We start from the raw sequence: 57,671 nt of genomic DNA, 5'->3' as shown, positions 1-57,671 counted from the left end.
CGGTCCAGACGATCTTCAAGCGCATGTACGACGACGGTCTCATCTACCGCGCCGAGCGTCTCGTCAACTGGTCTCCAGTGCTGCAGACGGCGATCTCCGATATCGAGGTCAAGTTCGAGGACGTCGAAGGCGAGCTGGTCTCGCTGCGGTACGGCTCGCTGAACGACGACGAGCCCCACGTGATCGTCGCGACCACCCGTGTCGAGACGATGCTGGGTGACACCGCCGTCGCCGTCCATCCGGACGACGAGCGCTACCAGCACCTCATCGGCACCACGCTCGAGCACCCGTTCACCGGTCGGCAGATCCCGATCATCGCCGACGACTACGTCGATCCCGAATTCGGTACCGGCGCAGTCAAGATCACGCCTGCGCACGACCCCAACGACTTCGAGATGGGTCTGCGACACGACCTGCCGATGCCGACCATCATGGACAAGGCGGGCCGAATCGCCGACACCGGAACGGAATTCGACGGTCTCGACCGCTTCGAGGCTCGTGTCAAGGTTCGCGAGGCGCTCGCCGCGCAGGGACGCGTCGTCGCGGAGAAGCGGCCGTATCTGCACAGCGTCGGTCACTCCGAACGCAGTGGCGAATCGATCGAACCGCGGCTGTCGCTGCAGTGGTGGGTCAAGGTCGACGGACTGGCCAAGGCTGCCGGTGACGCAGTGCGCAACGGGGACACCGTGATTCACCCGGCAAGCCAGGAGCCTCGCTGGTTCGCGTGGATCGACAACATGCACGACTGGTGCATCTCGCGCCAGCTGTGGTGGGGTCACCGCATCCCGATCTGGTACGGCCCGAACGGTGAGACCGTCTGCCTCGGCCCCGACGAGACGGCCCCCGAGGGGTGGGAGCAGGATCCCGACGTTCTCGACACCTGGTTCTCGTCCGGCCTGTGGCCGTTCTCGACGATGGGCTGGCCCGATGCGACCGACGACCTCGCGACGTTCTACCCGACGTCGGTGCTGGTCACCGGCTACGACATCCTGTTCTTCTGGGTCGCGCGCATGATGATGTTCGGCACCTACGTGTCGCAGGACGCGTCGGTGACCGCAGGTCCGAACGGCGGCACGGTGCCGTTCCAGGACATCTTCCTGCACGGCCTCGTGCGAGATCAGTTCGGCAAGAAGATGTCCAAGTCCCGTGGCAACGGTATCGATCCGCTCGACTGGGTCGATCGCTTCGGCGCAGACGCGCTGCGGTTCACCCTCGCTCGCGGCGCCAATCCCGGCGCGGACCTGTCGGTCGGCGAGGATCACGCGCAGTCCTCGCGCAACTTCGCGAACAAACTGTTCAACGCGACCAAGTTCGCATTGATGAACGGTGCTGCGCCCGCGGCACTTCCGGACCGCTCCGAGCTCACCGATGCCGACCGCTGGATCCTCGACCGGCTCGAACAGGTTCGTGCCGAGGTCGACGCAGCGTTCGAGCGCTACGAGTTCAGCAAGGCGTGCGAGGCGCTCTATCACTTCGCGTGGGACGAGGTCTGCGACTGGTACCTCGAGATCGCCAAGGTCCAGTTCGGCGACGACAGCCACGGCGAACACACCCGCGCAGTGCTCGGCAACGTCCTCGACGCGCTGCTGCGTCTGCTGCACCCGGTGATCCCGTTCGTCACGGAGACGCTGTGGAAGGTGCTGACCGGCGGCGAGTCCGTCGTCGTCGCGTCGTGGCCGGAGGCCACCGGCGTCGCCGTGGACGAGATTGCGGCACAGCGCATCTCGGACATGCAGAAGCTCATCACCGAAGTGCGACGGTTCCGCAGCGACCAGGGGTTGAAGCCGTCGCAGAAGGTTGCCGCGAAACTCGTCGGCATCGACGAGGCTGACCTGATCGATCAGGTGGCGGCCACCCGTGCACAAGCGAAACTCACCGAGCCGGACGCGGAGTTCACCGCCACGGCATCGGTCGAGGTGCGCCTGTCGAAGGCGACGGTCGTCGTCGAACTCGACACGTCGGGCACCGTCGACCTCGTCGCCGAGCGTGCTCGGTTGGTCAAGGATCTGGCGGCCGCGGAGAAGGAACTGGCCCAGACGACGGCCAAACTCGGAAACGAGGCCTTCCTGGCCAAGGCGCCCGACGCCGTCGTCGACAAGATTCGTACGCGTCAGCAGATCGCCACCGAGGAGATCGCACGAATCAACACCCGCCTCGAAGCGATGGGAAGCTAAGTGAGCGAATCCGGCTCGCCGCGAGACGATTCCAGGCGAGGGGAGCCCAGCCCGGTCGACATGGCCGAGCTGGCCCTCGTGGAGGCCGAGCTCGACAAGCGGTGGCCCGAGACGAAGATCGAGCCCAGCACCGCTCGCATCGCGGCGTTGATGGATCTTCTCGGCTCGCCGCAGAAGGCGTACCCGTCGATCCACGTCGCCGGAACCAACGGCAAGACGTCGGTGACTCGCATGATCGACGCGTTGCTGACGCACTTTCACCGTCGCACCGGCCGGACCACGAGCCCGCACCTGCAGCTCGCGACGGAGCGGATCAGCATCGACGGCAAGCCGATCTCGCCGCGGCTGTACGTCGACACGTACAACGAGATCGCGCCGTTCGTCGAGATGATCGACACCCAGTCCCAGGCTGCGGGCGGGCCACGGATGAGCAAGTTCGAGGTGACGACGGCCATGGCGTTCGCGGCGTTCGCCGAAGCCCCCGTCGAGGTCGGTGTGATCGAGGTCGGACTCGGAGGTCGGTGGGACGCGACCAACGTCGTCGACGGAGAGATCGCCGTCATCACGCCCATCGATATCGATCACGTCGAATTTTTGGGCAGCGATCTCGCCGGAATCGCGCGAGAGAAGGCCGGGATCATCAAGAAGGCTCCCGAGCGGCTGGTACCACGCGACACCGTCGCGGTCATCGCCGAGCAGAAGCCGGAGGTGGCCGACGTGCTGTTACGTGCTGCCGTCGAGGCCGACGCGGCTGTGGCGAGGGCAGGGAGCGAGTTCCGTGTGCTCGGCCGACGTATCGCGATCGGCGGTCAGCAGCTCGAACTGCAGGGGCTCGGCGGGGTCTACACCGACGTATTCCTCCCGCTGCACGGCGAGCATCAGGCGCACAACGCGTCGCAAGCGCTCGCCGCGGTCGAGGCGTTCTTCGGGGCCGGTGCGGATCGTCAACTCGACGAGGACATCGTCCGCGCTGCGTTCGCGTCGATCGTCAATCCCGGCCGGCTGGAACGAGTCAGGAACGCGCCGACGGTCTTTCTCGACGCCGCACACAACCCGCACGGGGCACGCGCCCTCGTGCAGGCGCTGTCCGCGGAATTCGACTTCCGGAAGTTGGTCGGCGTCGTCAGCGTGATGGGGGACAAGGACGTCGAGCAGATGCTGACGGTGCTCGAGCCCGTCTTCGACGAGATCGTCGTGACCCACAACGGATCCCCGCGGGCGATGGACGTCGACGACCTCGCGAACATCGCCGTCGCGAAATTCGGTGACGAGCGCGTCGTCGTCGCGCCCACGCTGCCCGACGCGTTGGAGACCGCGATCGGTCTCGCCGAGGAGGTGGCCGACCCGGGTGAATCCGTGTCCGGTGCCGGTGTGGTGGTGACCGGCTCGGTCGTGACCGCGGGGGCGGCCAGGACATTGTTCGGAAAGGAACCGATATGAGCGACGGCACGGAACCTGCACAGTTCAAGCCGCCGGCGAACGATCCGTGGAAGGGATTCCGCGGTGTGTGCTCGGGCACGCTGATCCTCGAAGCCATCGTCGTGCTGCTGGCGCTGCCCGTCGTCGCGACGGTCGGCGGCGGGCTGAGCTGGTTCTCGACGACGTACATAGTCGGGGTCGCGATTCTGTTGATGCTTGCGCCAGGAGTGCAGGGGCGTCCGCAGGCGATGCAGATCAACCTGATCCTTCAGGCGCTCGTCCTGGCCGGGGTGTTCATCCACGTGTCGATCGGCATCGTCGGTGTCGTCTTCGGTGCGGTCTGGGCTTATCTGATCTACCTCCGCCGCGACATCACCCGTCGGATCGAACGCGGCATGCTCTACGGACAGAGGGACTGACCGAATCGGCCAGGCTTTCGTCCACTACTGTCGTCAGTCGTGACCGAACGCACCCTTGTACTGATCAAGCCCGACGGAGTCGCCCGCCGCTACGTAGGGGAAATTCTCGGCCGCGTGGAGAAGAAGGGACTGAGCATCGCAGCACTCGAGCTCAAGCCTGTGACGCTCGAGCTGGCCAGTGCCCACTATGCCGAACACGAGGGCAAGCCGTTCTTCCCGGCGCTCCTCGACTTCATCACATCCGGACCGGTCGTCGCGGCTGTGCTCGAAGGTCCGCGGGCCATCGCTGCGTTCCGCCAGATCGCAGGCGGTACCGACCCGGTCGAGAAGGCCGTTCCCGGAACCATTCGTGGCGACCTCGCTCTCGACGGCCAGCGGAATCTCGTGCACGGATCCGACTCGGTGGAGTCGGCCGAACGCGAGATCGCGCTGTGGTTCCCCGAGCTTTCCTGACCGAGTCGCACCGACGATCGAGTCGTCGTCCCAGCGCGCCCGCCACGCCGCCGATCCAGTGATCGGAGCGGCGTGGCGGGTTCACTTCGTTCGGTATGGGATACTCGTGATGGTTGCTTTCACAACACAGGCTTCACGAAGACACATCTACACCGCACCAACACGCTTTACGCTCGACCCAGGGCGGCACCGCAGTGGACGACACCGCAGTGGCGCTCGCGTGGTAGCAACCGGATGACACCTGGGGTTCGATGCCCGTCATCGCTGCGCGACGCGTGAATTCTTCTCACGCCGACCGCATGCTTGATGATCCGGCGCTCGGGCTCGCAGGCGCCAGAGCCAACCAGCCAGGCCCCGCGCCCGGCGCACCGGTCACCGACGGTGACAGCGCACCAGACGCGGAGCGAGACCGAACAACCGACGCCACGCCCGGCGTCGGTACACATGGATTGCCCCCGCGTGGCCGCGTCACACCCACCAGTAACGCAGGTGGACGCGCCCGGGGGCCCGAGGAGATTACGTGGCCGATCAAGCCCCGCCCGAAGATGTACAGAACTCGAACTCGGGAAGTTCAGCAGGTGACGCGTCGTCGTCGGCCGGCGAAACCCCGACCTTCCCGGATCGGCTGCGCGTTCACGCTCTGGCCAAGATCATCGGCGTCACCAGCAAGCAGGTGCTCGCGAAGCTGGGCGAACTCGGTATCGAGGCCCGTAGCGCGCAGTCGAGTCTCGGCCGCGATGCAGCGACGACGGTGCACACCGCGTTCACGGCACCGGAAGCTGCACCTGTGGAGCAGGCTGCCGCAGAACCCATCGCAGCGGAACCCAGCGTCACCGAACCGCTGACCGGTGAACCCGCCCCCGTCGAGGTGGAACCGGTCGTCGAGGAGCCGCAGCTCGGCACCGAGCCCGCTACCGACGAGCCCGCTACCGACGAGCCCGCTACCGACGAGCCTGCAACCACCGAGCCCGCAGCCGACGAGCCTGCGGCCGAGGAGTCTGCGGGCGACGTCTTCGGTGCCGCGACGCGGCCCGAGGTTGCGCCCGCGTCACGTCCGCAGTTCTCGACCCCGCTGTTCCTGCAGCCCGAGGCGCCCGTCGAGGCGCCGCCGAAGCGCCGTCGCAGCCGTAAGGCGGCCGGACCCGCCGAGGACTCGACGTCGACGCCGGAGACCGACATCCCCGAGACCGCCGAGGCGACGACCCGGGTCGAGGACCCCTCTGTTCCCGCCGAGGCCGACGCTGCAGCCGACACGGACACCGAGTCTTCTCGAACCGACACCGACACCGACCGCAGCGAGGACGACGACGAGCAGTCGCAGCCGCGTCGCAGGCGGCGCGGACGTCGCGGTCGCGGCCGTGGCCGCGGGGAACAGTCCGACAGCACGGGTGACGAGTCGGATTCGCAATCCGACGACGAGTCGGGGTCCGGCACCGACAGCAGCGCGGAAGACAAGTCCGCCGACGATCGGTCGGACGTCGACGAGGCCGCGTCGGACGAGACCGAGGGCGAGGACAAGCAGGCAGGAGAGCGTCGCACGCGTCGTCGTCGCTCGCGTTCGGGAGACAAGAGCGAGACGTCCGAGCAGGACGAGTCGACCGAGTCCGACGACACGGACGAGGAGTCGGACTCCGCGGAGGAGTCGTCGGAGCACGACGAGGACGAGTCCTCGGACGGATCGAGCCGTCGCCGTCGCCGGAGGCGTCGTCGCCGCAGTTCCGGGGAGTCGTCCGAGCCGACGTCGGCCGACGACGATCCGCCGAACACCGTCGTGCACGAGCGTGAGCCGCGCAACAAGTCGCGCAGCAAGGACGAAGTCCAGGGCATCACCGGGTCGACGCGTCTCGAAGCCAAGCGTCAGCGTCGTCGCGACGGTCGCGACGCGGGTCGCCGCAGGCCGCCGATCCTGACGGAGTCGGAGTTCCTCGCTCGTCGTGAGTCGGTCGACCGCGTCATGGTCGTTCGGGAGAAGGCGTTCCCCGACCACGGCGTCACCACCCAGGTCGCGGTGCTCGAGGACGGCGTCCTCGTGGAGCACTTCGTGACCAGCAGCGCGTCGGCCTCGATGGTCGGCAACGTCTACCTGGGCCGCGTTCAGAACGTGCTTCCGAGCATGGAGGCCGCGTTCATCGACATCGGCCGTGGCCGCAACGGTGTTCTGTACGCCGGTGAGGTCAACTGGGATGCAGCAGGTCTCGGTGGCAATTCGCGCAAGATCGAACAGGCGCTGAAGCCGGGCGATCAGGTGCTCGTCCAGGTCAGCAAGGACCCGGTCGGACACAAGGGTGCGCGTCTGACGACGCAGTTGTCGTTGGCCGGCCGCTACCTGGTGTACGTGCCGGGTGGCAGTTCCACCGGAATCAGCCGCAAGCTGCCCGACACCGAGCGCAAGCGTCTCAAGGAGATTCTCCGCGAGATCGTGCCGCCCGAGGCAGGCGTCATCATCCGTACTGCCGCCGAGGGCGTCAGCGAAGAAGAACTGGCACGCGACGTGACGCGTCTACAGGCCCAGTGGACCAGCATCGAAGAGGCGTCTAAGAAGGCCGAGTCGAGCAAGGGGACGCAGCCGCAGACTCTCTACGAAGAGCCCGATCTGCTCGTCAAGGTCATCCGTGACCTGTTCAACGAGGATTTCGTCAAGCTCGTCATCGAGGGTGACAAGGCGTGGCAGACGACGTCGTCGTACATCGAGACCGTGGCCGCCGACATGTTGCCGAAGCTTCAGCGGCACGTCGCCGAACCCGGTCAGCCGGACGTGTTCGAGGCACACCGCATCGACGAACAGCTTGCCAAGGCACTCGATCGCAAGGTGTGGCTGCCGTCGGGCGGAACGCTCGTCATCGACCGCACCGAGGCGATGACCGTCGTCGACGTCAACACCGGCAAGTTCACCGGTGCCGGGGGCAACCTCGAAGAGACGGTGACCAGGAACAACCTGGAGGCTGCCGAAGAGGTCGTCCGCCAGATGCGTCTGCGCGACATCGGCGGCATGATCGTCGTCGACTTCATCGACATGGTTCTCGAATCGAACCGTGATCTCGTGCTCCGGCGTCTCACCGAGGCACTCGGACGCGACCGGACACGGCATCAGGTGTCCGAGGTGACGTCGCTCGGCCTCGTTCAGATGACGCGCAAGAAGCTCGGTACGGGCCTGGTCGAGGCATTCTCGACGACGTGTGAGCACTGCCAGGGACGCGGCATCGTCGTGCACCCGTTCCCGGTCGAGGCCAAGGCCACCGAGAACGACTCGCGTTCGAACTCGTCGCGTGGCGAAGGCGGCTCCGGCCGTAAGCGTCGTGGTCGGGACAAGTCCGACAACAACCAGGCGCAGAACGCGCCTGAGCAGCCCCAGCATGAGCACACCGTCGACCCGTCGGTGAAGCGTGCGCACCCGGTCGCGTTGGCCATGGCCGCGCATCACGACGAGGTCGTCGCCGACGTGACGCCTGCCGACGTGGTCGAAAAGGCACAGGACGCGTCGGACGCCGCGCCCGAGATCATCGACGCGACCGATGTCGCTGCGGTGCAGGGAGAGTCGGTCGAGACGACTCCCGCCGAGGTCGAGGTCACGGGGAAGTCCGAGGCAGCCGAGAAGCCCGAGGTCACGGAAAAGTCCGAGGTAGCCGAGCAGCCCGAGATCACGGAGACGGGCGACGGCGTCGCGGAGACCGGATCGGACGGACAGGCAGCAGCCGAGGAGTCGGCCGTCGCGCAGCCCGTGGTCGAGGAACCTGTCGAAGAACAGGCGATCGTCACGCCGCGCCGGGCCAGGAGAGTGGCCCGTAAGGCGGCTGCGCCGACGACAGAGGCACCCGACGCCGGAACCGTGTTCGTGATTCCCGCCACGCAGTCCCCGACGGACCTGGCGGCTCCCGAACCGGTGCACACGACATCGGGTCCGAGCACGGCGTCGAACTCGGATTCGGCTGCCGACCTGCCCGTACGGAAGCCTCGTCGACGAGCAGCAGCTCGCCCGGCAGGCCCGCCGGCCGACGAATAACGATGAGCCGTCGAGGTCGGCGGATGGGCGGTTTGACCATGACTGCCCATCTGCCGTAACCTTGATAAGTCGCTCCTGGTGACACTGTTCTGCTGTGCCTTGATCCCGGTTCTTTCGGAACGGGAATGGCCTGTGCGGGTAACCCAGGAAGCAGAAAAAACAAGCAAGACCCAGACCAGTCGTGTTGCCCTGCGGTAGCGCGAGCAAGTTCGAAGAAGCAAGGGGTAGCCCTCCGATGGCAACGTATGCGATCGTCAAGACCGGCGGAAAGCAGTACAAGGTCGCTGTTGGTGACCTCGTCAAGGTCGAGAAGATCGAGGGAGCGCCCGGCACTGCTGTCTCGCTTGCTCCGGTCCTCGTCGTCGACGGATCCGACCTGACCACCGACGCCGACAAGCTGGCCGAGATCTCGGTCACCGGTGAGGTCGTCGAGCACACCAAGGGCCCGAAGATCCGCATCCACAAGTTCAAGAACAAGACCGGTTACCACAAGCGTCAGGGACACAGGCAGAAGCTGACCGTCCTCAAGGTCACCGGCATCAAGTAGCCAGTTCTTCCGCGCTGGCATACTTGACAGTCGGCGTTCTTCACGAGCACATCACCCGAGGAGGGTATGCAACATGGCACATAAGAAGGGTGCATCCAGCTCCCGTAACGGTCGCGATTCGAATGCTCAGCGCCTCGGCGTCAAGCGTTTCGGCGGCCAGACGGTCAGCGCAGGCGAGATCCTGGTTCGTCAGCGCGGCACACACTTCCACCCCGGCGTCAACGTCGGCCGTGGCGGCGACGACACGCTGTTCGCTCTGGCTGCAGGCTCGGTCGAGTTCGGCGCCAAGCGTGGACGCAAGACCGTGAACATCGTTCCGGTTGCAGTCGAGGCCTGAGTCTCCGCTGCATCATCTGCGTCGGTAGCGCCCCTCGGGGCCGATCCGACGCGCCCAGCACTTCGATAAGGGCGGACCAGGGTCGAAAGAACCCGGTCCGCCCTTATCGTGTTTGTGGGCATCGAAAATTTCGGCCGACGAGGCCGGGGAAGGATCGAGGGCAGTCATGTCGCGATTCATCGACCGCGTGGTGCTCCACGTCACCGCCGGCAAAGGCGGCAACGGCTGTGCGTCCGTCCACCGTGAGAAGTTCAAGCCGCTCGGCGGCCCCGACGGCGGCAACGGCGGACGCGGCGGCAACGTCGTGTTCGTGGTCGATCGCGGTGTGCACACGCTGCTCGACTTCCATTTCCATTCGCATGCCAAAGCCACCAACGGAACCCAGGGCATGGGTGCCAACCGGCAGGGTTCCGACGGCGAAGACCTGATTCTGAAGGTGCCGGACGGCACCGTCGTCCTAGATCGCGACGGCAAGATCCTCGCCGACATGGTCGGAGAAGGAACGCGTTTCGACGCGGCCAGCGGCGGTCGCGGAGGTCTCGGCAACGCGGCTCTGGCGTCGAAGGCCCGCAAAGCACCTGGCTTCGCGCTCCTCGGTGAAGAGGGTGTCGAACGCGATCTCGTTCTCGAACTGAAGTCGGTCGCCGACGTCGGCCTCGTCGGATTCCCGTCGGCCGGTAAGTCGTCGCTCGTGTCGGTGCTGTCGGCGGCGAAGCCGAAGATCGCGGACTACCCGTTCACGACGCTCGTTCCGAACTTGGGCGTGGTCTCCAGTGGTGAGACGACCTTCACCGTCGCCGACGTTCCCGGTCTGATTCCCGGCGCCAGCGACGGTCGCGGCCTCGGTCTCGAATTTCTGCGGCACCTCGAGCGGTGTGCCGTGCTCGCCCACGTCGTCGATTGCGCGACACTCGATCCCGGCCGTGACCCGATCTCCGACGTCGACGCCCTCGAAGCCGAACTCGCGGCGTACAAGCCTGCGCTGTCCGGCGACGCGAGTCTGGGTGATCTCGCGGACAGGCCGCGCATCGTCGTGCTCAACAAGGCCGACGTGCCCGAGGCTGCCGAACTCGCCGAGATGGTCACGCCCGAGTTCGAAGCCCGCGGTTGGCCCGTGTTCACCATCTCGGCCGTCAGCCGAGAAGGTTTGAAGCCGTTGATCTTCGCGCTCGCGAAGATGGTGGAGGAGTACCGCGTCGCGCACCCGCCTGCTGCACCGAGGCGCGCCGTCATCCGGCCTGTCGCGCGGGACGAAGAAGGCTTCCAGGTGGTCAAGGATCCCGACGTGCCCGGTGGCTTCATCGTGCTCGGTACGCGTCCCGAGCGATGGGTCGCACAGACGCAGTTCAGCAACGACGAAGCCGTCGGCTACCTCGCGGACCGGCTCGCCAGGCTCGGTGTCGAGGACACGCTCATCAAGATGGGTGCCGAACCGGGAGCGTCGGTCACCATCGCCGACGTCAGCTTCGACTGGGAACCGCAGACCCCGGCAGGCGTCGACGTCACGAGAACCGGACGAGGCACGGATGCGCGTCTGGACCAGGTCGAACGCATCGGCGCCGACGAGCGCAAGCACGCACGTCGAGTCCGTCGCGGTCTCGACACCGACGAGTGAGGGCCTGTGACGGCTGAATCCGATTCCGAAGTGCTCACCTCGACCACGAGGGCACGCGTCGCGGACGCCAAGAGAATCGTCGTCAAGATCGGTTCGTCGGCACTGACGTCGCTCGTCGGTGGGTTGGACACGGGTCGACTGGATCGCCTTGCCGACGCCGTCGAAGCGCGCATGCGGGGCGGCACGGATGTCGTCGTCGTGTCGTCCGGTGCTATCGGTGCGGGCATCGCGCCACTCGGATTGACCAAGCGCCCACAGGATCTCGCGACGAAGCAGGCAGCGGCGAGCGTCGGACAGCTTGCTCTCGCGCATGCGTGGGGCACGTCGTTCGCCCGATACGGACGCACCGTCGGACAGGTGCTGCTGACCGCCGAGGACATCGCGCGGCGGACCAATCACCGTAACGCGCAACGCACGCTGGATCGACTGCGTTCGCTGGGTGCGGTGGCGATCGTCAACGAGAACGACACGGTCGCGACGGCCGAGATTCGCTTCGGTGACAACGACCGGCTCGCTGCGCTGGTTGCGCATCTCGTGGGAGCCGACGCTCTCGTTCTGCTGTCCGACGTTTCGGGTCTGTACGACGGCGACCCACGCAAAGGGCACGCGACGCTCATCCCCGAGGTCGACAGTCCCGAAGACCTCGACGGCGTCGTCGCCGGATCCGGCGGTGCACTGGGGACCGGCGGAATGGCGTCGAAACTGTCCGCAGCGCGCCTCGCCGCCGACGCAGGCGTTCCCGTGTTGCTCGCGGCAGCGTCGGACGCCGAGGCAGCGCTGACCGACGCCAGTGTCGGAACGGCATTCGCGGCACGCCCGACGCGTCTGTCGGCGCGCCGGTTCTGGGTGCGACATGCCGCCGACGTCTCCGGTGACATCCATCTGGATGCCGGGGCGGTGCGCGCCGTCGTCGAGAAGCGTCGATCGTTGCTGTCGGCGGGCATCACCGGCCTGTCGGGTCAGTTCTACGGTGGCGACGTCGTGTCGCTGCGTGGTCCCGACGGGCAACTCGTCGCCCGCGGGGTCGTGGCATTCGACGCGTCGGAGTTGACCGGGATGCTCGGCAAGTCGACGAGCGAGCTGTCGCCGGAGCTGCATCGTCCCGTCGTACATGCCGACGATCTGGTTCCTGCCTGAACCGGACAAAGCGGTCCGCCGTCGCGGGCTGCTACGGCGACGGGAGCGCCTCGAGAAGCGCGGTAACCGTCTCGGAGGTCCCCGCATGCGAGGTGACGGTCGCGAACTCGTCGCCTCGTGTCGGCCCTCGGTTGACGATCACGATGGGAATTCCGGCCTTGGCGGCACGACGGACGAACCTGAGTCCCGACATGACCGTCAACGACGATCCGAGGACGAGGACCGCGTCGCTGCGATCGACCAGGTCGAAGGCCTCGGCCACCCTCGGCTTGGGCACGCTCTCGCCGAAGTAGACGATGTCGGGCTTGAGGACCCCGCCGCAGTACGCGCAGTCGACCATGCGGAAATGGGCCGTGCTGGTGAGGACGGCATCCGCGTCCGGGGCTATCTCGACGCCTTCCGCAGGCGCCACGCTCTCCAAGAATCCGGGGTTCAGCTCGTCGAGTCGCTGCGCGAGTGTGAATCGTGAGATGAGCCGTCCGCAGCTCAGGCACCGGACACGTGCGTAGACACCGTGGAGGTCGATGACGTGTCGGCTTCCCGCCTTGGTGTGCAGCATGTCGACGTTCTGCGTGATGACCCCCGACACCACGCCGCGACGCTCCAGCGCGGCGAGACTGCGGTGTCCGAGGTTCGGGCGTGCTGCGTCCATGTGACGCCAACCGACGTGGTTACGTGCCCAGTAGTGCCGGCGGAACTCGTCGTCGCCGATGAACTGCTGATACGTCATCGGATTCCGTGGAGGTGAGTCCGGTCCTCGGTAGTCGGGGATTCCCGAGTCGGTCGACATACCGGCGCCGGTGACGACGGCGACGGACTTGCCGGACAGTACCTCGACGATCGCGTCGAAGTCCGTCCCGGCGACGATGCTGTGAGTTCCAGGGGCCGACACCCCATCCAGGGTAGCGCCCGGCAGCCGCGCACCTGGTCGAGGCGCCGATACGCCGACGCCCCGTGCGACCGGCTCACGCGGTCGGACGGGGCGTCGGAGATGTCTCGGGGAAAGAATACCGCTGTCTTATGCAGGGACCTCGACGAGCGGGTACACGCCGTTCTCGTCGTGCGTCTCGTTGCCGACGACGGGCGGGTTGAACACGCACATCATGCGCATCTGGGTCCGCGGCTCCACCGTGTGGCGCTCGTGGCCGTTGAGCAGGTACATCGAACCCGGGCCCAGCTCGTACGTCTCACCGGTTTCACGGTCGGTCAGAGTGCCCTCACCTTCGATGAGCCAGACGGCCTCGACATGGTTGGCGTAGTGAAAGTTGTTCACCGTCCCGGCCTTGATGGTGGTCTCGTGGAACGAGAATCCCACCTTGTCGCCGCCGAGGATGATGCGCTTGCTGACCCACTGGCCGTCTTCACTCTTGATTTCGCGATCGGTGCCGGTGATGTCCTGGGTAGTACGAACGATCATGGATGATCTCCCTTCGGTCGAGTGAGTGCGTTACGCGGAAAGTGGCTCAGGAGCACACTTTTGCGGTCGCGCTTTCGATGATGTCGAGTCCGCGATCCAGTTCTTCGAGGGTCGTGGTCAGCGGCGGAAGCAGCTTGACGACCTCGTCGGACGGACCTGCGGTCTCGACGAGAAGTCCCTCGTCGTAGCAGAGCTGGGCGACCTTGGTGGCCTGCTCCGGCTCCTCGAATGCGAGTGCCTGCACCATTCCGCGGCCACGAGTGGACACGCAGCTGAACTTCGCGCACAGCTTGATGAAGCGATCCTGAATGTGAGCGCCCTTCGCGAGAATCTCCTTCTCGAACGTGTCGTCGGACCAGTACGTCTCGATGGCGACCTTCGACGTGACGAACGAGGGGTTGAATCCTCGGAACGTTCCGTTGTGCTCACCCGGTGCCCACACGTCGAGCTCCGGCTTGAACAGCGTGAGCGCCATCGGCATTCCGTAACCACCGACCGACTTCGACAGCGTGACGATGTCCGGAACGATGCCTGCTTCCTCGAACGAGAAGAACTGGCCGGTGCGGCCACAACCCATCTGCACGTCGTCGACGATCAGCAGGATGTCGCGACGCGAGCACAGTTCGGCCAAGGCGCGCAACCACTCCGGACGGGCAACGTTGATGCCGCCCTCGCCCTGGATGGTCTCGACGATGACTGCAGCCGGGCGGTTGATTCCACTGCCCGAGTCGTCGAGCACGCGCTCGAACCACTGGAAGTCCTCGGTGACGCCGCCGAAGTAGTTGTCGTACGGCATAGGAGTCGTGTGCACCAGCGGAATTCCGGCGCCGGCTCGCTTCATCGAGTTGCCGGTGACCGACAGCGCGCCGAGTGTCATGCCATGGAAAGCGTTGGTGAAGTTGATGATTGCTTCGCGTCCGGTGACCTTGCGGGCGAGCTTGAGGGCTGCCTCGACCGTGTTGGCGCCTGTGGGACCGGGGAATTGCACCTTGTAGTCGAGGCCGCGCGGATCGAGGATGTTCTTCTTGAATGACTCGAGGAACTCACGCTTCGCGACGGTGGACATGTCGAGACCGTGGGTGATGCCGTCGCTCTGGATGTAGTCGACGAGTGCACCCTTGAGAATGTCGTTGTTGTGACCGTAGTTCAAAGCGCCTGCGCCGCCGAAGAAGTCGAGGTACTCACGGCCGTTCTCGTCCACGAGAGTCGAGTTCTTCGCAGTCTTGAACACAGCAGGCCACTGACGGCTGTAGCTCCGAACTCCGGACTCGACGGTCTCGAAGACGTCGGGCTTCTCGGTGATGGTCGACTCGGTCATGTTCTGCTTGTTCCTTTCGTGTGTGCGCACGGTGGCGGGGCCTACGGTGTAGAGCTCCTCCGCCTCGTGGCTATCAGGGAAATCGTTCGGCGCGAACAGATCTGACTTGGTGATGTCCGTGCCCCGTGTTCGAGCGAGGGCGGTGAACAACGCGATCGACGCCTCGTTGTCGGGGCTGATCGTCGTTTCGAGATGAGTGATGCCCTGCGGCGCAAGACGATCGAGAAGTTCGTTCAGCATGCGGCCGGCAAGTCCCTTGCCCCGCTGATCCGCATCGACTGCCACCTGCCACACGAAAAACGTTGTGGGGGAGTCCTGTCGGATGTAACCGGTGACGAACCCTACGGCGCGACCATCGACGTCGGAAACGACGGATGTCGCAGCGAAATCTCTGCACCACAATACGTATGCGTAGCTCGAATTGAGGTCGAGTACGCGCGAATCTCTCGCGATTTCCCAGAGCCGGACTCCGTCGGAAACCTGTGGACTACGAAACGTCACTGCGTCCGGCGCAGTGATTGGGGTCGCTCTCAGCTGTGCGGGCTTCATAGGAAATACCAACGTAACAAGGTGACCATGGCATTTCATGTACCCCCGGAAATTGGTTCGATAAACCTTGTCGCTTTCCCAGGTAAGAGGGTGAATGTGAGGCTGGTCACGTTCGTGGGATTCGAGGTAACGCCCGAGCGAGACAGCGACGATGGTTCGAGTCGAAAAACGTCGATGCACAGGGTGGGCTTAGCGTTCCTGCAGTCGACCGAGAGTTGCCTCGGAGGCGGAGGCCGGGCTACTTGGGAGTCGCGAGAGCGAACGGTAGGACAGCGTCTGCTCCGGCCTGGCGGAGCGCGACCGACGCGCACGTGAAGGTCCAGCCGCTGTCGGTCAGCAGGTCCACCAGCAGAACCGGGCCATCGGTGCTGGTCAGGTCCGGTACGTCCCACGAATCGATGAGCCCGGCGACGCGGAATGCCGAATTGGCGGCCGACACGGGTGGGTGGTCCGGCCGAGGGGCGAGGATGCCCAGGTCGTCGAGCCTGCCGATACGTGCGAGCTCGCTCGACACGGATCGAATGAGCTGCGGGTGTGTGTCGGACTCGAGGGCGATGACGGAGGTGGGCCTGGTCTCCCAGTCCCAGTTCGCGAGGACACTGATACAGCCGTCGAGCAATGCCGCAGGCGCAGGACCGTCGGGGCCGTCGAGCAGCTGACGCAGCCTGGCGCCCCAGCCCAGGTCGGTGAGTCTACCCAGGATGCGGCCGGATCGCGGGCCGTCGGTGATCTTGCCGGACAGTGACACGCCGAGCTTCTTCATTCCGCTCGGCCACTGCTTCCGTGGCGGTAGATCCACGCCCGGTCGGTCCAGGCGGGCCCTGGTCGATTCGAGTGCGGCTGCGTCGACCTGCACCGAGTAAGACTGCCCTGTACAGTTGTCACAGCGGCCACAGGGGTCGGCACCCTCCGCGAGTTCCGGGTCGTCGAGCTGTCGCCGTAGGAATTCCATGCGGCACCCGTCTGTGCGCTGGTAGTCGATCATCGCCTGCTGCTCGGAGTCCCTTGCCTGCTCCAGCCGTTCGTAGCGCGACGCGTCATACACCCACGGTTGTCCGGTGGCGATCCAGCCGCCCCGTACGCGCTGGACGGCGCCGTCGACGTCGAGCACCTTCAGTACCATCTCGAGACGGCTCCGGTTCAGGTCGACGAGCGGCTCGAGCGCCGGAGTCGACTGCGGCTTCACCTCGTCGAGCACCTCGATCACCTGCCGCACGACGTGCTCCCGGGGGAACGCAACCGACGCGAAGTAACTCCAGATCTGCCGGTCCTCGTGCCCGGGAAGCAGGATGACCTCGGCGCGCTCGGTGGCACGCCCGGCACGGCCCACCTGCTGGTAGTAGGAGATGGGCGACGACGGAGCGCCCATGTGGACCACGAAGCCCAGATCCGGTTTGTCGAAGCCCATGCCGAGCGCAGACGTCGCGATCAACGCCTTGACCTCGTTGTTCAGCAGGTCTGCCTCGAGCGATTCGCGTTCGGTCGGATCGGTCTGACCTGTGTACGCAGCGACAGCCAGACCCTGGTCGGACAGCAGGCTCGCGAGATCGTGGGCGGCGGACACGGTCAGCGTGTACACGATGCCGGACCCGGGGAGTTCGGCCAAACGGGATGCGAGCCACGCGGCGCGTTCGGTGGTGTTCTCGATCTGCACCACCGACAGGTGCAGCGATTCGCGCTCGAGCCCACCGCGGAGAACGACGGTATCGCTGCCGCCGACGCCGAGCTGTGCCGCGACGTCGGCGACGACGCGGTCGTTGGCCGTCGCAGTGGTGGCGAGCACCGGAATGCCGTCGCGCAATTCGGAGATGAGGGTACGAATGCGTCGATAGTCGGGACGGAAGTCGTGACCCCAGTCGGACACACAGTGCGCCTCGTCGACGACGACGAGACCTGCGTCCGCGGCGAGCGACGGCAACACCTGGTCCCGGAAGTCCGGATTGTTGAGCCGCTCGGGGCTGACGAGCAGGACGTCGAGACGGCCGGCCGCGACGTCTGCGTGCACGTCCTCCCACTCGGTCATGTTGCCCGAGTTGATGGTGGCCGCGCGCACCCCTGCACGTTCGGCCGAGGCGACCTGGTTGCGCATCAACGCCAGCAGAGGAGACACGATGACTGTCGGGCCGAGGCCCTGCTCGCGCAGCAGCTTGGCGGCGATGAAGTAGACCGCCGACTTTCCCCACCCGGTGCGCTGCACCACCAGAGCGCGCCGTCGGCCCACGACCAATGCCTCGATGGCGGTCCACTGATCCTCGCGCAGCCGGGCGCCGGGCCCGGCCAACTCGCCGAGGAGACGTTCGGCGTCGTCGCGAAGATCGGTCGTGGGTGCTTCCGATGTGGTCATGGCCCCATGGTGCCGCACGCGTCCGACAGAGTCCGGTGCGGAGCCGGGGCTAGGCTCCTGCCGGAGGAGGTGGCATGTCGACACAGGGAGACGACCCGGCGGAGTCCGCGCACGGTGACCCACACGACGAGTTGCCGACGGATCCGGACGCGCGTCGCATCACCGCGACGGCGGCCTCGCTCCGACCTCTGCACCGGCAACCGCTGGCGTTGCTGTTGGTGTTCGCCGGCGGTGTGGTCGGCACCCTGGCTCGTCACGCGATCGAGACGGCGGTTCCGCACCGCACGCCGGACTGGCCTGTCGCGACGTTCGCGATCAACGTCGTCGGGGCGTTCGTGCTCGGCTCGTTGCTGGAGGCGTTGGCCCGGCGGGGGCCTGACGCCGGTGTGCGGCAACGACTTCGGTTGCTCGCCGGCACGGGATTCTGTGGTGCCTTCACCACGTACAGCACACTCGCGCTCGAAGCCGTGATCTCGACGCGCGACGGTCACGCGGTGACGGCAGTGCTGTACGGCATCGTCAGCGTCGTGCTCGGTGCTCTCGCGGCGTGGGCGGGCATTGCGGTGGCGTCGCGTCGGAACAGGGGAACACAGTGATCGTCCTCGCTCTCGCGATCGCCGGGGCGCTCGGTGCCGTCTCCCGATTCACGCTCGACTCCGTCGTCAGGACGAAGCTGCACGGCGCTTTTCCGTGGGCGACGGTGGCCATCAACATCTCCGGATCGCTGCTGCTCGGATTCGTCGCCGGACTGGTCCTGTTCGACGGCGCATCGAGCGATCTGCAGACCGTCGTCGGCACCGGCTTCTGTGGCGGTTACACGACCTTCAGTACTGCCAGTGTCGAGACCGTGCGGCTGATGCAGCAGGGCAGACGTCTGTCGGCGCTGGCGAACGCGGTCGCGACGCTGGTCCTGTCGGTCGGCGCCTGTGCGGTCGGAGTGGCGATCGCAGCGTGACTCAGCTGCCTGCCGCGATGTCGAGAAAATCCCGTCGGGGCCCACGCAGTGGTTCCTGTCGGTTCCAGATCGCGCGGAGCTGACGCGGCATGCTGAGGCCGTCGACGACGACGCGGATCAGCCGACCGTCCCGAATTTCGGTGTCGACCGCGAGTGACGACAGAACGCCGGGCGCGTGCGCCGTTGCCACCGCCGACTTGATCGCGGTCACCGAATTCAGCTCGAGCAGCGGCTGCGCCGACGGGTGCACGGTGTTCTCGTACGTCGTGCGCGTTCCGGAACCAGGCTCGCGCTGAACCAACGGTGTCGCGGCCAATTCGTCGACGGTGACCGATCCGCGACGCGCCCACGGATGGCCGGCCCCGGTGACGACGACCAGTTCGTCGGCCGCCACCACGCGCACGCCGAGCCCGGACGGAACATCGGGGCCCTCGACGAATCCCAGATCCGCCCGCCCGTCGAGGACGTGCTGCGCCACCTCGGTCGAGTTCATCAGCCGCACCTGGGTGGTGACGTCGGGGTAGCGCGAGCGCATCATGACGACCCATCCCGGCACCAGATGCTCGGCGACCGTCATGCTCGCCGCCACTGTCAGGTGTGCCCGGTCTTCCTGCAGCAGGGACTGAACGCCCGTCGCGAACGTGTCGGCCGCGGTCAGGACGCTCTCGGCCCACTCCAACACGGCAACGCCTTCGGGAGTGAGTTCCACTCCGCTCGTCGTGCGATGGAAGACGCGCAACCCGATATCGCGTTCGGCTGCACGGATTCTCGCACTGACCGCCTGCTGACTCATGCCGTGTTCGCGCCCTGCGGCGCTCATGCTGCCCAGCCGAGCGACCGACACCATCACGTCGAGCGCCGTGAGATCCGGGACGCGTGGGGAGAGTGTCATGCGAGTACGGACTCGATCTGGGCCCGTGTGCCCGACGACGCTCCCGCGCCGCGTCGGGTCGCCGCGAATGCGCCTGCTGCACAAGCCCATCGGACCGCGGCCTCCGGACCCTTCGGCCATTCGGCCACCAGCGCACCGGTGAACGCGTCGCCTGCGCCGGTGGTGTCGATCGCGTCGACGACGGGTGCGGGGACGGCGAATTCGCCTGCAGGCCCGGAGTAACGCGCGCCGGATGCGCCGAGGGTCGTCACGACATGCGTGACGCGTCCCAGCAGGTCGGAGCCGAGCGCCGCGGCCTCGGCCTCGTTGACGACCAACACGTCGACCGCATCGAGAAGCTCGTCCGGCGCGGCGTGCACGGGAGAGGGATTCAGTACGACGAGAGTTCCGTTCCGTCGCGCGTGTTGTGCTGCCGCCGTGACCGTGGACAGCGGAATCTCGAACTGGCACAACAGAACATCGGATTCGGCAATGACGTCGAGTTCCTCGCCGGTCAGATCGGTGACGAGCGCGTTGGCTCCGGGAACGACGACGATCGAGTTCTCGCCCTTCGTGTCGACCGTGATGACGGCGATGCCGCTCGGCCCGTCGGTGCGGCGCAGCAGGGACGCGTCGACGGATGCATCGCGCAGCCGCGCGGCGAGGTCGGTCGCGAACGCGTCGTCGCCGACCGCTCCGAGGAATGTGGTCTCGGAGCCGGAGCGGGCCGCAGCGATCGCTTGATTCGCGCCCTTGCCGCCCTGCGCGGTCGCGAACGCGTCGCTGAGAACCGTCTCGCCCGGCGCGGGGAGGTGGTCGGTAACCGCGGTCAGGTCCATGTTGATGCTGCCCAGAACGGTCACTCGCGTCGCGTGCATGGGATGACACTATGCGGCCGGGGTGGGGGTGCGGGGGAGGGGTGAGACGGACCGAGGGCGTCCCGTGCTCACTCAAGGTGACCGAATGCGTCATTCGGTCCGGTGGGCGCCGAACGCCCGAACATCAGCGAGGGCGTCCCTCGCTCACTCCGAGTGACCGAACGTGACATTCGGTCCGGAAAGGCGGGTGGGGGCGCCAGAAAGTCAGTTGCAGATTGTTGACAATCGGCAATGTGGCGCCCACGATGGACCGCATGACAGCGTCGACCACTCACCTCAGTCCAGCCCTGAAGCAGGCGACCCCTGTCGTCGTGGACCACGCGATCGGGAGTTGGATCCACGGGACGGACGGGAACCGGTACCTCGACTTCACGACGGGGATCGGCGTCACCAGCACCGGGCATTGCCATCCGAGGGTCGTCGAGGCCGCGCGCGAGCAGGTCGGCAAGATCATCCACGCGCAGTACACGACCGTCATGCACAAGCCTCTCCTCGAGCTGACCGAGAAGCTCGGCGATGTCCTGCCGGCCGGTCTGGACAGCGTGTTCTACGCGAACTCCGGCTCGGAGGCAGTCGAGGCGTCGATTCGTCTGGCGCGCATGGCAACTGGGCGTCCGAACATCATCGCCTTCCACGGCGGATTCCACGGCCGGACGGTCGCGGCTGCGTCGCTCACCACCGCGGGCACGAAATTTCGGTCCGGCTTCTCGCCGATCATGGGCGGCGTCCACATCGCACCGTTCCCGTACGCGTTTCGTTACGGCTGGGACGTCGACACCGCCGTGGCCTTCGCGCTGAAGGAGCTCGACTACCTGCTCGCCACCGTCTCGAGTCCCGCCGACACCGCGGCGTTCATCATCGAACCGGTCCTCGGCGACGGCGGTTACATCCAGACCCCGCCCGCGTTCCTCGAAGGACTGCGCGAACGCGCGGACCGGCACGGCATCGTGTTCGTCGTCGACGAGGTGCAGGCAGGCGTCGGACGCACCGGCAAGTTCTGGGGTCACGAGCATTCGGCAGCGAAGCCCGACATCGTGATCACGGCCAAGGGGCTCGCGTCGGGCTTCCCGATCTCGGCGATCACGGCGTCCACCGGGCTGATGTCGAAGGCATGGCCGGGTTCGCAGGGCGGGACATACGGCGGCAACGCGGTCGCCGCGGCCGCGGCCATCGCAACGCTCGACGTCGTCCGCGACGAGGGTCTCGTCGAGAACGCGGCAAAGCAGGGCGCTGCGCTGCTCGACGGTCTCCGGGGTCTGAAAGAGCAGTACTCGGCGATCGGCGACGCACGTGGCGTCGGTCTGATGCTCGCGCTCGAATTCGTCGACGACGCAGGTGCACCCGACGCGGCCGCCGCGACCCGTGTGCAGCAGACCGCGATCTCCGAAGGCCTGTTGCTGCTCACGTGTGGAGGGATGGGCAATGTCGTCCGTGTGATTCCTGCGTTGGTGGTGACCGACGACGAGATCGCCGAGGGCGTCGACGCACTCGCCCGGACCTTGAAGCGCGCGCTGTGACCGAATCGGCGAGGATCGCCGCCCACTACGGAAAGGAGCGGCTCCGGTGACCGCGACAACTACCCGACCCCACATCGATACTCCGACAGGACTTTTCATCGCCGGTGCGTGGCGCGATACGGACGCGACGTTCGACGTCGTCGACCCTGCCACCGGTGAGGTGATCGCCGCCGTCGCCGATGGAACGATCGCCGACGCAGAAGCTGCGATGACAGCCGCCGCCGATGCGCAGGAGGCCTGGGCTGCGACGGCTCCTCGCGAACGCAGCAACATCCTGCGTCGGGCATTCGAGCTGATCGTCGAGCGCACGGAGCAACTGGCGGCCGTGATCACCGCCGAAATGGGCAAACCGCTGGCCGACGCCCGCGGAGAGGTCGCCTACGGCGCGGAGTTCTTCCGATGGTTTTCCGAGGAGGCGGTACGCATCTCGGGTGATCACACGTCGACCGGCGACGGCAAGAACCGCATCATCGTCACGCGTGCGCCCGTCGGGCCGTGCATTCTGGTGACGCCGTGGAACTTTCCGCTGGCCATGGGTACCCGCAAGATCGGGCCTGCGCTGGCTGCGGGATGCACCGTCGTGTTCAAGCCCGCCGAGCAGACTCCGCTGACTGCGCTGGCGCTCGCGGACATTCTGCGCGAGGCAGGCGTGCCCGCCGGTGTCGTCAACGTCGTTCCGACGACGAACGCGTCGGACGTCGTTGGCTCGTGGATGGCGAGCGGCCTCGCGCGCAAGATCAGCTTCACCGGCTCGACCGAGGTCGGCAAGATCTTGCTGGCGCAGGCTGCACCGACCGTCATGCGGGCGTCGATGGAGCTCGGTGGCAACGCACCGTTCATCGTGGCCGAGGGCGCCGACATCGATCGAGCGGTCGACGGGGCGATGGTCGCCAAGATGCGCAACATGGGGGAGGCGTGCACCGCCGCCAATCGATTCTTCGTCCACCGCAGCGTCGCAAGGGAATTCGCCGACAAGCTCGGCGCCCGCATGGGGTCGCTGACGGTCGGTGCCGGCGCTCGGGACGGTGTCGAGGTGGGCCCGCTGATCGACCAGGACGGACGCGCCAAGGTGCAACGCCTCGTCGACGACGCACTGTCCCGGGGGGCTCGTGCGGTGGTCGGCGGGATCCAGGACGACGGACCCGGCTACTTCTATCCGCCCACCGTGCTCGACGACGTCGACGCCTCTTCCGATCTCATGTCGACCGAGATCTTCGGTCCCGTCGCCGCGGTCGTACCGTTCGACACCGAGGACGAAGTGATCGCGCTCGCGAACGACACCGAGTGGGGACTGGTCGGGTACGTGTTCACGCAGGACATCGACCGCGCGCTGCGCATGGGGGAGCGGCTCGAGGTCGGCATGGTCGGACTCAACACAGGATTGGTGTCCAATCCGGCGGCGCCGTTCGGAGGCGTCAAGCAATCCGGGCTCGGTCGTGAGGGTGGCAAGGTTGGCATAGACGAGTTCTTGGAATACAAATACTTTGCGATCCCGAGGTCTTGACAGGAGGCATGACGATGACCGGTTCGAGGCGGTTGACGCCGATCGATGCGCGGAACACCTCGATGGTGATCGCGGATCAGATCCGCGATCGCATCATCGACGGCTCCTACGCACCGGGGGAGCAGATCAACGAGGCGAATGTCGCTGCAGAACTACAGATTTCACGTGGACCGGTCCGGGAGGCGTTGCAGCGTCTCAATCAGGAAGGTCTGCTCGTCAGCTACCGGAACCGCGGTGTCTTCGTCGTCGAACTCAGTGTCGACGACGTCGCCGAGATCTACGGGGCGCGCGCCGCGATCGAGGTGGGCGCCGCGTGGACGCTCGTGAACGGCGATCTCGCGGTCCTGAAGTCCACCGCAGTGGAATTGTCGGACATCGTCGGTCAGATGCAGCCGTTCATCGATCGTGCCGACTGGCTCGGGCTCGCCGAGCGTGACCTGGCCTTCCACACCGCGTTGGTGGCGGCGACGTCGAACAGCAGGATGTCTCGGATGTACGCGACGCTCGCGGCCGAAGCGCGAATCTGCATGGCCAATCTGGAAACCGCGTACTACCGACCGGAAGCACTCGTCGAGGAACACCAATTACTCGTCGACCTGCTGCTCGGCTCGGATTGGGCGGCGCTCGAAGCGGGCCTGCACGAGCACATGGACACGGCCGTCCACGATCTGACGACGGCGATGGCGGCGGAGTCGGCCCCCGCCGAGCACGTTCCACTCCCGGCCTCGTCCTGAGCGGTCCGGGCCGCCGTCGGCTGTCCGCAACGCAGAAGTAACACGACATCCCTTGCAGTGGGTAGGTTTCAGCACCTAGCCTGATTGTCAACAATCTGCAAAACGCGTACAGGCTGGTCGCTGCCGTCCGCGACATCTCGAAAGGGGGTACCAGTGAACGAGAACGAACATCCCGTCGTCGCGCTCACCAGCGCAGTCGGACCGGAGCATGCACCGGGTCTCGCCGAATACGTGGATCTGCCGAACAGCACGCCGATCACCTTCACCGAGGACGAGTACTCCCGTCGTCTGGCCGCGGTGCGGGAACGCATGACCCGGCAGAATCTGACGGCCCTCATCGTGACCGACCCGTCCAACCTCTACTACCTGTTGGGCTACAACGCTTTGTCGTTCTACACCCCGCAGATGCTGTACGTCCCACTCGAAGGAGAGCTGTACTTCTTCGCGCGGGCGATGGACGCGGCAGGCGCATTCCGGACGTCGTGGTTGCCGCAGGATCAGACGTTCGGCTACCCCGAAACGTTCGTGCAGCGCAAAGATACGCACCCGTTCGTGTGGGTCGGCCAGAAATTGCGGGAACTCGGTGTGGTGAACAACTTCTCGCACGGCCAGGTCGGTCTGGAGATGGATTCCTACTACTTCAGCCCGCGCGCCTTCGAGGTTCTCGTCAAGGCACTGCCCGAGTATCGATTCACCGATTCCTACGAGTTGGTCAACTGGGTGCGCGTCGTGAAGTCACCCGCCGAGATCGATCTGATGCGGGGCGCCGCGCGTGTGTGCGAATCGGCGATGGAGGCGGCGTTCGAATCGGTCGAGATCGGACGGCGGCAGTGCGACGCGGCCGCCGCCATCATGAGCGCGCAGGTGAAGGGCACCGACGCCTTCGGCGGTGACCACCCGGCAATCGTGCCCATGCTTCCCACCGGTGCGGGCGCGGACACACCTCACCTGACGTGGTCCGATCAAGCTTTCATCGCCGGTGAGACCACCGTCGTCGAGTTGGCCGGTGTGTTCCGTCGGTACCACGTCCCGATGGCCCGCACGATCGTCCTCGGCACTCCGAGCACGCGGCTCGACTATCTGGCGAAGTCGACCGGCGAGGCCTTGAACGCCGTTCTCGACGCCGTTCGTCCCGGTGCCACGACCAGCGATCTGGCGCAGACCTGGAACATCGCTCTCGCCGAGCACGGCTTGCACAAGCCGTCGCGCATCGGGTACTCGATCGGCATCGCCTACGCACCCGACTGGGGCGAGCGCACGGTGAGCATCCGCACCGACGACGACACGGTTCTCGCCGAGAACATGACCTTCCACATCATCGGGGGAATGTGGATGGACGACTACGGATACGAGGTATCCGAGGCCGTCCGAGTAACCGACAGCGGAGTCGAGACGTTCACGTCCTTCCCGCGGCACCTGCTGACGAAGGAGTGAAATGATTGCGACCACACTGCCCTGGGCGATGCGCACCGACAAGCTCGTGGGTTCGGTGATCGACTCCTCGACATCGCTCCTCGCGTCGCAGAAGCATGACATCGTTCGATTCGCCATGGGATCACCTGCCGCCGAAACGGTTCCGGCGCAGGCGTTCTCGGAGATCGCGTCGTCGGTCCTGACGGCCGATGCGATGGATTACGCTGCGACCGAGGGTGATCCGGCGTTGCTCGACGCGCTGCTCGGCTATCTGGATTCGGTGGGGGAGCCGACGTCGGCGGACCGACTCGTCATCACCTCCGGTGGTATGCAGGGTCTCGACCTCGCGTGCAAGTTGTTCGTGGATCCGGGAGATCTGGTGATCGTCGAAAGTCCGACGTACACGAACGGAACGGCGACGATTCTGAGCTACGGAGGCGACGTTCTCGAAGCGCCGATGGATTCCGACGGTCTCGTCGTCGAGGCCCTCCCGGAGCTGGTCGAGCGCGCGGGCAGACGCCCCAAGATGATCTACGTCATCCCGAACTTCCAGAACCCCTCGGGTACAACGATGTCGCTCGCGCGTCGGACCATGTTGCTCGAGCTCGCGCACGCATGGGGTTCGGTGATCCTCGACGACGACCCGTACGGGCTTCTCCGATTCGAGGGCGAGCACATTCCGAGCTTCCCGTCGCTGAGCCCGAACGATCCGCTCGTGTTCTCGGTACGCACGTTCTCCAAGATGATCGCTCCGGGCCTACGCGTCGGATGGGTGGACGCCGCCCCCGAGGCTCGGCAGCTGATCATCAACGCGAAGCAGGCGATGGACACGTGCACCAACCTGCCGAACCAACGGATGATCGCCGAATTCATTCGACGCGGGTACCTCGACGCTCATCTTCGGTCGCTCGCGGCGGTCTACCGCCCACGGAAGATCGCCATGCAGCAGAGCATCGCGACGTACTTCGGCGACAGCCTCGTGACCACCGACCCCGAGGGTGGATTCTTCCTGTGGGCCACGTTGCGCGGCGAGGCCGCGTCGATCTCGACGCAGGAGTTGTTCGAAGTCGCACTGGCCGAGGGTGTTGCCTACATTCCCGGACCTGCACTCTCGGTCGCGGGCGCGTTCCACGACTCGCTGCGGCTGTGCTTCGCGTCGTCGACTCCGGATCGGATCGACGAGGGTGTGAAACGCCTTGCGGTGGCGGTCGACAAGGTCGTCGACGCACGATCGGGTAGCTCCCGTCGATGACGGACGCCCTCGAGCGTCGAATTCTCGAACGTATCGACGACGACGCGATCGTGTCCCTGGCGTCGGCGCTGATCGATGCCGGTGGTGAGAACCCCGGCAGCACGGAGGGCTCCGTCGCGGCAGTACTCGACGAGCATTGTCGCGCTCTCGGATTCGACGTCGAGATCGACGATGTCGCGCCCGGTCGTCCCAATGTCGTTGTGTCGGTGGGCGGTTCCGACGAGCCGGGGGTGCTGTTCGTCGGCCACTCCGACGTCGTTCCGGCGGGGAGCGGATGGACGTCCGACCCGTTCCGCGCAACGGTGCGAGACGGCCGACTGTTCGGCCGTGGAGCGTGCGACATGAAAGGTGGTCTCGCAGCGGTCGTCATGGCCATGGCTGCGTTGAAAGAGGCAGGCGCGGTGGGTGCTTCACCGGTGTCGCTCGCGTGTCTCGTCGACGAAGAGGACACCGGACTCGGCATTCGCGCGTACGTGCGTGCGCCGCATCGGAGGACGTATGCGTCGTGCATCGTCGCCGAGCCGACGGATCTGGTGACCATCGTCGGATGCCGGGGCGCTGCGAATCTCGAGATCACGGTGACCGGTCGGTCCGCACACGCGGGGCGGCCCAGCAACGGTCGCAATGCGATCTCCTCAGCCGCGCGCATCGTCGGGCTCCTCGACACCATGGCCGAGGAACTGAGGGCATCCGCGCACCCCACCCTGGGGCCGGGCACGTGGAACGTCGGAACGATCGCGGGCGGCACGGGTACCTCGATGGTCGCGGATCGCTGCGTCATCACCGCCGACCGCCGGCTTCTTCCCGGCGAGGATGCGCACGACATCGCAGCACACCTGGCGAACCGTGTCCGCGCAGCGGGCATCACAGGCGATGGAATCGACGTGTCGGTCGATGTCGCGATGGAGATGCCCGGTTTCCTGACCTCGAACGATGCCGCTGTCGTCGGCACGGTCGTCGGCGCCGTCACCGATGCGGCAGGATTCCGCGGAACCGACGTGTGGACGGCGTCGTGCGACGGAGGTTTCGTCGCGCGCGATCTGGGTACACCGACCGTCGTGTTCGGCCCAGGAGAAATAGAAACGCAGGCTCACCAGCCCGACGAATCGGTGTCGGTTCGGCAATTGTGCGACAGCGCAAGGGCGTACGCATTGATGGCGTCCAGAACCATTGTGCGACCAGCAGTTATGACAAAAACCTAGGGGTAGTGCGAAAAGTCGAATTTTTGCTTCCGTAGTGTGAAACGCTGCGAAGTACCTGCCCGACGCTCCACGTTGTTCACAAAGCGAGAGGTAATGGACCGTGACACGATCTTCCAGTAGTGGGTCTAGCAGTAGCGAGTCCGACAGTTCGACCACCGGTTATCCGCCGGACACCAAAGAGTTGAACCCGGAGGAGAAGAAAGTTCTGCATCGAGCCATCGGTGGCTCTGCACTCGGTAACGCCGTCGAATGGTTCGACTACGCGGTCTACGGCTACCTGGCCGTCTACGTCGCCGCGAACTTCTTCCCGTCGGAGGACGGCGGGGCCAGCCTGTTGTCCACGTTCGCGGTTCTCGCGGCGTCGTTCATCATTCGCCCGATCGGCGGAATCGTTCTCGGACCACTCGGTGACCGTATCGGTCGCCAGAAGGTGCTGGTCCTGACCGTCACGATGATGTCGGTCGCGACCGCAGCGATCGGCATTCTGCCGACCTTCGACACCGTCGGCATCCTCGCGCCGATCCTGCTCCTCGTCTGCCGGCTCGTGCAGGGGTTCTCCACCGGTGGCGAATACGGTGGCGCCGCCGTGTTCATGGCGGAATACGCCCCGGACAAGCGTCGCGGATTCTTCGGTTCGTTCCTCGAATTCGGCACTCTCGCAGGCACTGTCGCAGGCGCCACTCTGTGCACGTTGCTCAACCTCGGTCTCGGCGACGACACGATGGAGGCATGGGGTTGGAGAATTCCGTTCCTCGTGACGTTGCCCCTCGGCATCATCGCGCTGTGGCTCCGCACGCGACTCGAAGATTCGCCGGTGTTCTCCGAGGCGAAGGCCGACGGCGAGACCGTCTCCGAGGGCTCGGAGGGTGGCGGCGCGATCGCGTCGCTCAAGACCACGATGACGTACTGGCAGCGCATTCTCATCCTGATGGGATTCGTTCTGCTGCTGAACATCGCCTACTACACGGTGCTCACGTTCCTGCCGTCGTACCTCAGTGACACGTTGGGGCACAGCACGACTCAGTCCAACTTCACGCTGGTCGTGATCATGCTCGTCATGATGGCCATCATCAACCCGATCGGATCGCTGTCCGACCGCGTCGGCCGAAAGCCTCTGCTCCTGGCGGCGTGCGTCGGCTACTTCGTGTTCAGCGTGCCGCTGTTCCTGCTCATCATCAACACCGGACTGGTCGGTCAGACGATCGGTCTGCTGGGTCTCGGCATCCTGCTGGTCATCATGTGTTCGTGCGTGTCGTCGACGCTGCCCGCGCTGTTCCCGACGCAGGTTCGGTACGGCGCGTTCGCGATCGGCTACAACGTCTCGACGTCGTTGTTCGGCGGTACCGCACCTCTGATCCTGACGTTCCTGATCGACCGGACCGGCTCCAACCTGGTGCCCGGTTTCTACATGATGCTGGCTGCCGCAATCGCTTTCGTTCCGATTCTGCTGATGCCGGAAACTGCAGGACGTTCGTTGCGCGGCACCCAGTGTCCAGGTGACAACGACGACGAGGTCGCGGCGTCGGGCGTCGAGCTGGTGGGGTACAAGGGTTGACGGTCGATCGGCCGATCGTCGTCGTCCTCCACGCCGATCACCTCCCCGAGGGGCTGGACGCGGTATCCGCTGTGGCCGAGGTGCGTTACGCCACGGCGGATACCCTCGGGGACGCCATGCCCGGCGCGGACGTCCTGCTGCTGTGGGATTTCTTCTCGTCGGCGGTCCCCGATGTGTGGGATCGTTGCGATTCGCTGAGATGGATTCACATCGCCGCGGCGGGCGTCGACTCGCTGATGTTCGACGCTCTCGCGGAATCCGATGTCGTCGTGACCAATTCGCGAGGAGTTTTCGACCGTCCCATCGCCGAATTCGTACTCGGCCAGATCCTGGCGTTCGCCAAGGATTCCGCGGTGTCCGCGCAGCTGCAGCAGCGACGCGAATGGCGGCATCGAGAAACGGAACTGATCGACACCACACACGCGATGGTGGTGGGTACCGGCGCCATCGGCCGTGAAATCGCCCGCATCCTGACGGCGGTGGGCATGAAGGTCAGTGGCGTCGGACGCACCTCTCGCGACGGGGACCCCGATTTCGGTGTCGTGCATGCCAGTTCGACGCTGGCAAAGGTGGTGCACGACGTCGACTATCTGATTCTCATCGCCCCGCTGACCGACGCGACGCGGCGGGTCGTCGATGCAGACGTGCTCGCCGCGGCCAAACCGGGTGTTCGCGTCGTGAACGTCGGGCGCGGTGAATTACTCGACAGCGCAGCGCTTCTCGACGCGCTACGCAGTGGTCACGTCGGCGGGGCGGCGCTCGACGTGTTCGACACCGAACCGTTGCCGGAGGACAGCCCTCTGTGGTCTGCCGAGAACGTCGTCGTCACACCGCACATGAGCGGCGACGCCGTGGGCTGGCGCCGCCGCCTGGCGGATCTGTTCGTCGCGAATTTCGAGCGGTATGCGTCGTCGACCGATCTCGAGAACGTGGTCGACAAGAAGCTCGGTTTCGTCTCGAGCTGACCCCACATCAGAAAGCGCGCTCGTACTGCGGAGCCACGGCGGGCGCGATGTCCGCACCGAGTTCGCGCGCCGCGCGGCGGGGCCAGTACGGGTCGCGCAGCAGTTCACGGGCGAGAAGGACGGCCTCCGCCTCACCGGAGGACACGATGTCCTCGGCCTGCTTCGGTTCGGTGATGAGGCCGACGGCCGCGGCAGGGATTTTCGTCTCGTTCTGCACTCGCTTCGCGAACGGAACCTGGTAGCCGGGTTCGACCGGGATCTTCGCGCGCACGTTGCCGCCGGTGGACACATCGATCAAGTCGACGCCGTGGTCGGCCAGCAACTGAACGAGCGCGACGGTCTGATCCGACGTCCAACTCGGCGCCTCGAGACCCTCGGTGTCCTCGTCGAGCCAATCGGTTGCGGAGACACGGACGAACAGTGGCAGTTCGGCAGGCCAGACCTCACGCACCGCGTCGACGATCTCGACGAGCAACCGGGTACGGCCGGCGAAGTCGCCGCCGTACTCGTCGGTGCGAGTGTTGCTGGCGGGGGACAGGAACTGGTGCACCAGATACCCGTGCGCGGCATGGATTTCCGCGACCTTGAAGCCGGCGCGCAACGACCGTTCCGCCGCGGCGACGAAGTCGCGCACGATCCGCGAGATGTCCTCGGTCGTCGCGGCGCGCGGCGTCGAGTAGTCACCGAACGCGACAGCGCTGGGTCCGATGGTCTCCCATCCGAGTTCCTCGTCGGCAGGAATGGACTTGCCGCCGAGCCACGGAGCGGTCGTCGACGCTTTCCGTCCTGCGTGTGCGAGCTGGATCCCCGGAACCGAGCCGTGCTCCTCGATCTTCGCGACGATCTCGGCGAACGCCTCGGTCTGCGTGTCGTTCCAGATTCCGAGGTCCGCTGGACTGATTCGCCCGTCCGGGCTCACCGCAGAGGCCTCCGTCAGAATGAGACCCGCTCCGCCGAGCGCACGACTGATCAGATGGGTCCGATGCCAGTCGTTCGGCGCTCCGACGCGGTCACCTGCGGTATCGGCGGAGTACTGGCACATCGGTGCCATCCACACGCGATTCGGGAACGTCACGCCGCGCAGGGTCAGGGGTTCGAACAGGGCACTCAAGAAACTCTCCTTCGTCGAAATACACTCGCCGTTTCGGTAACCCACCCGAGCGGAGGTGCATTCCCTCGATCACGCTGCAACCCGCCGGGCCGTTCTGGTTACTGTGTAGTGCATGACTGCACCATCCTTTGCGGAGTCTCAGGCCACCGGCGGTACGGACGAGCGTGAGCAGGTGCACGTTGCAGCTCGGCGTGCACGGGTGGCGTCGCGGGCACTGGCCCTGCTGACCACCGCAGAGAAGGATGCGGCGCTGCATGCGGCAGCCGACGCAGTGCTGGCCGCCGCGCCGCAGGTCATCGCAGCGAACACCGAGGATGTCGACGCTGCTCGCGCCGCGGGGACCGACGAGGGACTGCTCGACCGACTTCGCCTGACCGAGGCGCGAATCGACGGCATTGCCGCAGGACTACGTCAGGTGGCCGGGCTGCCCGACCCCGTCGGCGAGGTCGTACGCGGATCGACGCTTCCCAACGGCCTGGACATTCGCCAACTGCGGGTTCCGCTCGGCGTCGTCGGCATGGTCTACGAGGCTCGTCCCAACGTCACCGTCGACGCGTTCGGGCTCGCGTTCAAGTCCGGCAACGCCGCGCTGCTGCGCGGCTCGTCGTCGGCTGCACGGTCCAACGCTGCCCTGGTCGACGCGATCCAGGGTTCGCTCGCTGCGCGCGGCCTACCCGTGGACGCCGTACAGCTGCTTTCCAGCGCGAGCCGCGCGTCCGTGACCCACCTCATCCAGGCTCGTGGTCTCGTCGATGTCGTCATTCCTCGCGGAGGCGCAGGGTTGATCTCGGCGGTCGTGCGCGACGCCACGGTTCCGACCATCGAGACGGGCGTCGGTAACTGCCACGTCTACGTGCACGCGGCAGCAGACCTCGAGATGGCCGAGAGGATCGTGCTGAACGCCAAGACCCGACGCGTCAGCGTGTGCAACGCCGCCGAGACCATCTTGGTCGACGCGGCCGTCGCGGAGACCGCCGTGCCACAGTTGCTGCAGGCGCTGCAGGCGCACAGCGTCGTCGTACACGGCGACCTGCCCGGTCTGGTTCCGGCGACGGACACGGACTGGTCGGAGGAGTATCTGTCGCTCGACGTCGCGCTGAAGGTCGTCGACGGCATCGACGCGGCGATCGCACACATCGACACGTTCGGCACCGGCCACACCGAGGCCATCGTCACCTCGGATCTGAAGGCCGCCAAGGAGTTCACCACCCGAGTCGACGCGGCCGCCGTCATGGTCAACGCGTCGACGGCGTTCACCGACGGTGAGCAGTTCGGGTTCGGCGCCGAGATCGGCATCTCGACGCAGAAGTTGCACGCACGCGGGCCGATGGGTCTTCCCGAGCTGACCTCCACCAAGTGGATCGTCTGGGGCGAAGGCCACACCCGACAAGCATGAGCTGACAGCAAAGGACACCAGACGTGGATCGAGCGCTTCCGACTTCCCCTCCCTTGTTCGGCAGTGTCGACGACGTAGTCGCACGACTCGCCGAGACCGGATATCTGGCGAACAAGGCCACGGCGACGTCCGTGTTCCTGGCCGACCGGCTCGGCAAGCCGCTTCTCATCGAGGGTCCTGCCGGTGTCGGCAAGACCGAGTTGGCCAGGGCGGTGGCACAGACGTCGGGCGCCGAGCTCGTTCGACTGCAGTGCTACGAGGGCGTCGACGAGGCGAGAGCGCTCTACGAGTGGAACCACGCGAAACAGATTCTGCGTATCCAGTCGGGATCCGGCGGCGCGCAGGATTGGGACGAGACCAAGCTCGACGTGTTCTCCGAGGAGTTCCTGCTCGCGCGGCCGCTTCTGCAGGCCATTCGTCGTGAGGATCCGACGGTCCTGCTGATCGACGAGACCGACAAAGCGGACGTCGAGATCGAGGGCCTGCTGCTCGAGATACTCAGCGATTTCGCCGTCACCATCCCCGAGCTCGGAACCATCACGGCGACGCGCACCCCGTTCGTCGTGCTCACCTCGAACGCGACGCGCGAGCTGTCGGAGGCGCTGAAGCGGCGGTGCCTCTTCCTGCACCTCGATTTCCCGGACGCCGATCTCGAGCGACGCATTCTGGCCAGCCGGGTGCCCGAGCTTCCGGAAGCCGTAGCCGAACAGATGGTCCGTACGGTCCGTGTGCTGCGCGCGATGCAGCTCAAGAAGCTGCCGTCGGTTGCCGAGACCATCGACTGGGGACGCACGCTGCTCGCCCTCGGGCTGGACACCCTCGACGACGACGCGGTGCGTACGACGCTCGGCGTGGTGCTCAAGCACCAGTCGGACCAGGACAAGGCTGCAGCCGAGCTTCGGCTGAACTGACATGCACTCCTCGCACGGGTTTCCCGGTCATCTCGTCGACTTCGTCGAGGCGTTGCGCAGGCGTGGTGTGGCCGTCGGGCCGTCGGAGACCGTCGACGCGGGCAAGGTCGTGTCGGTCCTCGACCTGATGGACCGGGAGGCGCTGCGCGAGGGGCTCGCGTGCTCGCTGCTGCGTCGCCCGACGCATCGGGCCACGTTCGACGCGCTGTTCGACCTGTGGTTCCCCGCCGCGTCGGGGCATCGGGAGTCGGGAAACATCGACACGTCGCTGCCGCGCACACCGGACGGGCAGGTCGATTTCCCCGCACTGCGCGACCTGATCGCCGAGCTGCTGATCGACGGCAGCCCGGACGCCGTCGAACTCACCGAACTGCTCGCGGCTCAGATGGTGGAAGAACTCGGTCAGTACAAGTCCACGAACGGTCCGTCGTTCTCGGCGTATCAAGCGCTACGCGACGTCGCACCCGACACGCTGCTCAGCAGGATTCTCGAAGGACTGCTCGGTCAGGCGGACGACGGGTCCACCCGGTCGGCAGGCGGTTACCAGGACGAGGTGGCCAAGCGGACCGCAGCGCAGCGACTCGCAGATCTGCGCAGAATGGTCGACCAGGAAACACGCCGCCGCGCCGCCGAACAGTTGGGACGCGAACGCGTCGCGAGTTACGGAGTTCCCAAGCTGGCCGAGGAAGTCGACTTCCTTCGCGCGTCGGACACCGAGATGGTTGCGCTTCGCCGCAGTGTCGCTCCGCTCGCGCGCCTTCTGGCCAGCAGGCTGGCCGTGCGACGCAGTCGAAGCAGGGCAGGCGCGATCGATCTACGACGCACGCTGCGCAAGTCCATGTCGACGGGCGGCGTCCCGATCGACCTCGTGCAACGCAAGCCGCGCCGGGCGCGTCCCGAGCTCGTCGTGTTGTGCGACGTGTCGGGATCCGTCGCTGGTTTCAGCCACTTCACGCTGCTGCTGGTCCATGCGCTGCGCGAACAGTTCTCACGGGTACGAATCTTCGCGTTCATCGATTCGACCGACGAGGTGACGCAGTTCTTCGACTCCGGCTCGGACCTCGGCGCCGCGATGACGCGCATCGTCCGGGAAGCGAATCTGATCACGTACGACGGCCACTCCGACTACGGGAATGCGTTCCGAACGTTCGACGATCGGTACGCGTCGGCGGTGACGTCGCGCTCCTCGGTTCTGGTGCTGGGAGACGGCCGGACCAACTACCGCGACCCGGGTACCGACGCGCTCGCGCGCACGGTGTCCGTCGCCAAGCACGCCTACTGGCTCAACCCGGAACCGAAGGGGCAATGGGGGAGCGGTGACTCCGCGGCGAACGTGTACGGCGAGGTGATCGGCATGTACGAATGTCGTTCGGCGGTCCAGCTCTCGGACTTCGTCGCACGTCTGCTGCCGGTGTGACGACACTCGCCAGATAAGCTCGACAATCGTGCACCGACCACCCCAGACCAGCGACTCGTCTGCACACCGTCCTGCGGTCCGCAGACTCGGTGTGATGGGCGGGACGTTCGACCCCATTCACCACGGTCACCTCGTCGCTGCCAGCGAGGTCGCGAACAGCTTCGGACTGGACGAGGTCATCTTCGTCCCGACCGGAACACCGTGGCAGAAGGAAGGCAAGGCGGTCAGCCCCGCCGAGGACCGGTATCTCATGACGGTCATCGCGACCGCATCCAATCCACGTTTCTCGGTGAGCCGGGTCGACGTCGACCGCGAGAAGTTGACGTACACCGTCGACACACTGCGCGACCTTCGAGCCCAGCACCCGACCGCCGAGCTGTACTTCATCACGGGAGCGGACGCGCTCGAGAGTATTCTGACCTGGCAGAACTGGGAGGAACTGTTCGAGCTGGCCAAGTTCGTCGGTGTGTCGAGGCCGGGGTTCGAGCTCGGAGTCGAGCACCTCGCGGACCACCTGCAGGCGCTTCCGGACGATGCGTTGACGCTCATCGAGATCCCGGCGCTGGCCATTTCGTCGACGGATTGCCGGTTGCGGGCGGCAGAGAATCGGCCGGTCTGGTACCTCGTGCCCGACGGCGTGGTGCAGTACATCTCGAAGAGAAATCTCTATCGACCCAGAGGCGAGCAACGCCTCGACGGTTCCGTCACAATGTCGGAGCCGGTGCCGCAGAAGATCAAGCAGGCCGATTCCGTGACCGAGGAGTCGAGCCCGAACCAGTGGGAGAGAAGCTAAGTGACTGCAACTGACGAGGCCGTGAACGTCGCACGAATCGCGGCGCTCGCGGCCGACGACAAACTGGCGACCGACGTCGTCGTTCTCGACGTCTCGGAGCAGTTGGTCATCACGGACTGCTTCGTCATCGCCTCCGCCCCCAACGAGCGCCAGGTCAGCTCGATCGTCGAGAACATCGAGGACAAACTGCGCGAGGCGGGATACAAGCCGGTCCGCAAGGAAGGCACTCGTGAGGGCCGGTGGGCGTTGCTCGACTTCGTCGACGTCGTGATCCACGTCCAGCACAACGACGAGCGCAACTTCTATGCTCTCGAGCGTCTGTGGAAGGACTGCCCGACCGTCGAGGTTCCCGGCATCGGCGAACGCCGGGACGCCGACTCGGAATCGGAGCAGTGAGTATCGCCGCGAAGCGGCAGTTGATCCTGCTGCGCCACGGTCAGACGGAATACAACGCGAACGATCGTATGCAGGGCCAGCTCGACACCGATCTGACCGAACTCGGTCGCACGCAGGCGAAGGACGCGGCCGCCGTGCTGGCGGCGCGCTCGCCGCTCCGCATCGTCTCGTCGGACCTGAAGCGCGCATTCGATACCGCGTCGGCTCTCGGCGACGCGGCGGGCCTTGCCGTCACCTCGGACGAACGTCTGCGTGAGACGCACCTGGGCGAATGGCAGGGGTTGACGCATCACGACGTCGACGCCGTGGCACCGGGTGCGCGGCTCCGGTGGCGCGCCGACGCGCAGATGGCTCCGCCCGGTGGGGAGAACCGTGTCGACGTCACTCGCCGTAGTGTGCCGGTGGTACAGGAACTGGTCGCGGCGCTGCCGGAATGGGGTGCGTCCGGCGCCGATCATCCGGTCGTCCTCGTTGCGCACGGCGGCCTGATCGCTGCACTGACCGCAGCGTTGCTCGATCTTCCCGTCGACCGGTGGCCTGTCTTCGGCGGGCTGTCGAACACCAGTTGGGTGCAGCTCAGCAGCCACGGCGACGTCGCCGACCTGGGATGGCGTCTGGACGTGTGGAACGCGTCGGCGCGGGTGGCCAGTGACGTCCTCTGACGACTACTCGGCACCACCGGTGGACGAGGGGACGCCGCCGGTACTGCTGGTGTTGGCGGACTCGCTCAGTTACTACGGCCCCAAGGGCGGCCTGCCGGTCGACGACCCGAGGATCTGGCCCAATCTGGTGGCGTCGGAGCTGGGGTGGACGGTCGAACTGGTCGCCCGGATCGGCTGGACCAGCCGAGACGTGTGGTGGGCACTGACACAGGACCCCCGCGTGTGGGCAGCCATCCCGAAAGCGGGCGCGGTCGTGTTCGGCGTCGGCGGGATGGATTCGCTACCGTCGCCGTTGCCGACGGCGTTGCGCGAGCAGATTCGCTACGTCAGGCCGCCGGCTCTCCGTCGTATCGTTCGGAACGGATATCAGTGGGCGCAGCCCCGGCTGTCGCCGCTCGGATGGCCCGTCGCATTGCCACCCAAGCTCAGCGTCGAATATCTCGAGAAGTCCCGTGCCGCTCTGGCGTACGTCCGACCCGACCTGCCCGTCGTCGGCACGTTGCCGTCGGTGCATCGCAGCGACGCGTACGGCAACGTGCACACCGGGCGGCCCGCAGCCGAGCGGGCACTGCGGCGCTGGAGCTCGGACACCGGCGTGCCGCTCGTCGATCTCGCCGAGGCCGTCCGCGCGAACATCATGTCCAACAACGCGAATCCCGACGGCATCCACTGGGGCTGGGACGCACACGTCGCTGTCGCCGACGCGATGCTCGCGGAACTGCGTCCCCGCGTCAGCGCGGACGGGCAGCAGGCATGAGCGTCGTCGTCGTCACCGATTCCTCGGCGTGCATCGACGACGCCGTCGCCCGGCGAGAAGGCATGGCAATCGCGCCGCTGCACGTGTTCGTGGGAGGCGCCGATCTTCGTGAGGGGATCGACCCCATTCCCGACGACTTCGCCGCCGACGGCCCCGTGACGACGGCCGGCGCGTCGCCCGACGAACTGCGACGGATCTACGGTGACGCGCTCGACCGCAGTGGCGGCGACGGCGTCGTCGCCGTGCACATCTCGCGCGGACTCTCCAGCACGTGGGAGGCGGCCCGGCGGGCTGCCGCCGAACTGGGAGACGGCATACGCGTCGTCGACTCCGGGGCGGCGGGAATGGGCGTCGGGTACGCCGCGCTGGCGGCGTCGTCGACGGCTGCGGCAGGCGGGAACCTCGACGCCGTCTACGACGCAGCGGTGTCGGTGTCGGTGCGCGTGCGCTCGTTCATCGTCGTGGACAAACTCGACCATCTGCGCCGCGGTGGCCGGATCGGCGCAGCCGCAGCGTTGCTCGGGACGGCGCTCGCGATGAAACCCGTCCTCCATCTGAGCGAGGGGCGGCTCGTCCTCGCGGAGAAGGCGCGCACGTCGACGAAGGCGCTCGGAAAACTCGTGAACGCGGTCGCGTCGGTCGCAGGCGAGCACGGCGTCGCGCTGACGGTGCATCACATGCAGTGCCCGGAACGCGCCGAGACGCTCGCATCGCAACTGGCAGAACGTGTTTCGCAGGTCGACCGCGTCGACGTCACACCGTTCGGAGCGGTGCTCGGTGCGCACGTCGGGCCGGGAGCGGTCGGCGTCGCGGTCTGCCCCGACGCCTGATCGTCCACAGCCGTCCGGTCTGTCCACAGGGCAATTTCTCACCAGCGCAGAGGAGCCAGGCCGGAATCGTCGCCGGGTTAGCGTCGGCCCATGGCAAGTCTCGAGAACCGTACGGTGTCGCGCGCCGGATCCGCACCGCCACGATCGACGGGCGAACACGACGACGATCGCACCGGACAACCGAACTGGTTGCTCGCCGACGATCGTCGCGACACAGCCCTGTCGGCGTATCTACCCGAACGGTGGCGCGGCGCGCGCGTGGACCCGGGACGCAAGGGAATGTTCGCGTTGGCGGGGGTGGGCCTGGTCGTCGTCCTCGTGGCGGCGTACGGCTGGCTTCGTGACGCGCCCGCCGTAGCCCCGGTTCCGGCTCTCCCTGTCGTGCAGCCTGTTTCGGAGGGCGCTTCGGCGTCCGGTAGTGCTGCGTCCGACGGTGCTGCGTCCGGGGTTCCCGAACCGCCGGTCGATCTCGTCGTCAGTGTCGTCGGGCTCGTCGTCAACGCCGGACTGGTTCATCTCCCGGTCGGATCCCGCGTCGCCGATGCCCTGGCCGCGGCGGGTGGAGCCCGCGACGGCGGCGACGTCGTCGCGCTCAATCTCGCGGCGAAAGTCGCCGACGGCGATCAGATCGTGGTCGGCGCGCTGCCGCCCGAGGGGCGTCCGATCGTCAGCGGAACGACGAGTCAGGCTGATACGCAGGGAAATTCGACAGCGGCAGCCGGCCCTGACGGCGGCGGTCCGGTGAATCTGAACGACGCGTCGGTGGCCGAGCTCGACGCGCTGCCGGGCGTCGGTCCTGTCACGGCCGCCAACATCGTCGCGTGGCGGGAGGTGAACGGTCGCTTCACTTCCGTCGACCAACTGTCGGAGGTCGACGGCATCGGCCCGGTCCGACTGGAGAAGCTGCGCGCTCAGGTCTCGGTGTGAACGAACCGGCCATCCGGCCGTTCGATGTTCGGTTGGTACCTGCCGCAGCCGCGGCGTGGACCGCGACCGTCGTCGGGGTGCTGTTCGGATCGGCCGTCGCCGTGGTTGTCGCCGTCGTATGCATGAGTGTTGCTGCGCTGCTGTGTGTTTCGACCAGAGGTGTGGGGTGGGGCGTCGGGCTGATCGCGTTCGCGGTAGCGGGCGCCTGCTACTCGGGCGCGGCGGCACTGCACTCGTCGGCGGTCGAGTCGAGCCCCGTCACGTCGGCAGCGGCGGACAAGGCGTGGGTCAGCGCGGCGGTCGTGGTTCGTGAGGATCCCCGTCGGTTGCGCTACCCCGGTCCCGCAACGGTGTCGGTGCGAGCGGAACTCGAGCAGATCGACATCGGAGGCGTTCCCGTTCGTCACGGCGGTCGAATTCTCGTCGTCGCGCCCGCCGACGGGTGGGAGCACGTGGTGCCAGGCCAATCGGTGACGCTGCGTGGTCGGCTCGCACTGCCGGACCGCGCCGATCTGACGCTCGCGGTCGTTCGAACGCAGGGACCGCCGCTGCTGGTGGGCGATCCAGGTCCGATCGGCGTCGCAGCGGATTCGATACGGCGTGATCTGACGTCGGCCGCCGGGGCAGCGCTGCCCGACGATCAGGCCGGGCTGCTGCCCGGTCTCGTCGTCGGAGACGTCTCGGCACTGCCCGACGACGTCGAAAGCGATTTCAAGGCAGCAGGTCTGACACATCTGAACGCCGTCTCGGGAGCCAACTTTTCGATCGTCCTGGGTGCCGTGCTGTTGTTGACGCGGGGGATCGGAATCGGTCCACGCCCGACGGTGGTGGTGTGTGCCGTCGTGTTGCTGGGTTTCGTCGTGGTCGCGCGTCCGTCGCCGAGCGTGTTGCGCGCGGCCGTGATGGGCGGAATAGGACTGCTCGCGCTCGTGACGGGGCGCCGTCGTCAGGCGGTCCCCGCGTTGTGCACCGCAGTGCTGGTGTTGCTCGCGTGGTGGCCGGAACTGGCAGTCGACTTCGGATTCGCGTTGTCGGTGCTCGCGACCGCCGGTCTCGTCGTGCTCGCGCCGGTCTGGGTGGACTGGCTGCGTCGTCACGGGTGGGGGAGGGCCGGTGCCGAGATCGTCGCGGTGGCGGCGGCGGCTCACGCCGTCACGGCCCCGGTGGTGGCGGCGATGGCGGGCACGTTCTCGGTGGTCGGTGTACTGGCCAACATCGTGGTCGCGCCGGTCGTCGCGCCGATCACCGTCGTCGGTGCGACCGCGGCAACGATCGCACCGGTCTCGATCGGACTCGCCGCACTCGTCCTCGAACTGGCGTCCGCGCCGCTGTGGTGGTTGATTGCCGTCGCGCACTGGGCCGCGTCGGCTCCCGGGGGTGCGATCGTCGTTCCGGACGGCATCGCCGGTGCAGGGCTCGTTCTCGGCGGCACGCTTGTCGTCCTCGTGGCATTGCGATTCCGGCCCATCCGATGGGTGTGCGGAGTGCTCTGTGCGGCGGCGACACTCGCGTGGGTGGCAACGGCACTCTTGTGACGTCGGCGCATTCGGAGAGCGTCGGACCGGCATGGCACGATCTGTGCTGTGACTGCGACAGCCTCGGTTTCTCCTCTGCACCTCGTACTCGGCGACGAGGAATTGCTCATGGATCGGGCGGTCGCGTCGATCGTCGCCGATGTGCGCGCCGGGGCACCCGAGGGTGACGAGGTGCCGGTCACCAAGCTGCGTGCAGGCGATGCCACCGCCCCCGAACTCGCCGAGCTGCTCAGCCCGTCTCTGTTCGCGGAGGACCGCGTCGTCGTGCTGGAGGCGGCAGCCGAGGCGGGCAAGGACGCCGTCGCCCTCGTGCTCGACGCGGCCGCGGATCCGCCTGCCGGGGCCGTCCTCGTCGTCATGCATTCCGGCGGTGGCCGCGCGAAGGCGATGGCCGGTGCGCTGCAGAAGGCCGGTGCCGTCACGCACGACTGCTCCAAGCTGAAGCCCGGCGACCGCCCCGACTTCGTCAAACGAGAATTCACCGCTGCGGGTGTCAGGGTCAGCGGCGACGTCGTCGAGGCCGTCGTCGAATCCGTCGGTTCCGAACTGCGTGAACTAGCGGCGGCGTGCTCGCAGCTGGTCGCCGACACCGCGGGCAAGGTCGACGTGGCCGCGGTACGCCGCTACTACTCGGGCAAAGCCGAAGTCTCCGGTTTCGACGTCGCCGAGAAGGCCGTCGCAGGGGATGGTGCAGGCGCGCTGGAGGCCCTGCGGTGGGCGATGCACCGGGGTGTGCCCCACGTCCTGCTTGCCGACGCGCTCGCCGACGCGGTGCGGACCATCGCGCTGGTCGGGTCGGCGGGTCGCGGGGACCCGTTCCGTATGGCGAGTGAACTCGGCATGCCGCCGTGGAAGATCAAGAAGGCGCAGGCCCAGGCGCGCAGCTGGAACGGGCAGTCGATCGGGGAGGCGTTGCAGATCGTCGCGCAGTTGAACGCCGACGTCAAAGGCCAAGCAGCCGACGCGGATTACGCCGTCGAGCACGCGGTGGCCGTCGTGGCCGGCCTCGGTAGTTGACCGGCCGAAGCGGAGCGAACAGCAAAGAACCCGCTCGGTGATCCGAGCGGGTTCTTGCGAGGTTCTCTACGAGAAGGTCTGAATCAGAGCTTGTTGACAGCCAGAGCCAGAGCCGACTTCTTGTTGGCTGCCTGGTTCTTGTGGATGACGCCCTTGCTGGCTGCCTTGTCCAGCTGACGACCTGCGGTGACGGCGATGGCGGACGCCGTTGCCTTGTCGCCTGCAGCCTCAGCGGTGCGGAAGGAGCGAATGATCGTCCGCAGCGAGGACTTCACCGACTGGTTGCGCAGGCGGTTGCGCTCGTTGGTGAGAATGCGCTTCTTCTGGGACTTGATGTTGGCCACGCGTAAAATCCTTCTGTCTTCGTCGGTATTCCGGTCAGGGCGATCCATGCTGGAATGCCCGAAGTCTGCTGCGGAGCCATTGCAGCCCAGCGCCGAAGATCGAGAATACCAGCTGGGCGTCGCAGAACCCAATCCGTCGACGCGGCGTCGCGCCGGGCCGTGCGGGACGGGCCGTGTTTCGAGAATTTAACGTGTCCAGCGCGCTCGACGCCAGTCTCTGTAGCAACATGTCGACAATGAGTCCGCGATCCGGAGGCGCCGCAGCCCCAGAGGCCAAGGCCAAGACGAAGTCCAAATCCGCGGCACGTGCGAATCCCGTCATCGACGGGGTGTTCGACGGTTACCTCGACAACGGGAAGTACGGCTCGGCGTTCGACGAGATGTTCGACGGCGAAGGAAAGACCCGAACGCCCTACAAAGGAATTCACACTGCACTCGAACCGTCGAGCTCGGCCGACCTGGACGCGCGGTCCGATGCGTTGGGCCGCGCTTTCATCGACCAGGGCATCACGTTCTCGCTGTCCGGTCAGGAGCGGCCGTTTCCGCTCGACCAGGTGCCGCGCGTCATCGCGGCGGGTGAGTGGTCTCGACTCGAACGTGGCCTCAAGCAGCGCGTCAAGGCGTTGGAGATGTTCCTCGCCGACATCTACGGAGACCAGGAGATTCTGCGCGACGGCGTCGTCCCGAAGCGCCTCGTCACCTCGTGTGAGCACTTTCACCGCGAAGCGATCGGCATCGTCCCGCCGAACGGTGTCCGTATCCACGTCGCCGGCATCGACATCGTGCGCGACGCCCAGGGCACCTTCCGCGTCCTCGAGGACAACCTGCGCTCGCCGTCCGGCGTGTCCTACGTCATGGAGAACCGCCGCACGATGGCGCGCGTGTTCCCCGATCTGTTCGCGACGCATCGAGTCCGCGCGGTGGGGGATTACGCGTCGCACCTCCTTCGCGCCCTGCGTGCGTCCGCCGCACTGAACGAGGCCGACCCCACCGTCGTCGTTCTGACCCCGGGAGTCGCGAACTCGGCCTACTTCGAACATTCGCTGCTCGCTCGTCTGATGGGCGTCGAACTGGTCGAGGGGCGAGACCTGTTCTGCCGCGACAACGTCGTCTACATGCGGACCACCGAGGGTGAGCGTCAGGTCGACGTCATCTATCGACGCATCGACGACGATTATCTCGACCCGATGCAGTTCCGGCCCGACTCGGTTCTCGGCGTCGCTGGGCTCGTCAACGCCGCGCGTGCCGGCAACGTCGTCATCTCCAGCGCCGTCGGAAACGGTGTGGGCGACGACAAACTCGTCTACACGTACGTACCGACGATCATCGACTACTACCTGGGCGAGAAACCGTTGCTCGCGAACGTCGACACGTTTCGTTGCTGGCTCGACGACGAATGCGAGGAAGTGCTCGATCGCGTCGACGAACTCGTCATCAAGCCCGTCGAAGGTTCCGGCGGCTACGGCATCGTCTTCGGTCCCGACGCGTCGCCCAAGGAACTGGCGACCATCAGCAAGAAGATCCGTGCCGATCCGCGCGGGTGGATCGCTCAGCCCGTCGTCCAGCTGTCGACGGTTCCCACCAAGATCGGCGACCGGCTCGTGCCGCGTCACGTCGATCTTCGCCCGTTCGCGGTCAACGACGGGGACGACGTCTGGGTGCTGCCCGGTGGTCTGACGCGCGTCGCGCTCCCGGAGGGGTCCCTGGTGGTCAATTCCAGTCAGGGTGGCGGCAGCAAGGACACCTGGGTGCTGGCGACGCGAACGTCGCAGGAGGAGCAGGAGCTCGCGGGCGAGGAGATCGTCAGTGAACCGCCCGAGTCGCCGACGGTCGAGCAGGGCCCCGAACTGACGATGGACCAACAGCAACAGCAGCAACAGCAGCAGCAGTCGAACGGTGGTGTCAGCTAGATGCTCGCTCGGAACGCGGAATCGCTCTACTGGATCGGGCGATACGTCGAGCGGGCGGACGACACTGCCCGCATTCTCGACGTCACGGTGCACCAGCTGCTCGAGGACGCGACCGTCGACCCGGACCACATCTCGCGAGTTCTGTTGCGCGTGCTGGGTTTTCGGTACGAGCCCGACGAGTCGTTCGACGTGTGGTCGCTCACCGAGCTCGTCGCGTTCAGCCGGACAGGCGGCGGGTCCATCGTCGACTCGCTGTCCAGTGCGCGCGAAAACGCCCGCGGCGCACGGGAAGTCACGTCCACCGAGATGTGGGAATGCCTCAACACGACCTACAACGGGCTGAGTGATCGGATCCGCGCGTCGAAACGCACCGGTCCGCACGAGTTCTTCAGTTACATCGAGGAGAGGGCGGCGATGTTCGCCGGTCTCGCCGACTCGACTCTCAGTCACGACGACGGCTACCGCTTCCTCATCCTCGGCCGTTCCGTCGAACGCGTCGACATGGTCGTGCGGCTGCTGCTCTCACGCGCGGGGGACAGGCCGTCGTCGCCCGCGTGGGTGACGGTGCTGCGCGCGGCAGGTGCGCACGACACCTACCTTCGGACGTACCGAGGGGCGCTCGACGCGCAACGCGTGCTCGAATTCATGTTGTTGGACAGGCTTTTTCCGCGATCGGTGTTCTATGCGCTCAGCGAGGCGGAGCGGTCGCTCGATCAGCTCGATCATCAGCCGAACAGCCGCGTCGGCGCTCGTGCGGAAGCCCAGCGGTTGCTGGGTCGAGCCCGAAGCGAACTGGAGTTCCTGCGCCCCGGTGCGTTGTTGGACGATCTGCAGGACCGGCTGATCGCGCTGCAGGAGACGTGCCGCGAACTCGGCGACGCCATCTCCAAGCAGTACTTTCACGCCGCGCCGTGGGTCGCGTGGACCGACGCAGGCAAGGGGAGCTACGAAGATCAACTGGAAGGTGAGCTGTGAGTTGGCGTATGCGCGTCGTGCACACCACGGGCTACAAGTACGACGCGCCGGTGACGTCGTCGTACAACGAGGCGCGTCTGACGCCACGAAGCGACCACCGACAGAACGTCATTCTGAACCGGGTCGAGACCAATCCGGTCACTCGATCGTTCCGGTACACCGACTACTGGGGAACCGCGGTGACCGCGTTCGACCTGCACGCGCCGCACACCGAACTCGAGGTGACGGGGTCGTCCGTCGTGGAGACCGACCCGTTCACGCCGCCCGAGGAGACGGCGTCGTGGGAGTACCTGGCGAGCGAAGCAGTCGTCGACCGCTTCGACGAAGTCCTCGGCTTCACGGTCTACGTGCCGCAGAATCGGCAACTCGCGTCGATCGCGAAGAAGCTGACGAAGGGCCTACCGCCCCAGGAATCGGTCGTCGCAATTGCCGAATGGGTACACGAGGAGATGTCGTACGTCCCCGGCACGACGGGCGTGCACACGTCGGCTGTCGAGGCGTGGTCGGAGAAGAAGGGCGTCTGCCAGGACTACGCGCATCTGACGCTTCTGCTGCTGCGTAGCGTCGGTATCCCGAGTCGCTACTGCTCCGGCTACCTGCACCCGAAGAAGGAAGCAGTCGTCGGTGCGTCGGTCGAGGGGCAGAGCCACGCATGGATCGAGGCATGGACCGGCGCCTGGTGGGGCTACGACCCGACCAACGCCATTCCCGTCAGCGAACAGCACGTGTCGGTGGGTCTCGGACGCGATTACGCGGACGTCCCGCCCCTGAAAGGTATCTATTCGGGTGGTGGTTCCACCGACCTCGATGTCGTGGTAGAGATCACACGACTGGCGTAACCTACTGCTCGGCAGGTTTCTCTTTTCGACTTTTCGATCGAGCAGAGGTGGGCTATGTCGACGGCACAGGAGTACGTGGAACCCGAGGTCATCTCCGATACCAAGAAGTACATCGTCGAAGCGATAGGCACGTTCGTGCTCGTGTTCACCGCAGTCGGTACCGCGGTCTTCGCCGGCGACAAGGTGGGAAATCTGGGCGTCGCGCTCGCCTTCGGCCTGACCCTGTTGTTCCTGGTCTACGCGATCGGCCCGATCTCCGGATGTCACGTCAATCCGGCCGTGACGTTCGGGCAGTTGCTCGTCGGCCGTCTGACGATCGTTCAGACGGCGCTGTTCATGGTTGCCCAGGTCGTCGGCGGCTTGATAGCCGGCGCGGTGTTGTTCGCGATCGCGAACAGTCTTCCCTCGTACGACCGCAGCGTCGACGGCCTCGGCGCCAACGGCTGGGGACCGCACAGCCCGTCGGCGATCGAAGGCCCGTTGGGCGGGATCCTGGAGAACGGGTACGGCATCACGGCAGCGATCGTCGTCGAGGTGCTCCTGACGGCGTTGCTCGTCTTCGTCGTGTTGGCCTCGACCGACCAGATCTCCGACGTCCCGCTCGCCGGCGTATCGATCGGCTTCACGCTGGCGGTCATCCATCTGGTGTCGATTCCGATCGACAACACGTCGGTCAATCCGGCCCGAAGCCTGGCCGTCGCCCCGTGGCAGCCCGGCGCGATGGGACAGGTCTGGCTGTTCGTCGTCTTCCCGCTCGTCGGTGGAGCATTGGGCGCGCTCGTCTACCGCGGGGTGTTCGGTGCGGCTGCGCCGCCCGTGCGCGGATAGTTGCACCAGAGGCCAACTTTCCGCGCACGGGTCGCGCAGCGGCACTCAGGACCAGCTGTACTCCGAACGCAAGCGCGCCGCGACGGCGTCGAACTTGCCCTTCGCGAGAACGGCACCCTCGCGGCGGATTCCGGTCTCCGGGACGTCCAGGACACGGTCGAGTCGGATCCAGCTCGGCCGTCCTTCGGCATCCCATGATCCGGAGCCGATCGCGACCCAGTCTCGGTCACCGTCGTGCTTCTGCTGGCTGGACAACATCAGTCCGAGAAGGGTGCTGCCGTCGCGGCCGACGACGAGGACGGGACGGTCCTTGCCCTGGCTCGCGTCCTCCTCGTAGGTGACCCACGTCCACACGATCTCGCCGGGGTCGGCTTTGCCGTCGAGGTCGGGGGAGTATTCGACGCGTCGTGCCCGGTGTGCCGTGGGAACGGCGTTCGACGACACCGGCCGCCCGGCGGGAGCGCTCGGGGCGGGCGTGGTCCTGGAGGCGATAGCGTCCTTGCCCTTCTGGAGGGCACCGGAGTTCTGCAGCTGGCGAAAGAGCCTGGGGCCCTCGCGGAGTGCGATCTTGCCGAGTTCCTTACCGAGTCTGCTCCAGTTGCCAGCCATGGGAGCCGAGTGTAGTCAGGCGGTGAATCGGCTGCGGCGCGACGCGGAACCGGTGGAACGACGCCGGTGTGGGACGGGCGGGAGTGAAGCCTGCGGAACGACCCTCGTGTGGGAGCATGGAGCAGTTGCTCCTGCAAACGCCAGCAAAGGATACGAGTGCCCAGCTTCGCCGACACGACGTTCACCGATCCCACCCGGATCAGGAACTTCTGCATCATCGCCCACATCGACCACGGAAAGTCGACGCTGGCCGACCGGATGCTGCAGCTCACCGGTGTCATCGACGATCGCTCGATGCGGGCGCAGTACCTCGACCGCATGGACATCGAACGCGAGCGCGGCATCACGATCAAGGCGCAGAACGTCCGGCTGCCGTGGACGGTCGACGGCGAAGAATTCGTGCTGCACCTCATCGACACACCCGGGCACGTCGACTTCACGTACGAGGTGTCGCGTGCACTCGAGGCCTGTGAAGGTGCCGTGCTGCTCGTCGATGCGGCGCAGGGCATCGAGGCGCAGACTCTGGCGAATCTTTATCTGGCGCTCGAGAAGGACCTGACGATCATCCCGGTCCTCAACAAGATCGACCTCCCTGCCGCCGACCCGGATCGCTACGCGGGCGAGATCGCGCACATCATCGGCTGCGAGCCGGACGAGGTGCTGCGTGTGTCCGGCAAGACCGGCGTCGGCGTCACGGAACTGCTCGACGAGGTCGTCAAACAGATGCCTGCACCCGTCGGCGACCCCGACGGCCCGGCCCGCGCGATGATCTTCGACTCGGTCTACGACACCTACCGCGGCGTCGTCACCTACGTTCGTGTCGTCGACGGCGAGCTCAAGCCGCGGGAGAAGATCACCATGATGTCGACGGGTGCGACGCACGAGCTTCTCGAGGTCGGCATCGTGTCGCCCGAACCGAAGGCGTCGACGGGTCTCGGCGTCGGCGAGGTCGGCTACCTCATCACCGGTGTGAAGGACGTGCGCCAGTCCAAGGTCGGTGACACGGTCACGACGTTCCGCAAGGGCGCCACCGATCCGCTGACGGGATACCGCGAGCCGCGCCCGATGGTGTACTCCGGCCTCTATCCGGTCGACGGCTCCGACTACCCCGATCTGCGCGACGCGCTCGAGAAGCTGCAGCTCAACGATGCGGCGCTCACCTACGAGCCGGAGACGTCGGTTGCGCTTGGGTTCGGCTTCCGCTGTGGCTTCCTCGGCCTGCTGCACATGGAGATCACCCGCGAACGTCTCGAACGCGAATTCGGCCTCGACTTGATCTCGACGTCACCGAACGTGGTCTACCGCGTCGAGATGGAGGACGGCACCGAGCACACCGTCACCAACCCGTCGTACTGGCCCGAGGGCAAGACACGCGACGTGTTCGAGCCGATGGTGCGATGCACCATCATCTCGCCGAGCGAGTTCATCGGCTCGATCATGGAGCTGTGCCAGGGACGACGCGGTGAGCTGGGCGGTATGGACTACCTGTCGGAGACCCGCGTCGAGCTGCGGTACACCATTCCGATGGCCGAGATCATCTTCGACTTCTTCGACATCCTGAAGTCGCGGACCCGCGGATACGCCAGCCTCGACTACGAGGAGGTCGGCGAGCAGAGCGCGGCCCTCGTCAAGGTCGACATCCTGCTGCAGGGTGAAGCCGTCGACGCGTTCTCCGCGATCGTGCACAAGGACGCGGCTGCGGCCTACGGCAACAAGATGACAACCAAGTTGAAGGAACTGATCCCGCGCCAGCAGTTCGAGGTGCCGATCCAGGCTGCCATCGGCTCGCGCATCATCGCCCGCGAGAACATCCGCGCCATCCGCAAGGACGTCCTCGCGAAGTGTTACGGCGGTGACATCAGCCGTAAGCGCAAGCTGCTCGAGAAGCAGAAGGAAGGCAAGAAGCGCATGAAGACCATCGGTCGCGTCGACGTGCCGCAGGAGGCCTTCGTTGCAGCGCTGTCGTCGGAGTCGTCGGCGGACAAGCCCAAGAAATAGTGCGCCTGCGGCGCCCGTGCGCGAAAAGTTGGCGCCCGCTCCAACTATGCACGCACGGGTGGCGCAGCCGCCGGGAGTAAGTTCGCACAGTATGACGACACGGATACTGAGCGAACTGAGGATTCCCATCGTCGGAGCACCCATGGCGGGAGGTCCGTCGACGCCCGAGCTGGCGGCAGCAGTGTCGAGCGCAGGTGGCCTCGGCATGATCGCCGGTGCGCTGCTGACGCCCGAAAAGCTTGCCGAGCAAGTGAATTGGGTGCGTGGCACGCTCGGGTCGGTGCCGTTCGGTGTCAATCTGTTCATGCCCGAGGACGCGACGGGCGCCGACGTCGACGCCTACGCAGCTCGGCTGCAGCCCTGGTTCGAGAAGTACGACGTCGAACCAGGAGCGCTGCCGCGTCGCGACGACTTCTACCCCGAGAAGTTCGAGTGGCTGATCACCGACCCGGTGCCCGTCGTGTCGAGCACGTTCGGCACGTTCACCGCCGACGAGGTCGCACGTCTGCACGCCGTCGGGACCGAGGTGTGGGCGACGGTCGCGCGCGCCGAGGACGCGTCGGTGGCCACTGCGAACGGGGTCGACGCGCTGATCGTGCAGGGGCCGGAGGCCGGGGGTCATCGCGGTACGTTCGACGGTTCTGCGCCCGAGGCTCCGCTGGCCGAGGTTCTCGACGCGGTGGCCGCGGTCTCGGGCCTGCCGCGCATCGCAGCAGGCGGCCTCATGGACGGCAACGACGTTGCGCCGCTGTTGGATTCGGGTGCAGCGCACGCAGCTCAGCTCGGGACCGCGTTGCTCGACACCCCGGAAGCCGGCACGAGGCCGGTGCACCGTGAACAGCTCACCCGCATCGCGAACACTGCTGTCACGCGGGCGTTCTCGGGGCGCCCTGCACGGGGTCTCGAGAACGACTTCATGCGCGAGAACTCCGCTGACGCACCGCTGGCGTACCCCGACGTGCACTACCTGACCGGGCCGATGCGCGCGAAGGCCGCGGCCGCACACGATCCGTCGGCGCTGTCGATGTGGGCCGGTACGGGACATGCTCGCGTGCAGTCGCTTCCGACTGCCGAGCTGATGGCGACATGGGCGAGGCAGTTGGGCCGCTGACGCGGCCCGTGCGTGCGAATGTGCAGCCCGCTGCACATTCGCACGCACGAAAGGGTCAGCTGGTGTGCGCCGGCTGGAAGTGCCCGGCCGCCTGTGCTTCCTCCGCACGGATGACGTGCACGACGGCGTTGATCAGCGCGAGGTGCGTGAACGCCTGCGGGAAGTTGCCGAGGTGCCGACCGGTGCGCGCGTCGATCTCCTCCGCGTACAGCTTGAGCGGACTCGCGTATCCGAGCAGACGCTCGCACAGGTGCTTGGCCCGCTGCAGTTCACCGATCTCGACGAGCGCCGACACCAGCCAGAAGGAACAGATGGTGAAGGTGCCTTCCTCGCCCTCCAGGCCGTCGTCCGTGGTGTCGACCTTGTATCGGAGAACGAGTCCGTCGACGGTCAGCTCGTCGGCGATCGCGAGAACCGTTGCGCGGACGCGTTCGTCGTCGGCGGGCAGGAACCGCAGCAGCGGCACGAGCAACAACGACGCGTCGAGCGAGTCGTGGCCGTACCGCTGGGTGAGTACGCCACGCTCGTCGACGCCGTTCGCGAGCACGTCCTCGCGGATCTCGTCGGCGATCTTGTTCCACTCGTCCGCGTACTCGTCCTCGCCGTGGATCGACGCCAGCTTGGCGCCGCGGTCGAGCGCGACCCAGCACATCACTTTCGACGACGTGAAGTGCTGCGGCTCGCCGCGCACCTCCCAGATGCCGCGGTCGGGCTTTCTCCAATTGGCGATGGCCTCTTCGACCTGACGCTTGAGCAGCGGCCACAGCGACTCCGGAACGTGCTCCCGTGAACGCACGTGCAGGTACACCGAATCGAGCATGGTGCCCCAGATGTCGTGCTGCTCCTGGTTGTACGCGCCGTTGCCGATGCGGACGGGCTTCGCGCCGTCGTAGCCGGAGAGGTGGTTCAGTTCGCTTTCCTCCAGCGTCTTCTCACCACCGATTCCGTACATGACCTGCAGGGGATTGGCGCTGCCGTCGTCGGAGACCGAGACGTCCGACATGAACGAGAAGAAGTCGTTGGCCTCACGGTCGAGTCCGAGTGTGTACAGGCCCCACAACGCGAACGTCGAGTCGCGCACCCAGGCGTAGCGATAGTCCCAATTTCGTTCGCCCCGTGGGGTCTCCGGTAGAGACGTGGTCGACGCGGCCAGCAGGGCGCCCGTCGGCGCGTACGTCAGGCCCTTGAGAGCCAGTGCGCTGCGCTGAAGGTATCCGCGCCACGGGTGATCGGGGAAGCGTCCGATGGTGATCCACTGACGCCAGCATTCGGACGTGCGCCACATCTTCTCGGCGGCCTCGTCGAACGTCTTGGGTGCCGGGAGGTCGGACCACGAGAGTGCGACGAACACGTTGTCACCCTCGGTCATTCGCGTGCGGGCGCGAGCCTCGCGACCTTCGATGCCGATGCGCAGGTTGGTGGTGAGCTTGAGCGTCGGCTGATCACCGATCGAACTGGCCTCGCACGTCGCAGTCGCTTCTTCGTAGACCTTGCCGGTGTACTCCCAGCGGGCGGGCGCTCGGTGGTAGTCGAACGCGGGCTCACAGCTCATCTCGAGTTCGACGGTCCCGCTGACGCATTTGACCGTGCGAAGCAGTATGTGTTCGGCGTCCCAGTCGCTCGGGGCGCGCTTGTGCGTGCGGGAACGCTGATCGGTGTTGTGCCAGGGCCCCATCACCAATGCGTCGCGCACGATGATCCACCCGGTTTCGGTCTGCCACGTCGTCTCGACGATCAGTCCGCCGGGCAGGTAGCGACGCGCGGCGGGAACCGACTGTCCGTAGGGGCCGACGCGGAAGTGGCCTGCGCTTCGGTCGAGGACGGCGCCGAAGACGCTGGGGGAGTCGGGACGCGGCACACACATCCACTCGACCGACCCGTTGCGCGCGATCAGGCATGTGGTCTCGCAGTCGGAGAGAAACGCGTAGTCGTCGATGGGGGGAAACGCGCTGCGGTAGGAGATCGGAGTCGAGATCGGGGCTTCCGTGCTGGCCAGGGCGCCCTGGCCGTCGTGTCCGTCCATGTCGGGTGCGCCCGGTAGCGGAATCATGTCGTCGCGTACGGGTACGTTGATCGACTTGTCCTCGTATGCCGTCATACGCCAATCATCGACGCAGGAGTGCGCGTCGTCCACCGATGCGGGTCGTCGGCGTGGCGGCTACTACAGTGACACAGGTGCACGCGTTAGCCACATGGTGGGACGGAATCGAGCTGTGGGTCACCGGACTCCCGTTCGTTCCCCAGTCGATCGTCGTGCTTCTGGTTCTCGTGCCGATCGCGTTCGGGGTGGCGCGGTTGTTCGACCGCGTGCTGGCCGAGGTTCTGCGTGCGCTCGGACGCGATGCCCGGTCCGACCGCGACGTCGCTGTCGCAACGGACGATTCACCGTCGAGGGAAGGTCACTGATGCCGAAGTCGAGAGTCACTCTCGCGCTGATCGCGCTGCTGGTACTCGTCGTACTGGCGTGGCTGCTGACCCGGTAGACCGACGCGATGAGGGGCGCGGAGTCGGATTTTCGGTCCGTCGAAGTCCTCTGCTAGATTTCTGACCGTGTCTGCCGCTGCCGAGTACCGGGTCCGCCATGAGTTGGCGTTGATTGCGGTCGGCAAGCTCGATGTCGCAGATATCGACTGTTGTCGAATCACGTCCTAGACGCGAACTGTTCTCCGGCGGTAGATCGCGCATCCATGTAGAGGGTGCGCCTGCGTCGGTGCACGTCTCGCGGACGGTTCGGCTCGTTCGTCGCCCTCTCGGGGGTTGTCGACGGCGCAGTCCACGGACCGTCCTCCGGCACGACTTCCGTACGACCTTCCGTGGATCCATCCGAGGCAACACTCGATGAAAGGCCCTACTCGATGAGGCACAGCTCTCGTTACCTGCTCACCACGTTCGCAGCCGTCGGAACCCTCGTTCTCGCTGCGTGCGGGGGTGGATCGAGTGACACGGTCGGCGGCTCGACCGACACGTCGAGCGGTCCTGCTCTGACGCTGGTCGGCTACGCGGTGCCGAAGAATGGATGGGACGCCATCGCTCCCGCGTTCGCGGCCACCGAGGACGGCGACGGTACGTCGATCAATGCCGACTACGGCGCGTCGGGCAACCAGTCACGCAAGGTTGCCGACGGCGCGCCCGCCGACATCGTCAACTTCTCCGTCGAGCCGGATGTGACCCGTCTGGTCAAGGCAGGCAAGGTCGACGAGGACTGGAACCAGAACGCATACGGCGGTGTTCCATTCGGTTCGGTGGTGACTCTCGTTGTGCGCGAGGGCAATCCGAAGAACATACAGACGTGGGACGATCTGCTGAAGCCGGACGTCCAGGTCATCAGCCCCAGCCCGCTCAGCTCCGGCTCGGCCAAGTGGAACCTGTTGGCTCCCTACGCGGCCAAGAGCAACGGTGGCCAGGACAAGCAAGCCGGCCTCGACTACGTGCAGCAGCTGGTCTCCGGCCACTTCCCCGTGCAGCCCGAGTCGGGACGCGCGGCGACCGAGGCGTTCCTGCAGGGACAGGGTGACGTCCTGATCAGCTACGAGAACGAAGCGTTGCTCATCGAGGAGCAGGGACAGCCGGTCGAGCATGTCGACGTCGCCGACACCTTCCGCATCGACAACCCCGTCGCCGTCGTCAACACGAGCGCGCAACTCGACAGGGCGAACGCGTTGAACGATTTCGTCTACACCGACGAGGGACAGCGCATCTGGGCCGAGGAAGGGTTCCGGCCGACGAACCCGGAGATCGCCGCCGAGTTCACGGACAAGTTCTTCACGCCCGCGACGCTGCGCACGATCGACGATCTCGGTGGTTGGGAAACCGTCGACGCCGAGCTCTTCGGTGACAACGGAGCCATCACCACTATCTACAAAGAGAACACGCAGTAGTCACCATGTCCTCGACGCACATCGATTCGGCCCCCGGCACGCGGCCTTCCCCCCGAAAGGGGCGGAAGTTCCGCGGGTCGGGTTCGGTCGGGCCCTTCGGTCTCGGGGTCGCGGTGCTCTGGCTGAGCATCATCGTTCTGCTGCCGCTGGCGGCTCTGACCGTGAAATCGTTCGACGACGGCATCTCGGGCTTCTGGGATGCGATCACCGAGCCGCGCGCCATCGCGACATTCAAGGTCACCCTGGAGGTGTCGGTGGCCGCCGCGGTCATCAACCTCGTGTTCGGAACGCTGATCGCCTGGGTGCTCGTCCGCGACGATTTTCCGGGCAAGCGCATCGTCAACGCGCTGATCGATCTGCCGTTCGCTCTGCCGACGATCGTCGCGAGCCTCGTGCTGCTGTCGCTGTACGGTCCCGCGAGTCCGATCGGTCTGGTGTTCAACGCGACGAAGCCTGCAGTCGTCGTCGCCCTGCTGTTCGTGACGCTTCCGTTCGTGGTGCGCGCCGTCCAGCCTGTCCTGATCGAACTGGACAAGGAAGTGGAAGAGGCCGCCGCGTCCCTGGGCGCGAACAACTGGACGATCTTCCGCTCGATAGTTCTCCCGGTGTTGCTGCCGTCGATTCTCAGCGGTGCCGGCCTCGCGTTCGCCCGTGCCATCGGCGAGTTCGGTTCCGTCGTGCTGATCGGCGGCAACATTCCCGGTGACACGCAGATCGCGTCGCAGTACATTCGCGAGCTGATCGAATACGACCAGCCCGTCGATGCCGCTGCCATCTCCGTCGTCCTGCTCGCGCTGGCGTTCGTGGTGCTGTTCGTACTGCGCATCGTCGGTAACCGGCTCGCTCGACGTGAGGAGCAGATCCGATGAAGGTCGGGCTTCCCGTCAAATTGTCACTGCGCACCGTCGCGTTGCTCTATCTCGCGGCACTCGTGCTGTTCCCTCTTGCGGCGATTCTCTACCGCACGTTCGAGAACGGTTTCGCCGAGTTCTGGGGACTGATCACGACGCCTGCAGCGCAGTCGGCGCTGCAGTTGTCGTTGCTGATCGTCGCGATCGTGGTGCCGGTCAACGTCGTGTTCGGTGTCATCACCGCGTTGGCTCTCGTCCGCGGGCGCTTCCGCGGCAAGGGCATCCTCGAGGCCGTCGTCGATCTGCCGTTCGCCGTGTCTCCCATCGTCACCGGTGTCGCCCTCATCCTGCTGTGGGGTGCCAACGGATGGTTCGGTGGTGTCGAGTCCCTCGGCTTCAAGATCATCTTCGCGTTGCCCGGCATGGTCATCGCGACGATCTTCGTGACGCTCCCGTTCGTCGTCCGCGAAGTCGAGCCGGTGCTCTACGAGATCGGCGAGGAGCAGGAGGAGGCGGCGTCGACGCTGGGCGCGTCGTCGTGGCAGACGTTCTGGCGCATCACATTGCCTGCGATCCGCTGGGGTCTGACCTACGGCATCGTCCTCACCGTAGCCCGTTCACTGGGTGAGTTCGGTGCGGTGATCATGGTGTCGACGAACCTCCCCGGCATTTCGCAGACGCTCACGCTCCTGGTGAACTCGCGGTACGAGGACTTCAACCAAGCAGGCGCCTACGCCGCGTCGACTCTGCTCATGGCAATCGCCGTCATCGTGTTGCTGCTGATGACTGCCCTCGACAAAAAGAGGACGAAGTAATGACCGCACAGAAGAGTTCCGACATCGAGATCTCCGTGGTGGGTGCCAAGAAGAACTACGGCGACTTCGCGGCTCTCGACAACGTGAGCATCGACATCCCCAAGGGGTCGTTGACGGCGCTCCTCGGTCCGAGCGGTTCGGGCAAGTCCACGCTGCTGCGTTCGATCGCCGGTCTCGAACAGCTCGACTCCGGCCAGGTCATTCTGGCTGGCGAGGACGTGACGTGGGTCAGCCCTCAGAAACGCGAGATCGGCTTCGTGTTCCAGCATTACGCAGCCTTCAAGCACTTGAGCGTGCGTGACAACGTCGCGTTCGGATTGAAGATTCGCAAGCGTCCGAAGGACGAGATCAAACGCCGCGTCGACGAATTGCTCGAGATCGTCGGGCTCGCGGGCTTCCAGACGCGTTTCCCCGCGCAGCTGTCCGGCGGTCAGCGTCAGCGCATGGCGTTGGCGCGAGCACTCGCCGTCGACCCTCAGGTTCTGCTGCTCGACGAGCCGTTCGGTGCACTCGACGCGAAGGTGCGCGAAGACCTTCGGACGTGGCTACGCCGCCTGCACGACGAGGTGCACGTGACGACGGTCCTGGTCACGCACGACCAGGAAGAGGCGCTCGACGTCGCCGACCGCATCGCCGTCATGAACAAGGGACGGATCGAACAGGTCGGGTCACCCGAGGATCTCTACGATCGCCCCGAGAACGACTTCGTCATGTCGTTCCTCGGACAGGTCGCCAAACTCAACGGAATGTTGGTGCGACCGCACGACATTCGCGTCGGACGGGATCCGGCACTCGCACTCGCGCAGAAGAACGGCACCGCGGAGTCGGCCGGTGTGACGCGGGCGATCGTCGAACGCGTCGTCCACCTGGGATTCGAGGTCAAGGTGGAGCTGAAGAACGCCGCGACGGGTGAAGCGTTCTCCGCGCAGATCACGCGAGGCGACAGCGAAGCTCTGCAGCTCGAGCCCGGTGAGACGGTGTACGTGCGGGCGACGCGCATCCCGGAGATCGTCCCGACCGGCTAGGGGCCTGCGGCCCCCGTGATGCTCCTATGAGTGTCAACTGCGGATTTTCTGTGTGAGTAGTTGGAACATTTCGCGGGCGACGGCTCGTTTGAGGCAGCGGATGATGTCGCGTTTGCTTTTGCCTTGGGCGAGTCGTTTGTCGCGGTAGGCGCGGGTTCGGG

The 57,671-nt window shown here is 66.1% G+C and carries 52 protein-coding genes (1 of these 52 running past the window's edge); 42 read left to right on the top strand and 10 right to left on the bottom strand.

Annotated elements, in window-relative coordinates:
- From A3K89_RS07360 to proB, 9 genes are all read left to right on the top strand, one after another.
- Positions 1-2,174, top strand: partial view of a valine--tRNA ligase gene (locus tag A3K89_RS07360; protein WP_068423759.1) — the 3' portion only. 496 nt of this gene lie to the left of the window's left edge; only the last 2,174 of its 2,670 coding nucleotides appear in the window; the start codon falls outside the window, past its left edge; it ends in the stop codon at positions 2,172-2,174.
- A gap of 60 nt (positions 2,175-2,234) precedes the next feature.
- Positions 2,235-3,614: a bifunctional tetrahydrofolate synthase/dihydrofolate synthase gene (gene folC, locus A3K89_RS07355; protein ID WP_068423754.1), complete on the top strand. Its 1,380-nt coding sequence runs from the start codon at positions 2,235-2,237 to the stop codon at positions 3,612-3,614.
- Positions 3,611-4,012 (top strand): DUF4233 domain-containing protein, encoded by a 402-nt coding sequence (locus A3K89_RS07350; protein WP_068423751.1) that lies wholly within the window; start codon positions 3,611-3,613, stop codon positions 4,010-4,012. Before folC ends, A3K89_RS07350 begins: the two co-directional genes overlap by 4 nt.
- A 39-nt stretch (positions 4,013-4,051) precedes the next feature.
- Positions 4,052-4,465: a nucleoside-diphosphate kinase gene (gene ndk, locus A3K89_RS07345; protein WP_068423749.1), complete on the top strand. Its 414-nt coding sequence runs from the start codon at positions 4,052-4,054 to the stop codon at positions 4,463-4,465.
- A gap of 520 nt (positions 4,466-4,985) precedes the next feature.
- Entirely contained in the window at positions 4,986-8,465 is a 3,480-nt protein-coding gene (locus A3K89_RS07340; RefSeq protein ID WP_068423747.1) for a translation initiation factor IF-2 N-terminal domain-containing protein, read from the top strand.
- 235 nt (positions 8,466-8,700) lie between these two features.
- Complete coding sequence (rplU, locus tag A3K89_RS07335; RefSeq protein WP_068423745.1) at positions 8,701-9,012, top strand: 50S ribosomal protein L21; 312 nt, start codon at positions 8,701-8,703, stop codon at positions 9,010-9,012.
- A gap of 73 nt (positions 9,013-9,085) precedes the next feature.
- Positions 9,086-9,349 carry a 50S ribosomal protein L27 gene (gene rpmA, locus A3K89_RS07330; RefSeq protein ID WP_068423743.1) on the top strand — a complete coding sequence of 88 codons (264 nt, stop codon included), beginning with the start codon at positions 9,086-9,088 and terminating at the stop codon, positions 9,347-9,349.
- Between the two features lie 166 nt (positions 9,350-9,515).
- Complete coding sequence (gene obgE, locus A3K89_RS07325) at positions 9,516-10,964, top strand: GTPase ObgE (RefSeq protein ID WP_068423849.1); 1,449 nt, start codon at positions 9,516-9,518, stop codon at positions 10,962-10,964.
- A 6-nt stretch (positions 10,965-10,970) separates the two neighbouring features.
- Entirely contained in the window at positions 10,971-12,101 is a 1,131-nt protein-coding gene (gene proB, locus A3K89_RS07320) for a glutamate 5-kinase (protein ID WP_068423741.1), read from the top strand.
- Positions 12,102-12,132: 31 nt separating this feature from the next.
- On the opposite strand, the gene A3K89_RS07315 is transcribed toward proB, so the two are convergent.
- The 4 genes from A3K89_RS07315 to A3K89_RS07300 form a co-directional block, all read right to left on the bottom strand.
- A complete protein-coding gene (locus tag A3K89_RS07315) occupies positions 12,133-12,969 on the bottom strand; it encodes a Sir2 family NAD-dependent protein deacetylase (protein WP_068423848.1) in 837 nt (278 codons plus the stop codon).
- Positions 12,970-13,119: 150 nt separating this feature from the next.
- Positions 13,120-13,518, bottom strand: a complete 399-nt coding sequence (locus tag A3K89_RS07310; RefSeq protein WP_068423739.1) for an ectoine synthase — start codon at positions 13,516-13,518, stop codon at positions 13,120-13,122.
- A gap of 46 nt (positions 13,519-13,564) precedes the next feature.
- Entirely contained in the window at positions 13,565-15,385 is a 1,821-nt protein-coding gene (gene ectB / locus A3K89_RS07305; protein ID WP_084423644.1) for a diaminobutyrate--2-oxoglutarate transaminase, read from the bottom strand.
- 238 nt (positions 15,386-15,623) lie between these two features.
- Positions 15,624-17,729 (bottom strand): RecQ family ATP-dependent DNA helicase, encoded by a 2,106-nt coding sequence (locus A3K89_RS07300; protein WP_068423737.1) that lies wholly within the window; start codon positions 17,727-17,729, stop codon positions 15,624-15,626.
- A 74-nt stretch (positions 17,730-17,803) separates the two neighbouring features.
- Between A3K89_RS07300 and A3K89_RS07295 the strand changes: the two genes are divergently transcribed.
- Together A3K89_RS07295 and crcB are read left to right on the top strand one after the other, a co-directional pair.
- On the top strand, positions 17,804-18,325 hold the full coding sequence (locus A3K89_RS07295) for a fluoride efflux transporter FluC (RefSeq protein ID WP_084423643.1): 522 nt from the start codon (positions 17,804-17,806) through the stop codon (positions 18,323-18,325).
- Entirely contained in the window at positions 18,322-18,684 is a 363-nt protein-coding gene (gene crcB / locus A3K89_RS07290) for a fluoride efflux transporter CrcB (RefSeq protein ID WP_068423735.1), read from the top strand. Before A3K89_RS07295 ends, crcB begins: the two co-directional genes overlap by 4 nt.
- Before the next feature lies 1 nt (position 18,685).
- On the opposite strand, the gene A3K89_RS07285 is transcribed toward crcB, so the two are convergent.
- The gene (locus A3K89_RS07285; RefSeq protein WP_068423734.1) at positions 18,686-19,576 is read right to left on the bottom strand and encodes a LysR family transcriptional regulator; all 891 of its coding nucleotides are present in this window, start codon (positions 19,574-19,576) and stop codon (positions 18,686-18,688) included.
- Positions 19,573-20,433 (bottom strand): ribokinase, encoded by an 861-nt coding sequence (locus A3K89_RS07280; protein WP_068423732.1) that lies wholly within the window; start codon positions 20,431-20,433, stop codon positions 19,573-19,575. The genes A3K89_RS07285 and A3K89_RS07280 overlap by 4 nt, the downstream gene beginning before the upstream one ends.
- A 254-nt stretch (positions 20,434-20,687) precedes the next feature.
- On the opposite strand from A3K89_RS07280, the gene A3K89_RS07275 reads away from it, so the two are divergent.
- From A3K89_RS07275 to A3K89_RS07240, 8 genes are all read left to right on the top strand, one after another.
- Entirely contained in the window at positions 20,688-21,950 is a 1,263-nt protein-coding gene (locus A3K89_RS07275; protein WP_068423844.1) for an aspartate aminotransferase family protein, read from the top strand.
- Positions 21,951-21,996: 46 nt separating this feature from the next.
- Complete coding sequence (locus tag A3K89_RS07270; RefSeq protein ID WP_068423728.1) at positions 21,997-23,454, top strand: NAD-dependent succinate-semialdehyde dehydrogenase; 1,458 nt, start codon at positions 21,997-21,999, stop codon at positions 23,452-23,454.
- A gap of 14 nt (positions 23,455-23,468) precedes the next feature.
- Positions 23,469-24,188, top strand: coding sequence for a GntR family transcriptional regulator (locus A3K89_RS07265; RefSeq protein ID WP_240931443.1), 720 nt, complete (start codon positions 23,469-23,471; stop codon positions 24,186-24,188).
- Between the two features lie 237 nt (positions 24,189-24,425).
- The gene (locus tag A3K89_RS07260; protein ID WP_261768619.1) at positions 24,426-25,622 is read left to right on the top strand and encodes a M24 family metallopeptidase; all 1,197 of its coding nucleotides are present in this window, start codon (positions 24,426-24,428) and stop codon (positions 25,620-25,622) included.
- Between the two features lies 1 nt (position 25,623).
- Positions 25,624-26,853, top strand: a complete 1,230-nt coding sequence (locus A3K89_RS07255) for an aminotransferase-like domain-containing protein (RefSeq protein WP_068423726.1) — start codon at positions 25,624-25,626, stop codon at positions 26,851-26,853.
- The gene (locus tag A3K89_RS07250; RefSeq protein ID WP_068423724.1) at positions 26,850-28,055 is read left to right on the top strand and encodes a M20 family metallopeptidase; all 1,206 of its coding nucleotides are present in this window, start codon (positions 26,850-26,852) and stop codon (positions 28,053-28,055) included. The genes A3K89_RS07255 and A3K89_RS07250 overlap by 4 nt, the downstream gene beginning before the upstream one ends.
- Positions 28,056-28,236: 181 nt before the next feature.
- Positions 28,237-29,610, top strand: a complete 1,374-nt coding sequence (locus A3K89_RS07245) for an MFS transporter (RefSeq protein WP_068423722.1) — start codon at positions 28,237-28,239, stop codon at positions 29,608-29,610.
- Positions 29,607-30,575 carry a D-2-hydroxyacid dehydrogenase gene (locus A3K89_RS07240; RefSeq protein ID WP_068423720.1) on the top strand — a complete coding sequence of 323 codons (969 nt, stop codon included), beginning with the start codon at positions 29,607-29,609 and terminating at the stop codon, positions 30,573-30,575. The genes A3K89_RS07245 and A3K89_RS07240 overlap by 4 nt, the downstream gene beginning before the upstream one ends.
- A gap of 7 nt (positions 30,576-30,582) precedes the next feature.
- Here the strand turns inward: A3K89_RS07240 and A3K89_RS07235 are convergent, their stop codons facing one another.
- On the bottom strand, positions 30,583-31,686 hold the full coding sequence (locus A3K89_RS07235) for an NADH:flavin oxidoreductase/NADH oxidase (RefSeq protein ID WP_068423838.1): 1,104 nt from the start codon (positions 31,684-31,686) through the stop codon (positions 30,583-30,585).
- A gap of 112 nt (positions 31,687-31,798) precedes the next feature.
- On the opposite strand from A3K89_RS07235, the gene A3K89_RS07230 reads away from it, so the two are divergent.
- The 11 genes from A3K89_RS07230 to holA all read left to right on the top strand — a co-directional run bounded on the left by A3K89_RS07230 (position 31,799) and on the right by holA (position 42,327).
- A complete protein-coding gene (locus tag A3K89_RS07230) occupies positions 31,799-33,082 on the top strand; it encodes a glutamate-5-semialdehyde dehydrogenase (protein WP_068423719.1) in 1,284 nt (427 codons plus the stop codon).
- Between the two features lie 23 nt (positions 33,083-33,105).
- Positions 33,106-33,993, top strand: coding sequence for an AAA family ATPase (locus tag A3K89_RS07225; protein ID WP_068423716.1), 888 nt, complete (start codon positions 33,106-33,108; stop codon positions 33,991-33,993).
- Position 33,994: 1 nt separating this feature from the next.
- Positions 33,995-35,410 carry a vWA domain-containing protein gene (locus A3K89_RS07220; RefSeq protein ID WP_068423714.1) on the top strand — a complete coding sequence of 472 codons (1,416 nt, stop codon included), beginning with the start codon at positions 33,995-33,997 and terminating at the stop codon, positions 35,408-35,410.
- A 28-nt stretch (positions 35,411-35,438) separates the two neighbouring features.
- Positions 35,439-36,203 (top strand): nicotinate-nucleotide adenylyltransferase, encoded by a 765-nt coding sequence (gene nadD / locus A3K89_RS07215; protein ID WP_302050729.1) that lies wholly within the window; start codon positions 35,439-35,441, stop codon positions 36,201-36,203.
- Positions 36,204-36,599 carry a ribosome silencing factor gene (rsfS, locus tag A3K89_RS07210; protein ID WP_068423710.1) on the top strand — a complete coding sequence of 132 codons (396 nt, stop codon included), beginning with the start codon at positions 36,204-36,206 and terminating at the stop codon, positions 36,597-36,599. It abuts the gene before it with no gap.
- Positions 36,596-37,261: a histidine phosphatase family protein gene (locus A3K89_RS07205; RefSeq protein WP_068423709.1), complete on the top strand. Its 666-nt coding sequence runs from the start codon at positions 36,596-36,598 to the stop codon at positions 37,259-37,261. Before rsfS ends, A3K89_RS07205 begins: the two co-directional genes overlap by 4 nt.
- Positions 37,248-38,018: a diglucosylglycerate octanoyltransferase gene (gene octT, locus A3K89_RS07200; RefSeq protein ID WP_068423707.1), complete on the top strand. Its 771-nt coding sequence runs from the start codon at positions 37,248-37,250 to the stop codon at positions 38,016-38,018. The genes A3K89_RS07205 and octT overlap by 14 nt, the downstream gene beginning before the upstream one ends.
- A complete protein-coding gene (locus A3K89_RS07195) occupies positions 38,015-38,848 on the top strand; it encodes a DegV family protein (protein ID WP_068423705.1) in 834 nt (277 codons plus the stop codon). The genes octT and A3K89_RS07195 overlap by 4 nt, the downstream gene beginning before the upstream one ends.
- Positions 38,849-38,938: 90 nt before the next feature.
- The gene (locus A3K89_RS07190; RefSeq protein WP_068423703.1) at positions 38,939-39,775 is read left to right on the top strand and encodes a ComEA family DNA-binding protein; all 837 of its coding nucleotides are present in this window, start codon (positions 38,939-38,941) and stop codon (positions 39,773-39,775) included.
- Positions 39,772-41,310, top strand: coding sequence for a ComEC/Rec2 family competence protein (locus A3K89_RS07185; RefSeq protein WP_068423701.1), 1,539 nt, complete (start codon positions 39,772-39,774; stop codon positions 41,308-41,310). Before A3K89_RS07190 ends, A3K89_RS07185 begins: the two co-directional genes overlap by 4 nt.
- Before the next feature lie 48 nt (positions 41,311-41,358).
- A complete protein-coding gene (gene holA, locus A3K89_RS07180) occupies positions 41,359-42,327 on the top strand; it encodes a DNA polymerase III subunit delta (protein ID WP_084423640.1) in 969 nt (322 codons plus the stop codon).
- An 83-nt stretch (positions 42,328-42,410) separates the two neighbouring features.
- On the opposite strand, the gene rpsT is transcribed toward holA, so the two are convergent.
- A complete protein-coding gene (gene rpsT, locus A3K89_RS07175; RefSeq protein WP_068423699.1) occupies positions 42,411-42,671 on the bottom strand; it encodes a 30S ribosomal protein S20 in 261 nt (86 codons plus the stop codon).
- Between the two features lie 380 nt (positions 42,672-43,051).
- Here rpsT and A3K89_RS07170 point away from each other — a divergent pair, with 380 nt between their 5' ends.
- From A3K89_RS07170 to A3K89_RS07155, 4 genes are read left to right on the top strand one after another with little or no spacing between them, the layout of a single operon-like run.
- On the top strand, positions 43,052-44,581 hold the full coding sequence (locus tag A3K89_RS07170) for a circularly permuted type 2 ATP-grasp protein (protein WP_240931447.1): 1,530 nt from the start codon (positions 43,052-43,054) through the stop codon (positions 44,579-44,581).
- Positions 44,582-45,556 carry an alpha-E domain-containing protein gene (locus A3K89_RS07165; RefSeq protein WP_068423697.1) on the top strand — a complete coding sequence of 325 codons (975 nt, stop codon included), beginning with the start codon at positions 44,582-44,584 and terminating at the stop codon, positions 45,554-45,556. It abuts the gene before it with no gap.
- Positions 45,557-45,564: 8 nt separating this feature from the next.
- Positions 45,565-46,395 (top strand): transglutaminase family protein, encoded by an 831-nt coding sequence (locus A3K89_RS07160; RefSeq protein ID WP_068423695.1) that lies wholly within the window; start codon positions 45,565-45,567, stop codon positions 46,393-46,395.
- 54 nt (positions 46,396-46,449) lie between these two features.
- Positions 46,450-47,223 (top strand): aquaporin, encoded by a 774-nt coding sequence (locus tag A3K89_RS07155; protein WP_068423693.1) that lies wholly within the window; start codon positions 46,450-46,452, stop codon positions 47,221-47,223.
- Positions 47,224-47,268: 45 nt separating this feature from the next.
- On the opposite strand, the gene A3K89_RS07150 is transcribed toward A3K89_RS07155, so the two are convergent.
- Positions 47,269-47,832: a type II toxin-antitoxin system PemK/MazF family toxin gene (locus tag A3K89_RS07150; protein WP_068423691.1), complete on the bottom strand. Its 564-nt coding sequence runs from the start codon at positions 47,830-47,832 to the stop codon at positions 47,269-47,271.
- Positions 47,833-47,982: 150 nt separating this feature from the next.
- Between A3K89_RS07150 and lepA the strand changes: the two genes are divergently transcribed.
- Positions 47,983-49,830 carry a translation elongation factor 4 gene (gene lepA / locus A3K89_RS07145; RefSeq protein ID WP_243636952.1) on the top strand — a complete coding sequence of 616 codons (1,848 nt, stop codon included), beginning with the start codon at positions 47,983-47,985 and terminating at the stop codon, positions 49,828-49,830.
- A 91-nt stretch (positions 49,831-49,921) separates the two neighbouring features.
- The gene (locus A3K89_RS07140) at positions 49,922-50,941 is read left to right on the top strand and encodes a nitronate monooxygenase (RefSeq protein ID WP_068423687.1); all 1,020 of its coding nucleotides are present in this window, start codon (positions 49,922-49,924) and stop codon (positions 50,939-50,941) included.
- 55 nt (positions 50,942-50,996) lie between these two features.
- On the opposite strand, the gene A3K89_RS07135 is transcribed toward A3K89_RS07140, so the two are convergent.
- Positions 50,997-53,039 carry a glycoside hydrolase family 15 protein gene (locus A3K89_RS07135; RefSeq protein ID WP_068423685.1) on the bottom strand — a complete coding sequence of 681 codons (2,043 nt, stop codon included), beginning with the start codon at positions 53,037-53,039 and terminating at the stop codon, positions 50,997-50,999.
- 77 nt (positions 53,040-53,116) lie between these two features.
- Here A3K89_RS07135 and A3K89_RS07130 point away from each other — a divergent pair, with 77 nt between their 5' ends.
- The 6 genes from A3K89_RS07130 to A3K89_RS07110 all read left to right on the top strand — a co-directional run bounded on the left by A3K89_RS07130 (position 53,117) and on the right by A3K89_RS07110 (position 57,510).
- Positions 53,117-53,347: a hypothetical protein gene (locus tag A3K89_RS07130; protein ID WP_174551379.1), complete on the top strand. Its 231-nt coding sequence runs from the start codon at positions 53,117-53,119 to the stop codon at positions 53,345-53,347.
- Between the two features lie 144 nt (positions 53,348-53,491).
- Positions 53,492-53,593, top strand: a complete 102-nt coding sequence (locus A3K89_RS26690) for an Ms4533A family Cys-rich leader peptide (protein WP_367946703.1) — start codon at positions 53,492-53,494, stop codon at positions 53,591-53,593.
- Positions 53,594-53,796: 203 nt separating this feature from the next.
- The gene (locus tag A3K89_RS07125; RefSeq protein ID WP_068423682.1) at positions 53,797-54,819 is read left to right on the top strand and encodes a sulfate ABC transporter substrate-binding protein; all 1,023 of its coding nucleotides are present in this window, start codon (positions 53,797-53,799) and stop codon (positions 54,817-54,819) included.
- Positions 54,820-54,824: 5 nt separating this feature from the next.
- Positions 54,825-55,688 (top strand): sulfate ABC transporter permease subunit CysT, encoded by an 864-nt coding sequence (gene cysT, locus A3K89_RS07120; RefSeq protein ID WP_068423681.1) that lies wholly within the window; start codon positions 54,825-54,827, stop codon positions 55,686-55,688.
- Positions 55,685-56,485, top strand: coding sequence for a sulfate ABC transporter permease subunit CysW (gene cysW / locus A3K89_RS07115; protein WP_068423679.1), 801 nt, complete (start codon positions 55,685-55,687; stop codon positions 56,483-56,485). The genes cysT and cysW overlap by 4 nt, the downstream gene beginning before the upstream one ends.
- Positions 56,485-57,510: a sulfate/molybdate ABC transporter ATP-binding protein gene (locus tag A3K89_RS07110; RefSeq protein WP_068423678.1), complete on the top strand. Its 1,026-nt coding sequence runs from the start codon at positions 56,485-56,487 to the stop codon at positions 57,508-57,510. Before cysW ends, A3K89_RS07110 begins: the two co-directional genes overlap by 1 nt.
- Positions 57,511-57,671: the final 161 nt, after the last annotated feature.

It is taken from the genome of Rhodococcoides kyotonense (assembly GCF_001645385.1).
Lineage (GTDB): Bacteria > Actinomycetota > Actinomycetes > Mycobacteriales > Mycobacteriaceae > Rhodococcoides > Rhodococcoides kyotonensis_B.
The sequence above is the reverse complement of the archived record's forward strand: the minus strand, read 5'-3'. Positions and strand labels throughout refer to the sequence as shown.

Excerpts from the sequence above, each read along its gene's own strand:
- cysW (WP_068423679.1), top strand. The coding sequence starts at position 55,685 with ATGAAGGTCGGGCTTCCCGTCAAATTGTCACTGCGCACCGTCGCGTTG.
- A3K89_RS07280 (WP_068423732.1), bottom strand. The coding sequence starts at position 20,433 with ATGCACGCGACGCGAGTGACCGTTCTGGGCAGCATCAACATGGACCTG.
- A3K89_RS07300 (WP_068423737.1), bottom strand. The coding sequence starts at position 17,729 with ATGACCACATCGGAAGCACCCACGACCGATCTTCGCGACGACGCCGAA.
- A3K89_RS07350 (WP_068423751.1), top strand. The coding sequence starts at position 3,611 with ATGAGCGACGGCACGGAACCTGCACAGTTCAAGCCGCCGGCGAACGAT.
- A3K89_RS07265 (WP_240931443.1), top strand. The coding sequence starts at position 23,469 with ATGACCGGTTCGAGGCGGTTGACGCCGATCGATGCGCGGAACACCTCG.
- folC (WP_068423754.1), top strand. The coding sequence starts at position 2,235 with ATGGCCGAGCTGGCCCTCGTGGAGGCCGAGCTCGACAAGCGGTGGCCC.
- A3K89_RS07255 (WP_068423726.1), top strand. The coding sequence starts at position 25,624 with ATGATTGCGACCACACTGCCCTGGGCGATGCGCACCGACAAGCTCGTG.
- A3K89_RS07165 (WP_068423697.1), top strand. The coding sequence starts at position 44,582 with ATGCTCGCTCGGAACGCGGAATCGCTCTACTGGATCGGGCGATACGTC.
- A3K89_RS07110 (WP_068423678.1), top strand. The coding sequence starts at position 56,485 with ATGACCGCACAGAAGAGTTCCGACATCGAGATCTCCGTGGTGGGTGCC.
- A3K89_RS07275 (WP_068423844.1), top strand. The coding sequence starts at position 20,688 with ATGACAGCGTCGACCACTCACCTCAGTCCAGCCCTGAAGCAGGCGACC.
- ectB (WP_084423644.1), bottom strand. The coding sequence starts at position 15,385 with ATGAAGCCCGCACAGCTGAGAGCGACCCCAATCACTGCGCCGGACGCA.
- A3K89_RS07285 (WP_068423734.1), bottom strand. The coding sequence starts at position 19,576 with ATGACACTCTCCCCACGCGTCCCGGATCTCACGGCGCTCGACGTGATG.
- A3K89_RS07140 (WP_068423687.1), top strand. The coding sequence starts at position 49,922 with ATGACGACACGGATACTGAGCGAACTGAGGATTCCCATCGTCGGAGCA.
- A3K89_RS07160 (WP_068423695.1), top strand. The coding sequence starts at position 45,565 with ATGCGCGTCGTGCACACCACGGGCTACAAGTACGACGCGCCGGTGACG.
- rpmA (WP_068423743.1), top strand. The coding sequence starts at position 9,086 with ATGGCACATAAGAAGGGTGCATCCAGCTCCCGTAACGGTCGCGATTCG.
- A3K89_RS07190 (WP_068423703.1), top strand. The coding sequence starts at position 38,939 with ATGGCAAGTCTCGAGAACCGTACGGTGTCGCGCGCCGGATCCGCACCG.
- A3K89_RS07310 (WP_068423739.1), bottom strand. The coding sequence starts at position 13,518 with ATGATCGTTCGTACTACCCAGGACATCACCGGCACCGATCGCGAAATC.
- A3K89_RS07195 (WP_068423705.1), top strand. The coding sequence starts at position 38,015 with ATGAGCGTCGTCGTCGTCACCGATTCCTCGGCGTGCATCGACGACGCC.
- A3K89_RS07125 (WP_068423682.1), top strand. The coding sequence starts at position 53,797 with ATGAGGCACAGCTCTCGTTACCTGCTCACCACGTTCGCAGCCGTCGGA.
- A3K89_RS07250 (WP_068423724.1), top strand. The coding sequence starts at position 26,850 with ATGACGGACGCCCTCGAGCGTCGAATTCTCGAACGTATCGACGACGAC.
- A3K89_RS07170 (WP_240931447.1), top strand. The coding sequence starts at position 43,052 with ATGTTCGACGGCGAAGGAAAGACCCGAACGCCCTACAAAGGAATTCAC.
- rplU (WP_068423745.1), top strand. The coding sequence starts at position 8,701 with ATGGCAACGTATGCGATCGTCAAGACCGGCGGAAAGCAGTACAAGGTC.
- A3K89_RS07295 (WP_084423643.1), top strand. The coding sequence starts at position 17,804 with ATGTCGACACAGGGAGACGACCCGGCGGAGTCCGCGCACGGTGACCCA.
- A3K89_RS07155 (WP_068423693.1), top strand. The coding sequence starts at position 46,450 with ATGTCGACGGCACAGGAGTACGTGGAACCCGAGGTCATCTCCGATACC.
- A3K89_RS07230 (WP_068423719.1), top strand. The coding sequence starts at position 31,799 with ATGACTGCACCATCCTTTGCGGAGTCTCAGGCCACCGGCGGTACGGAC.
- A3K89_RS07135 (WP_068423685.1), bottom strand. The coding sequence starts at position 53,039 with ATGACGGCATACGAGGACAAGTCGATCAACGTACCCGTACGCGACGAC.
- A3K89_RS07220 (WP_068423714.1), top strand. The coding sequence starts at position 33,995 with ATGCACTCCTCGCACGGGTTTCCCGGTCATCTCGTCGACTTCGTCGAG.
- A3K89_RS07150 (WP_068423691.1), bottom strand. The coding sequence starts at position 47,832 with ATGGCTGGCAACTGGAGCAGACTCGGTAAGGAACTCGGCAAGATCGCA.
- obgE (WP_068423849.1), top strand. The coding sequence starts at position 9,516 with ATGTCGCGATTCATCGACCGCGTGGTGCTCCACGTCACCGCCGGCAAA.
- cysT (WP_068423681.1), top strand. The coding sequence starts at position 54,825 with ATGTCCTCGACGCACATCGATTCGGCCCCCGGCACGCGGCCTTCCCCC.